The sequence below is a fragment of the Capnocytophaga canis genome (assembly GCF_043187445.1).
Taxonomy (GTDB): Bacteria; Bacteroidota; Bacteroidia; order Flavobacteriales; family Flavobacteriaceae; genus Capnocytophaga; species Capnocytophaga canis.
The window spans coordinates 1,932,227-1,989,897 of the sequence record NZ_CP171121.1; the positions used below are offsets into that span (position 1 = coordinate 1,932,227).

Genomic DNA, 57,671 nt, shown 5'->3' on the forward strand with positions numbered 1-57,671 from the left:
GGAGGGACGTTTCGGAATTCTTCTCCATTAATTGATAAACTCAGCTTTGGCAAATCGTCAAAGATTACTGTTACAGTATATTTTAGAACCGTTTTTCCGTCTTCGGATGTAACGGTATATTCCACAGGTTTGGTGTAGTCAAGCGTTTGTCCTGCCTTCGGATGAATCGTTGCTCCCTCTGAAATTTCAAATACAGAGGTCAATTTGGTTACGTCCGTAGTTAAGGGAACTACTATTCTGATATCAGCATTTTTATCATGTTGATTTAAACTAGGATGCGGGTTGTAGTGATCACGTGACTTACCAACTTCTTTAAAATGCAATCGGTAGATATTACTTTCTGAAAGAAGTCGTTTGGTAACGATGACTTTATATTCCGCCTTAGTTCCATCCTCTGCCGTTATGGTGTAGACCACTGGGGTAGTATAGTCTCTTTTTTGCGTAGGATCGGGACTGATGGTAGCCTTGTCAGGAATACGAACTGTGGCTACCAACGCCTTAATATCAAACGGAGTTTCGATAACTGCCGTCACCACATTATCTTTTATTTCTGTGTTACGCCATTTTCCAGTGGCTTCATCAAACAAAGTAAAGTCTCCAAGGATTTTTTGAGAACTCAATTTTTGTTCAGGTTCGTTAGGAATTTCTCCTGTTGGGTTGTCCTTCCCACAGCCAATGACAAGCAATGTCATCAGCACTAAGTACTGTAATTTTTTCATCTCTTTGTTAATGTTTTAAAATGGGAGCAAAAGTAAAAAATCCGTTCTTAAAAAACTGCCATCACTTTCATAAAAAACCTAAAATTACTAATGAACCCCTATTACAAAAACACTCTTCATCCTCCACTTTCGTAGCCCTGATTTGAGCAACAGTACAAATTAGATTTTTAAAAACAACAATTTTATTGAATATACAATTTGAAAAAATTGAAAATTGGAGTTTAATGGTTGTAGCTTTACTTCATAGAATATTTTTGTAGCAAAAAAGATTGCTTATCAGTTTTGAATACCACAAAAAGAGGCTAAAATTTGAACAAGTCGTGGTTTTATTTTGTAGATTTGTATCCTGTTTGATGTGAAATGAACGCTAAAATAGATAACCACCTAATAAAAATAATGGTATGAAAAAAATATGTTCTATAATGATATTTATCCCATGTTTATTGTTTGGACAAAAAATCAACATTTCCTATATTGATTCTCTTTTTCAGAAAGAATTTAAAAACGGAAAGTTTAGCGGACATGTACTTGTTTCACAAAATGATACCATCGTTTACGATGTTTTTTTTGGAAAAGCCGACTACGAAAAAAATATACCATTTACCCGAAATACGATTTTTCAGTTGGCGTCAGTTTCAAAACAATTCACGGCAACAGCAGTCTTAATTTTGGAACAACAAGGGAAATTGAAATTAGAAGATTACGTTAAGAAATACTTGCCGACTTATCCTTATAAAGATGTTAAAATCATACATTTATTGAATCACACTTCGGGTATGCCCGATTTTTCAAAAACGATGGTTCCCGATTTGAATATGAAAAAAATCAATGGTAACAAAGAGCTGATGAAAATGTTATCATCGGGGAAATATCCACAACAATTGTCGGCGGGCGATAAGTGGGATTACTGTGACATAGCATATTGTACTGCAGCCGTTTTAATCGAAAAAGTTAGCGGAATGCCATTTAAGGAGTTTATGCACAAGTACATTTTCAAACCTGCTCAAATGAATGACACTTCTGCCGAATATTACACCGACAAAAGATTAGTTACAAAGAAAGAAATTTGTCAGGGCTATGAACTTGATGAGCTAACGAAAACCAGAAAAATAGCCTATGAACAGCCTCATAATTCGTATGTTCGTGGTTTGGGTGGTTTTTATGGTGACGGATCGGTTTATTCCACAGCCTATGATTTGCTGAAATGGGATAAAGCTCTGCATTCCGATGTTATTTTAAATCAATCAAGTAAACAGAAATTGTTTTCGCCTACGCTTTTAAACGATGGTTCCTACGCAAAAGATTTGGATTACAACTACGGATTGGGTTGGTATATTGGTGAAAATCCTCAATGGGGAACTTTTTATTTTCATCCAGGTGGTCAGGCGGGATATTGCACCAAATTTATTCGTTTTCCTAAGCAAAAAGTTGCCATTGTGATACTTTCAAATCTCACGCATATTGATTTTTACAGTTTTACGAATATTTATCATTATATTTTTGGCATTAGTAAAATTTTTGTACAAAAATAAACAAAAATATCTCGGAATAATCATTTCGTATATATCACTACCTGAAGTCCAAAAATCCGTTTGAAAGAAAAACTCAAAATTATAGAATGAAATTCTTATTTTTGCACCGCAAAAGTCATTAGTAAATAGTTTAGAGGTGTCTAATTATTTAAAGTGTTTTTGCTTAAAGCCAAATAGAAATATGTTTCAAGAAAAATATGACGTTATCGTAGTGGGTGGCGGACACGCAGGAGCCGAAGCCGCTGCCGCCGCTGCCAATATGGGAGTGAAAACCTTGCTCATCACAATGCAATTGCAAAATATAGCACAGATGTCGTGCAATCCTGCCATTGGTGGAATTGCTAAAGGGCAAATCGTTCGTGAGATTGACGCTTTGGGTGGATATACAGGTATCATCACTGACAAAACCGCCATTCAGTTCAAAATGCTCAACCAATCGAAAGGTCCTGCGATGTGGAGTCCTCGAGCTCAGTCTGACCGAATGCGATTTGCCGAAGAATGGCGTCTGCAACTCGAAAGATTGTCTAATCTCGACTTCTATCAAGATATGGTTTCCGACCTCATTATCGAAAATCATCAGGTAAAAGGCGTAAAAACCTCTTTGGGAATTCCTATTTATTCCAAATCGGTGATTCTTACTAATGGAACTTTCCTAAATGGAGTTATTCATATCGGAATGAAACAGTTAGGAGGCGGAAGAGCCGGTGAAAAAGCTTCCAAAGGGATTACCGAATGCCTTGTTTCTCACGGATTTGAATCAGGAAGAATGAAAACAGGAACACCACCGCGTGTGGACAGCCGTTCGCTTGATTATTCCAAAATGATTCCGCAACCCGGTGATGAAAATCCGGAGAAATTTTCTTTTTCGGAAGAAACACAACCGCTTCAAATTCAGAAAGATTGTCATATGACCTACACCAGCGAGGAAGTACACGACTTGCTTCGCACAGGATTTGACCGCTCACCGATGTTCAATGGGGCAATTCAGGGCGTGGGGCCACGTTATTGTCCATCAATTGAGGATAAAATCAACCGATTTGCCGATAAAGACCGCCATCAAATCTTCGTGGAACCCGAAGGTTGGAACACGGTGGAAGTGTACGTAAACGGATTTTCGACATCGCTTCCAGAAGAAGTTCAGTTTGAAGCAATGCGAAAAATAGAAGGCTTTGAGAATGTGAAGTTTTTCCGTCCAGGGTACGCCATTGAATACGATTATTTTCCGCCGACACAACTCAAACACACGTTAGAGACAAAACTTGTTGAAAATCTGTATTTTGCAGGTCAAATCAACGGGACAACAGGTTACGAAGAGGCTGCCGCACAAGGAATTATGGCAGGGATAAACGCTGTACAGAAAATTCGTGAACAAGAACCTTTCATTCTGAAACGAAACGAGGCTTACATCGGTGTTTTGATTGATGATTTAATCACCAAAGGAACGGAAGAACCTTACCGAATGTTCACTTCCCGAGCGGAATATCGTACTCTTTTGCGACAAGACAACGCCGATGCACGACTTACGCCACTTGGTTTTTCATTGGGATTAGCATCGCAAAAACGAATGGACGTTTTGGAAAGAAAACAAGCAAAGACCAATGCATTTGTTGATTTCTTTAAGGAAACAAGTATCAAACCCGAAGAAGCGAACCCGATTTTAGAAAAATACGATTCGTCTCCAATGAAACAAGGTGACAAAATGTTTAAAGTACTTTCACGTCCGAACATTACCATCGCCGATTTGCAACAATTGGAGAGCGTAAAATCATTCGTGGAAGCCAATGAAATTGATAAAGAAATCATTGAACAAACGGAAATTGAGGTAAAATACGCAGGGTACATTGAAAAAGAAAAAAACAATGCCGACAAACTCAACCGGTTGGAAGACATTCGCATACCTGAAAACTTCAATTACGATAAACTAACTTCCATTTCGTTTGAGAGCCGTGAAAAGCTGAAAAAAATCCGTCCGACCACGCTCTCACAAGCCTCGCGTATTAGTGGTGTTTCTCCTGCGGATATCAGTATTTTGTTGGTGTACATGGGGAGGTGATAAAAAATCAATATTATGCCTTTAAGAGCTTACATAGATGGCAAAGAAATTATTTCTATTGAACTCAACGAAGATCAATGGAAAGAAATTAAGCAAAATGTTAAATCTGAAAAATCTATATTAAGATTACCTTGCTGTAATCAAACAGGTTTTTTGAGAATTAGCCGTAGAGGGTTAAAACATTTTGTCCATTCAAAGTCAGATACTTCGTGTGATTGGAAACCTGAATCTCCTGAACATTTAAGAGCAAAAGTCGAAATTATGGAGGCTTGTCAAGAAAATGGATGGAAAGCAATTCCTGAATTTTCCGAATCAAATTGGAGAGCTGATGTTTTGGCTATTCAAAATAACAAAAGAATTGCCTTTGAGGTTCAGTGGAGCAAACAAACTTTTGAAGAAACTAAATTTCGTCAAGATAGATACAAGGCTTCTAATGTTAGGGGGTGTTGGTTTTTTCAAAAAGCCCCAGAACAGTTGGAAGCATATTTAGAAGATGAAAATGATAAACATCACCTTAGAGCCAATAAGGAAATACCTGCTTTTAGAATTTTCAAAGGTGAGGATTCGAACCTTATGGTTCAACTTAAACAAAGTCAAATCAATTTAAAATCATTTGTAGGGCATTTATTGAAAGGACACTTTAAATTTTGTGAACACATAACTTTAAAATCGCAAGAAATTACGCTTATATTTTTTAGAACTCGTTGTTGGAAATGCAAAAAATATCAAGATTGTTGGACTATTAATAGAAATTTAACCACAACTTGTGGACAAAGAATCAATTTAGGTTTTTCAAATTGGGATGATACAGATATAGATAAAAGCCCCGAAATATATCAAGCAGTAAAACAATTTTTACAGACAGAGCGAGGGAAAAAATTAAAAATTGGGGAACTGAAAAGAAGGTATAGTAAGACAGTTAGGAAGAATTATTTATCGCACGGATGCGTTTATTGTGATTCGATTTTTGGAGATAATTTTTTAGAGATTGAAAAAGAAGAAGCTAAACACAATCCAAAGAATATCAAACACAAAGTGAAAGTTGTATTTAAAAATGTAAAACAAAAACAAGAACATTGGTGTTTTTCTGAAAATAAAGAATTTTGTGAATAACATAAGGTTTGAAAAATCAAAGAATATTATTTTTCACTATAATTAAACTCCTATCTTATCGGTGGTGCTTTCCCTGCAAAGGTTAGGGTCAATTTTGGTAACGATGTCATTTTTTATGATGACCATTTTTTATTTGAACAATGGAAAAAAGCAGCAAAAGTAGAACTTGATAGAACGAATTATTCAGGATATAGAAGAGCTCATAATCCTCTATATTACAGATTAGTTATGGATTTAGAGTACAGAAAGAAAATATTGGATTTGTGTGATTGATAACTATTTAGTTTTTTGATTATATGAAAACAACAAGCCTTACGTATCAGTAGAGTTTCCTCTTGTATGTATTAATCTTCTACTAGCTGAAGGCATTGGTTTTGATAGGTAGAGCTAACCTATATTGCATAATCATAGGCAAAAAATATAGAAAAACTTATAGAAATATATAATATATGACAAAAAAAATACTACTTTTGTTTGTTGGAATATTTTTCATGAATATTTCAGTAGCTCAGGAACTTCGTTTAGGTATAAAAAGTGTTGTCCCTCCGTTGAACGGAAGTTTAGCAAAGGCAATGGAGGATGAAACAGGCAATACCACTTACAACGGATTCATGAGTCGTATCAATATGGGCGTGTTTATCAATAATGCGTTCAGTAAACATTGGTCTTTACAGATAGAGATGCTCTACCGTCGGCAAGGATTCGAATACAAGAGTAGTGATGCTATCATAGACATTGCTCGGTGGAACGGTTCTTATAGGTTTGATTATGTTGAAGTTCCAATGTTGGTACGTTACAAAAATGGTCGAGATTTCGAGTGGTTTGTACAAGGAGGATTTTCGTCAAAAATTATATTACAAATCTATAATTTCGGCTATGAATGGGATTCTGAAATACATAGATACACGGAGAAATACGTAGGAACATACGCTACCGAGCGAGTTGATGAACATTTTCATCCGTCTTCAATTACAGCATACGGTGGGGTAGGGGTTATCTATAATTTTTCGGATAGTTTTTTTGCTATTGCAGAAACCAATGTCAGTTATGACCTGACACCTTTATCAAATAGGACTAAAATTCTTAATAAAAAATGGTCTTTTGATAAGGCAAAATTGTTTAATATAGCTTATTTTTCAATAGGTTTTGGATTTAAATTATAACCATAAAAAAATAAAAAATGATTGTTGCGCATTTAAACCATAGTGAGCGTTACGAAAAATTGCATCCAGCTTTCACAAAAGTATTTGCTCATATCAAACAAACAAACTTTTTAAATTTGGAACTCGGAAAAATAGAGTTCGATGGTGAAGATGTTTTTTTTATAAACGCGGAGCCTGAATGTCTTAGTAAAGAGAATCAGGTGTTGGAATATCATCAAAAGTATTTGGATATTCACGTGCTTCTAACAGGAGAAGAAACAATTGGATGGAAGAGTTTGACAGACTGTAAACATGAGAAAAAAGCCTTTAACACTGAAGAGGATTATGGTTTATATGAAGATCAACCTACGACCTACGTAACACTACAACCGAAACATTTTGCTATAGTTTATCCAGAAGATGCACACGCTCCCATCATTGGTCAAGGGAAAATACGCAAAATTGTGGTCAAAATTAAGGTTCTGTAAGCCTATACCGCATTCATATTATAGAAAATTCATTCCAGACGAATTTTAAAATTCTAAATAGTGAAAGTAACCACACGAATAAAACAACCCATACGAGAGGAAATGGAACTTTTTGAACAAAAGTTTCAGGAATCAATGTCGTCAAAAGTGGCTCTTTTGAATCGGATTACGTATTATATTGTAAATCGGAAGGGTAAACAAATGCGTCCTATGTTTGTATTCTTAGTGGCAAAAATGGTGTCGGGGACTGTCAATGAACGTACTTACCGTGGAGCCTCCGTCATAGAATTGATTCATACAGCTACTTTAGTACATGATGATGTAGTAGATGATAGTAACAAACGACGAGGCTTCTTTTCACTCAATGCTCTTTGGAAAAATAAAATTGCGGTGTTGGTTGGCGACTATCTTCTTTCAAAAGGATTGTTGCTTTCTATTGATAATGATGATTTTGACCAATTGAAAATCATTTCCGTGGCTGTGCGTGAGATGAGTGAAGGAGAGTTGCTACAGATTGAAAAAGCACGGCGGTTGGACATTGTTGAATCAGTTTACTACGAAATTATCAGACAAAAAACGGCTACTCTTATTGCGGCCTGTTGTGCAATGGGGGCTTGTTCTGTTAAACCTGATGATCGCGAAACCATCGAAAAAATGCGACAGTTTGGTGAATATATTGGTATGGCTTTCCAAATCAAAGATGATTTATTTGATTACACAGACGATGCCATAGGTAAGCCCACAGGAATCGATATCAAAGAACAAAAAATGACACTTCCCCTTATCTATACACTGAATAATTGCTCCGAAAAAGATAAAAAATGGATAATTAATTCTGTTAAAAATCATAATAAAGATAAAAAGCGAGTGCGAGAAATTATTGATTTTGTAAAAAACAACAATGGGTTGTCATACGCAGAGACAAAAATGAAGGAGTTTCAACAAAAAGCATTGCAGATTTTGAATGATTTTCCTCATTCAGACTATAAAGACGCCTTGATAATGATGGTCAATTATGTTATTGATCGGAAAATATAGAATTAGACTGAATTCATATTGCAATAAAAATTTCTAATAAAATACAAGGAAAACGTTTTCTTCTATAAAAAGACTTTTTTTGAGTCATTTGTAACATATTTTTTGTACCTTTGCGAACGGGTTTACCTTTTTTTGAGAGTTTGGTGTGTGATCGTAGAGGTTAAAAACATTAATTCTTTGGAAGTTAGTGTGGTAAGCGTTTTCACACTCAAGTCAGATGAGATGAAGTAATGAAAATAACAATTATAGGCACAGGATACGTTGGATTGGTTTCAGGGACTTGTTTCGCTGAAGTTGGTAATGCGGTTACCTGTGTTGATGTGAATGCGGAAAAGATTGAAAAGTTAAAAAAAGGAATAATTCCTATTTATGAGCCTGGGCTTGAAGCAATGGTATTGACCAATGTGGCTAATAAAAATCTAACCTTTACTACTGATTTAGCTAAGGCTATCGAAAAGGCTGAAATAGTTTTTATAGCTGTAGGAACTCCGATGGGAGATGATGGCTCTGCCGATTTGCAATATGTACTTTCCGTAGCGAAAGCAATAGGGCAGGCTATGCGAGGTAGGCTCATTGTGGTAGATAAATCTACCGTACCCGTTGGAACGGCAGATAAAGTAAAAACTACCATTCAAGATGAATTGGACAAACGAAATGAAAATATTGAATTTCACGTAGTTTCTAATCCTGAGTTTTTAAAGGAAGGCAAGGCTATACAGGATTTTATGAAACCTGACCGTGTGGTAATAGGGGCTGATAGTCAGTACGCTTTGGATAAAATGAAAGCTTTATATACGCCGTTTTTTATGCAACACGAACGTTTCATTACCATGGATGTTCGTTCGGCGGAAATGACCAAATACGCTGCTAATGCGATGCTTGCTACCAAAATTTCGTTCATGAATGAAATTGCTAATATTTGCGAACGTGTGGGGGCAGATGTGAATAAAGTGCGACTGGGAGTAGGTTCCGATACTCGAATCGGGTATAGTTTTATTTATCCAGGTTGTGGTTATGGAGGGTCTTGCTTCCCAAAAGATGTATTAGCTCTCAAAAAGTTAGCTGAAGAAGTAGGCTACAATGCGGAGCTTATTCATTCGGTGGATAATGTAAATAATCGTCAAAAATTTATTATTGCCGAAAAAGTGGTGAAAAGGTACGGCGAAGACCTCTTTGGCAAAACCTTTGCCGTTTGGGGACTTTCGTTCAAACCTGAAACAGACGATATGCGTGAGGCTCCCGCTATTTATGTTGTTAAGGAGTTGGTGAGACGTGGAGCTAAAATACAGGCGTATGACCCCAAAGCCGTTCATGAAGCGAAAACATACTATTTAAAGGGCGTTGATATTAAATATGTTGAAAGCAAATATGATGCTCTGAAAGGAGCCGATGCAATGATTTTGCTAACGGAATGGAAAGAGTTTCGTGTGCCTGATTTTGAGGAAATAGCCAAACTCTTGAAAGAAAAAGTTATCTTTGATGGACGAAATCAATACAATTCGTTTGATTTGCCAAGTAGAGGATTTGAATATATACAGATAGGAAAATAAATTTAAGTGAACTATAAAGTACGATTAAAAAATAATAAGGAATTCAGTTGTGAATCTTCTAAAACAATTCTTGAGGCAGCCCTGGAACAAGGCATTGGACTTGAGTATAGTTGTCTGTCTGCTCGTTGTCGTAGCTGTGTGGTAAGGGTTGTTGAGGGGAGGTACGGAAACATTAAAGACGATATGGTCTTATCAGAAGAAGAAAGAAAGCAAGGTTTTGTGTTGTCTTGCAATGCTGTGCCTTGTTCTGATTTACAATTGGACGTAGAAGATTTAGGGATGCAGTTGTTTAAAAAGCAAATAATACCTGTAAAAATTAATTTGATATCAGTCCTATCTTCTGATATTATTAGAGTAGAGTTGCGATTGCCTCCGACGGCGAATTTCAGATTCATACCTGGACAGTATGTAAATATTATTCGTGGCGGAGAAAAACGAAGTTACTCCTTGGCTAATGTTCCGAATGCTGAAAATCACCTAGAATTTTTTATACGTAATTATCACGGAGGACTATTTAGTAAATATTGGTTTAGAGAAGCTAGACAGAATGATTTATTGCGAATAGAAGGGCCTTTAGGAACGTTTTTTTATAGAGAAAATGATAGTTGTGAAAATGTTGTGTTACTAGCAACAGGAACTGGAATAGCACCTATAAGGTCTATTTTACAACAATTTGCGGAAAAACCTCATTTAATTAAAAATAAGAAAGTATGGCTTTTTTGGGGGGGACGTAAACAAGAGGACTTGTTTATGGATTTTTCCTTTGATGAGTTTGATTTCACTTTTATTCCTGTGCTTTCACAAGAGTCAAACAAAAATACAGAAAAAGGGTATGTACAAAATGTAGCTTTAAAACAAGAGATAAATTGGCTTAATTCGCAAGTTTATGCTTGTGGTTCGCCTAACATGATTGAAACATCACGAACAATATTAGTACAAAATGGATTGCCTAGCGAAATGTTCTTTGCAGATCCTTTTGTTAGTACAAATTAAATTAAAATTGTATGAAAGCAGTTATTTTAGCTGGAGGTTTGGGAACTCGGCTGAGTGAAGAAACCGTTAGTAAGCCCAAGCCTATGGTAGAGATAGGTGGGAAGCCTATCCTGTGGCATATTATGAAAACCTACTCACATTATGGAATCAATGATTTCATTATATGTTGTGGATATAAAGGTTATGTAATCAAGGAGTATTTTGCTAACTATTTCTTGCATCAATCAGATGTTACATTTGATATGGTAAACAATCAAATGGAGGTTCACCAAAAACGTGCCGAGCCTTGGAAAGTTACTTTAATAGACACAGGGGATAACTCTATGACGGGAGGACGTTTAAAACGTGTAGCTCCGTACCTTAAGAATGAAGATTGCTTTTGCTTTACATACGGAGACGGGGTTGCCGATATTAATATAGCGGATTTGATAAATTTTCATAAATCACACGGAAAGGAAGCTACTCTCTCTGCTACTTACCCACCGGGGAGATTTGGAGCTTTAGACATAGTAGACAATCAAATCAGACAGTTTCAAGAAAAACCAAAAGGAGACGGAGCCTTAATAAATGGTGGGTTCTTTGTGCTTTCCCCAAAAGTTATAGGTCGCATCACAGATGATAATACCATATGGGAACAAGAGCCACTGAAAGGTTTGGCAAATGATGGTGAGTTAATGGCTTTCAAACATGAAGGGTTTTGGCAACCAATGGATACATTACGAGATAAAAAATTATTGGAAGAATTATGGGACTCTGGAAAAGCTCCTTGGAAAGTATGGTAAAGATGCAACATGAAGGACAAGTAAATCCTACTTTTTGGAAAGGGAAAAAGGTATTTCTTACTGGTCATACAGGATTTAAGGGAAGTTGGCTTTCGCTATGGCTACAGTCGATGGGAGCAGAAGTAAAGGGGTATTCGTTAGAAGCTCCGACTACTCCGTCCCTGTTTGCAGAAGCAGGTGTGCATAAAAATATGATTTCTGAAATTGGCGATATCCGTAATTTGGAGCAGTTAAGCAGAAGTATGCAAACCTTCAATCCTGATATTTTGATACACATGGCCGCACAGCCTTTGGTACGGCTTTCGTACAAAGAGCCTGTAGAAACATATAGTACTAACGTAATGGGAACCGTAAATGTGTTAGAATCATCACGTTATTGTAATAATTTAAAGGCCATAGTCTCTGTTACCACCGACAAATGTTACGAAAATAAAGAGTGGGAATGGGGCTATAGAGAGAATGAACCTATGGGGGGACATGATCCGTATAGCAACAGTAAAGGTTGTGCAGAATTAGTTACATCGGCATATCGAAATTCTTTTTTCAATACGGAAAATACCGTGGCGGTGGCATCGGCAAGAGCCGGAAATGTAATTGGTGGAGGTGATTGGGCAGATGACAGATTAATTCCTGATATTTTACGAGCTTTTGAGAAAAAGGAAGCAGTTATTATACGAAATCCGTTATCGACAAGGCCTTGGCAACACGTATTAGAACCCTTATCTGGATATTTGGTGTTGGCACAACATTTATATGAAGATGGAAAAAGTTTTGCTGAAGGTTGGAATTTTGGACCAAAGGACGAAGATTGTCGTCCTGTGAGTTGGATATTAGACAAGATGGTGACTTTTTGGGGGGAAGGGGCTTCTTGGCAACTCGATAAAAATAAAAATCCACACGAAGCAAATTTTTTGAAATTAGATTGCTCTAAAGCAGCTATACGTCTAAAATGGAAGCCTTCTTGGCGATTGGAACGTACTTTGGAAAAAATTATCTATTGGCACAGAGCTTGGTTGCAGAAAGAAGATATGCAGATGCACTGTTTGAATGAAATTAAGGAGTATTTAAATTACTAAAAGAACAACAAAACAGGAAATGAGTTTAGACACTATCAGAACAGAAATAGCACAATTAGTAGCAAAATATGCGGAGGAAGCCTACAAAGAAAAACCTTTTGTAGGAGGTACGGCTGTTATTCCACCGTCGGGAAAAGTAATTGGTAAACAAGAATTACAAAATATGGTAGAAGCCTCGTTAGACGGTTGGCTTACTACAGGGCGTTTTAATCAGCTTTTTGAACAAAAATTAGCGGATTTTATTGGTGTAAAATATTGTTTATCGGTAAATTCGGGCTCATCTGCTAATTTGGTTGCTTTTAGTGCTTTGACTTCGCCAAAATTAGGAGAAAAAGCCATCAGGAAAGGAGATGAGGTAATAGGTGTAGCAGCAGGATTTCCCACTACGGTTAATCCTATTGTACAATTTGGGGCAGTTCCCGTGTTCGTGGATGTTGATCTACGAACACATAATATTGATGTTGACCTTATTGAAGAGGCAATTTCTCCAAAAACCAAAGCGATTATGATTGCTCATACGCTAGGGAATCCGTTTAATTTGAAAAAAGTAAAAGAAATTTGTGAAAAATATAAATTGTGGCTTGTTGAGGATTGTTGTGATGCTTTGGGAGCTACATTTGAAGGACAAAAAGTAGGGACCTTTGGCGATATTGGGACGTTGAGTTTTTATCCAGCACACCACATTACTATGGGTGAAGGAGGGGCAGTGTTTACCAACAATCCTGAATTAAAAGCAATAGCAGAATCGTTCCGTGATTGGGGACGTGATTGCTATTGTGCACCAGGTAAAGACAACACTTGTGCGTGTCGCTTTACTCAACAGCATGGTGATTTGCCTTTTGGCTATGACCACAAATATGTATATTCGCATATTGGCTATAATTTAAAGATCACTGATATGCAAGCAGCTTGTGGTTTGGCTCAGTTGGATCGAGTTGAAGAGTTTATAGAAAAAAGACGACATAACTTCAACTATTTACACCAACGATTAAGTTCATTGACAGACTTTTTGTTATTACCAGAAGCTACAGAGGGGAGCAATCCTTCTTGGTTTGGATTTCCTATAACACTAAAAACAGATTGTGGTGTGGCTCGTGTAGATTTACTGCGTTTTTTGGATGATAATAAAATTGGTTCTCGATTGCTTTTTGCCGGAAATTTGACCAAACAACCTTATTTTAAAAATGTTGAACATCGTGTGGTAGGTGAACTAACCAACACAGATATAACCATGAATCAAACATTTTGGGTAGGCATTTATCCCGCCTTGAATGAACAACACTTGGATTTCATAGCTGAAAAATTAGAAGAGTTTTTTGGATTAAACTTTTAAAAGAATGAAAACAATTCTCTTAACAGGAGCAACAGGTTTTTTAGGAAGTCATTTGCTAAAAGCTCTTGTGAAACGAAATTATAAAGTAATTGCTCTCAAACGCTCAACATCTAATATGTGGCGATTGGCGGGATATGAAAGTATGTTTATTAGTTATAATGTTGATAAACAGCCTTTAAGACAAGTTTTTGAAGAAAATAAGATTGATATCATAATTCATACTGCCTGTGTTTACGGAAGAAAAGGAGAATCGCTGACAGAAATATTGCAGACCAATATGATGTTGGGAATTGAATTGTTAGAGTTGGGCTCTTTTTTCAACACGGGCTCTTTTTTCAACACGGGTTCTTTGTCATATAAATACTTAAATGCATACTCATTATCAAAGAAGCAATTTGAAGAATGGTTATCGATACAATCGAAAAAAATCCAAGTCGTAAATTTGGTTTTAGAGCATATGTTTGGAGAGTTGGATGGAAATGAAAAATTTACGACTTGGATTTTTTCCCAAATAAAAAATAATGTATCGGAGGTTAACTTAACTACGGGAGAGCAAAAACGTGATTTTATTTATATTGAAGATGTTGTTTCTGCATATTTGGTTTGTTTGGACAATTTGGAAAAATTGGAAAGGTTTACAACAACAGATGTAGGAACAGGGGTGTTGACTCCGGTAAGAAGTTTTGTGGAGTCCGTTAAGGAAATTTATGAAAATCTTACAGGTAAAGAGGTTTCTACAAAATTGAATTTCGGAGCAATTCCATACAGAGAAGGGGAGATTATGGAACCAAAAGTGGATAACAGAAAACTTTTAGCTTTGGGTTGGAAGCCAGAAGTTGACCTGAGAAAAAATATAACAGAATTTATAAAAAAAGAAATAAAATGAAATATTTAATCACAGGAGGCTGTGGATTTATTGGAAGTAATTTAGCTTCCGAAGTTTTGAAAAGAGAAGAAGAGCTAGTGGTTTTTGATAATTTGTTTCGTTACGGAAGCGGACAAAATTTGGAATGGCTAAAAAAACAAGGTAAATTCACATATTATCCTTATGACATACGCAATACGAACGATGTAGAAACCGTTATCAAAAAAGAGGAACCTGATGTTGTGTTTCATCTAGCAGGACAAGTAGCAATGACTACATCTATTCAAAATCCGCGGTTAGATTTTGAAATTAATGCGTTGGGAACGTTCAATTTATTAGATGCTATTCGAAAATATTGTCCCGAAGCAATGGTAATGTACTCTTCAACCAATAAGGTATATGGAGATTTTGCTAACTTAACATTTCAGGAGAGAGATAAACGATATGTTTGTAAGGAATATCCAAATGGATTTCCAGAAGATTTTCCGTTAGATTTTCAGTCGCCTTATGGGTGTTCGAAAGGAGCTGCCGATCAATATTTATTAGATTTTTATCGGATATACGGGATTAAGACGGTGGTTTTTAGGCATTCATCTATGTACGGAGGCAATCAACACGCCACAGAAGACCAAGGTTGGATAGGCTGGTTCGTAAAAAAAGCGGTTGAAATTAAACAAGGTCTTTTAAGAGAACCATTTACAATTTCAGGAAATGGAAAACAGGTTAGAGATGTATTGTATTCCTCTGATGTGGTGAATTTATATTTTAAAGCCGTAGAAAATATTGAAAAAGCAAAAGGACAGGTTTTCAATATTGGGGGAGGAATCGAAAATAGCCTTTCACTTTTGGAGTTATTTGATCTGTTAGAGGACATTTTAGGTATAAAAATGAAATACAAAGAATTGCCTTTTAGACAGAGTGACCAGTTAGTTTTCGTTGCTGATAATACAAAAGCTGAAAAGTCATTAGGCTGGAAACCTTTGATGTCTTCCAAAAAAGGAATAGAAAAAATGGTTAAATGGGTGAAAGAAAATAAGTAAAATCATTGAAAGAAAGGGATTACTTAAGAAGAATATAAATGATAAGAATAGAAAAAAAAGATGTTATATGGAACTATATAGGTCATTTTTTTAGTGTTGCTGGAGGTTTCATGGTGTTGCCTTTTGTTCTTAAAAAAATGGGGACAGAAGAGATTGCTTTGTATTATATCTTTTTGGCAGTAGCATCTTTTGTTCAGCTTGTTGATTTCGGTTTTTCTGCCCAATTTCATAGGAACATCAGCTATGTATTTAGTGGAGCTGAGAAGTTAAAAAAGGAAGGAATAGGGGAATATAACACAAATGGAAAAATTAATTACAGGTTACTCTCTGTTATTGTTAAATTAACCAAAAAAACCTATCTATATTTAGCATTATTTGCCTTTTTATTAATGATTTCGGTAGGTACTTTCTATATCTATAAAGTTACACAAGGCTTTGATTTGATTGATAATATACTTTATGTGTGGGTTCTTTTTTCTGTCTCTACGGTGTTGAACATCTATTATGAACATTACAATATAATCTTAATAGGCAAAGGGTGTATACAAGAAGCTAAAAAAGCTACTGTGGTTTCAAAAATATTATCAATAATACTGTCCATTATTTTTTTGTTTTTGGGATTAGGTTTGTTTGGGATAGTTCTGTCTAATTTTATTGCTCCTTTTGCGAATAGATGGCTTGCTTACAATTATCTTTTCACAAAAGAATTTAAACAAAAGATAAACATTCCAATAGAAAGGAAAAATATTTTGGAAATGTTCGGTATTATCTGGTATAATACCAAGAAAGTGGGGTTATCCATAGCAGCAATATTTGTAACTACTAAATTTAGTATATTTTTAGTTGGATTATATCTCCCTAAGTCAGAAGTAGCTTCTTATGGATTGGCTATACAAGTGGTAGGAATTATAAGTATGGTTGCTACTACATTTTTCAGTACGTATCAGCCTATTTATGCTAAATATAGATTAGAAAATAACAAAGAGTCTTTACTCAAAGTATTTGCTCTTGGTATCTATGTTTTTGTAATGATTTTTAGTGTAGGTTCTTTGTCTTTTTTACTTTTAGGAGATTTTTTCCTTGGGTACATAAAATCGAATGCTTCATTACCTTCTATGGGGATATTAGTATTGCTGTTGGTTGTGACATTTTTTAATAATTTACAAATTCTTTTTTGTAGTTTCATTTTTTCAGAAAATAAATTACCTTATATAAACTCTATGATTATTACAAGTGTTTTTATTCTTATTGGTAGTTTTTTTGTTTTGAAATATACAAATTTAGGTGTTTTGGGGTTGATTCTTGTTCAAGGTGTTTGTGAGTCAGTTTATAGTAACTGGAGGTGGATACATTTTGTTTTGAAAGATTTGGGAGTTAGTTTACGAGGGTTTATTGTTACAGGAAACAACGAAGTTTTAAGAAAAGTTAAAAACAAGTATTTATGACATATAAAGAGATTCAAAATATACATTCTATTCTGATAAAGGAGAGTGATTTTGATAGGGATGCAAAAATTACAATAGCTCTGCCAACTTATAACAGAACAGCTTTGTTGAAAGAATCCATTGAAAGTTGTTTGAATCAAAAAACAATGGTTCCTTTTGAAATATTAGTAGTTGATAATAATCCTGAAAGAAACTGTCAAACGGAACTTTTGATAGAAAGTTTTAAAAAAGTAAAAAATCTTTCATATTATAAAAATTCCGTCAACATAGGAATGGTGGGGAATTGGAATAAAGTTATTGAACTTTCCAGAACTAATTTTGTCGTTATGCATACGGATGATGATTTATTAGATGAAAATTACATTGACTGTATGTTTAAAATTTTGTCTTTTTTCGAAGAAGATATTGATGTAATATATCCTAGTCCAAAGATATTTTCTAATCCAAGTGAAATACATACAGAAAAAATAAAGAAAAAAATTAAAGGATTTGAATTACGACCGTTTGATTTACAATTTGGTAATTGTTGTAGTTTCACAGGTGCATTTCTTAACCGTAATACAGTGATAGAATTGAATGGTTTTGATATAAATTATTTTCCTTCACAAGATTATGAAATGAATTATAGGCTTTCGCAACGAGGAAAAGCCATAAATACATCAGGATATCCATTGGTTTTTTATAGAGTAGCTGAGAACGAAAGTATAAACCCCGAGTCTGTGCTTAAAATGATTTCTTGTGATGGGAAGATAATGGGTAGAATAATTGCTAATTATCCTTGGATTTACAAAAAGTTTTTTAATCGTTTTTATAAGGTATATATTGAAAAGTATATATTATGGAACAAAAAAACTTATGGAACAAAGAGTCCTCTTATAGATGAATATTTAAAGCATCAATTAGAGAAAAATATTTTTTTGGATAAAATTGTATATTTGTTTTTTGTTTACATTTTAAGGAAATTATCAAAAATAAGAAGAAAAAAAATAATAATAACAGATTTCTAATGTAAAATATGAAAGGACATTACGTATGTTTACAAGGGGGATTGGGTAACCAGTTGTATATTCTTGGTTATGCTTTTTATTTGCAAGAGCAAGGCTGTAAAAACGTTTGTTTATTTTACGAACAAAAACAAAAAGGGGATACAACAGATACACAAAAACGAAATATTATTCATAATTTACCCAAAGTATTAGGGTTGGAATCTTTATATATCTCATCTCTTTTGCTTAAAGTGTTACGCAATCTTTGTAAATTGCCGATAATATCAAAGTTAGTAGATTATTATGAAGAGCCAGGTGATGAATGGGCTGTTTTTATTCCCTTTTCTCCTCCCAAAAAGAAAAAAATAAAAGTTCACGTTGGATATTATCAGTCATTTCACTATCAAACGCCTCTTTTTATAGAAAAATTAAAACAGTTTTTCTTCAAAAATGTGTTGTTAGAACATTTTTTTCCTGTTGAAAACGATGTAGCTATACACATACGTCGAGGAGATTTTTTGACAGGAACTAATGCAATGATTTACTCAGAAATTGGAGTGAAATATTATTTAGAAGGATTGGAAAAGTTAAATAGAGAGCAAGGTATTGGAAAAGTCTATGTATTTTCAGATGATTTCCAAGCAATAATAAATGATATTAAAGAGATTTCAAAAATCTATACGGTGGAACTTATGCAAGGGAATAGCGTACTTCAAGATATACGAATGCTTATGTGTTTCAAACGCTACGTGTTGGGGAATAGTACCTTTGCTTGGTGGGGGGCTAAATTGTCTGAGGCTCAAAATCCAAGAGTAGTGGTTCCTGCTACCCCATGGAAGATTAATTTTAAAAAAGAAATCACACCATATCCTAAAAATTGGATCTTATTAGAAAATTAAAAATATATGGAGGGAAGACCTTTAGTTTCTGTTTTGATACCTTGCTACAATGTAGAGAAATATGTAGTTGAAGCCGTTATGTCTATTATAAATCAAACATATGACAAATTAGAAATCATTTTGATTGATGATGGTTCTACAGACGATACAACGAAACTTCTCAAAAAAATGGCAAAGCAGGATAAGAGAGTCATCTTTGTTCAGAACGATAAAAATATAGGGTTAATAGATACATTAAACAAGGGGTTACAAATCTGTTCAGGGAAATATGTTGCACGAATGGATTCTGATGATATATCGTTACCTCAAAGGATAGAAAGGCAAGTACAATTTTTAGAAAAAAATAAGGATATAGGAATTGTTGGAAGCTATATTCAATTTTTTGGAGAGAAAAAAGGGGTCTGGAGAATGGAAACAGAAGATAGACTGATAAAGAGCTCTCTTTTTTATACGACTTGTTTTGCACACCCAAGTGTGATGTTTCGCAATGATGTTGTAAAAAAAAATCAATTAAAATACGATAGAAAATACATTCATGCGGAAGACTATAAATTGTGGTACGATTTTTCAAAATGCACAAAAATGGCTAATCTGCCAGTTGTGTTATTAAAGTATCGTATAAATAAAAATCAAGTGTCACAAAAGTTTAATGATATTCAGCATAAAAATACGGTTAAAATAAGAAAAACTATCATAAATAGTTTTCTTGCGCAAAATTCCATAATTTTAAATATAAATGAGAAGATAAGAATCGAACAAATTAAAAAAGGTGAAATTAGAAAAGGAGGAGAATATTTACTTTTAGTTTTTTATGCTTCATCTTGTGGAACGCAATTGTTTAAGTTATTTCATCTGTTTATTTCTTTTGATTTTCTTAGGTTAAAGTTTAAAAATATAGTTAGATTAATCTATTGGATTCTGAAGGATAAAAACAAATATCTTCTTGGGTAAGAAAAAAATCGTTATGTTTCCTGGTGGGTGGTATATATTTTTGTATGTTTCTCTGATCCTTTCTATATTTGTTTCTAAAATATACAGGAGCAGGGTTGTATTGTATATTTTTGTGATGTTATTGATATGTTTTTCTGGATTTCGATACAACGCAGGGATTGATTATTTTGAATATGAGAGATTAGTGTATAGTGATGATCTCCTATTGAGAATAGAGCCTTTTAGTTCGTATTTTTTGTTGCTATCTAGAAAATATAATGCAGCTTGGATTTTTTTCTTTTTTACAAGTTTAATATATGTTTTATCAATATTTTTAGGGCTAATAAGGTTTAAAGTTTTTGGTGCTATTTCTACTTTTTTATTTACAACTTTTACCATATCTTTCTTAACATCATTTGGATTTGTGAGACAATTTGTTGCCTCAGGGTTGGTGTTTCTAGCTTTAAGTTTTTTGTATTATCGTAAAAGTATTCGCTATATTATCTTAGTTATAATCGCTTCGCTTTTTCATGTATCAGCTATAGTTTATCTTCCCATTGTTTTTATAAATAAGTTTGTTAGAAAGAAAGTGAACTTTTTCACTTTTTTATTACTTATACCCATTTCATTTTCATTTACGAGTGTATTCGTTTTTATAATAGATAAGATAGGATTGTTCTATGAATATTTTGATAAAGTTGGAGGAGGTGAAGTGTCTGGAAAGAAAATATATTATAGTCTACTTGTGATTTTTATATTTGTTTCCTTTTTACAACAAAAAATCGTGACAAAAGAATCAAATTTAATGTACTACTCTCAGAACATGTCTTTTGTAGGCTTGTTTATTTATGGAGCTTTTTTTAATTTTGGAGAGCATATAGCTAGAATATCCTACTACTTTATGCCATTTCATTTTGTATGGTTTTTTTATTTGTATAAAAATATTTTAAGTAAGCATGTTAAAATATTATTCTTATATTTTTTATTTATAGTAGGGACGTTCTATTTTTATGCTACATTGTACTATGCTCAATTTACAGATAGAGGTGATGTTATGAATGAAATGGAAATAATTTTTTTTAGAAATAAATGATGGGTAATGATAAAATAAGTGTAATAATACCATCCTATGAACCTAAGGATTATATTTATGAATGTTTAGACTCTTTGTATGACCAAGATATTTCTTCAGAAAAATTTGAGATATTGGTTGTGTTGAATGGACAATATACCCCCTATTATCAAAACCTGAGTAAATATGTAGCGGGGAAAACCGAAAAAATTCATATAAAGATATTATATACAGAAATACCTGGGGTCTCAAATGCTCGAAATATCGGCATTCAAAATTCTTTTGGTAAAGCTATTTGTTTTATTGACGACGACGATTTGGTAAGTAAATCGTACATAAGAGAGTTGTATGAACTCCATCAAGAAGGAACAATTGTTGTTTCTAACGTAAAAACATTTTATTCTACAAAAGAATATACAGGAGAAGATTACATAGGAAGAGCTTTTAGAAATTTAAAAAGTAGACCTTTTAAAATTTTTTTACACAGAAAATTTTTGTCAAGTGCTTGTTGTAAATTAATACCCACAAAAATGATAGGCAATACGACTTTTTCTATCAGAAGGAAAATAGGAGAAGACTCTCTTTTTATGGCCGAAATATCAAAAGAAATAAAAAACATTACATTTACCAGTGAAGATGCTATATATTACATAAGACAACGTCAAGGGTCTGCTTCAAGAAGAAATAGATTTTTTTTACAAAAGGTTAAGGAGAGGGGGCTACTAATATTTGACTTTTTATTTTTATACATAGATGGTTTCCCTAAATATAATACTAAGTTCATTATTTCTCGTATTGTAGCTAGTTTCATTCAAATTTTTAAATGATATTGTTATGAAAAAAATGTTATTTCTGTGTTCACGAGTACCTTATCCATTGGTGGGAGGAGATAAAATACGAATGTTTAATTCCATAAAGATGCTTTCCTCTCAATACGAAATAGATTTAGTATACATTGATGAAAAAAAAATGAATGAGAAAACCGAAGAAGTTTTATCTCAATATTGCAATACTATTTATCCTTTTGTTATATCAAAGCGTTCACATTATTTAAAAACTCTAAAAGGGTTGATTATAAACAGAAAACCTCTTCAAGTAAATTATTATTATGATAAGCATATACAAAGATGGATTGATAAAAATATAGATCATTACGATATGGTTTACTGTAACCATATACGTACTACGGAATATGTACGTAGGTATTCCATTTGTAAAATAGTAGATTTTGTTGACTCTATTGCTATGAATTATATCAAAGCATATGAAAAATCAATAGGATTTTGGAAACTAATATATGCAATAGAGAAACGGAGAGTATATTCATATGAGCAACAAATTATTCGAGAGTTTGAAAAAAAAATAGTTATATCGGAAATAGATAGGGCTTTTATGGATAAGGAAAATAAATTTTCAATAAGAACCATAGGTAATTTTGTTCCCGATATAAATATTAAGAGAGAGATACAAGTTAAGGAAAATTTGTTGTCTTTCTTAGGAAAAATGGATTATGAGCCAAATATTTCAGCAGTGTGTTATTTTGCTAAAGAAATATTTCCTGAACTAAAGCAGGAATTTCCCGATCTTACATTCAAAATAGTGGGTGCTTTTCCTACAAAGGAAGTCTTAAATTTAAAAAAGATTCGAGGAATAGAAGTTACAGGATTTGTTGATTATCCTTACGATTGTGTACAGGAAAGTCTATTGTTTATTGCTCCTATGGTTTCTGGAGCTGGAGTCCAAAATAAAATATTGGAAGCTATGAAAATGGAGAAATGTGTTGTAACTACTATTATCGGAGCAGAAGGATTAGAAAATATATCAGAAGATCAACTGGTTGTTTGTAAAAACAAGAGAGATATGATTAGTAATATAACTCACTTAATTAATAACAAAACAAAAATAAAAGCCATTGGAATTCGAGCAAAAGACTATGTCGATAGAAATTATTCAGAATTTGTCATAAAGAACTTATTATTGACATATATAAATAAAGAAAATTTTGTAAAAAACAATGCTTAAAACCTTGTAAATTACCATTTTTCAGTTCCTTATATATTTTCATATATTTGTAACTCATAGAATCAAGTAATTATGGAATTTTTAATGGTCAAAATCTTTTACAGTTCGTTGAACGCTTCAAAACTGACTTGGATTGTGAAGAATATTTAGTTCATTGGAAGAGGGAAAAAGGCTTCGAATGTCGCAGATGTAGGCTTACAAAAAGTCAAATTCGTAAGGATTTTTCAAGAACTTGCAACATCTGCTCGGACACAGAAAGCCCTACGATAGGAACACTTTTTCACAAAGTAAAATTCGGACTTCGTAAGGCTTTTTTATATGTTTTGAAATCGAAGATTCGACGAAGTCAAATGTGTGCAACCACTGCTTTACAAATGTCTGTTCGTTACGCAATTACCGAAGATATGGCTCGATTGTTTATGCACAAAGTTCGTGAGACGATCAAATCCAAAGAATTACATAAAATGAAAGATAAAGTTCAAGCGAGGAAATCGAAGATTTGGTGTAGCCAATTTACTTTGGGAGTAAAAGAAGATGGAAAATAAGATAGGGGCTACGACTCAAAGGAAAAGAAAATAGTTTGTGCGATCGGACTGACAGATGACGGAAAGGTTAAACCATTTCATGCAAATAAAATAGAAGATTATTCAGTCAAATCATTGCGAACTATTTTTGATAAACATATTGATAAATCCGCCCAATAACCACTGATGATTGGAAAGGTTACAGACCATTAAAGATTTCAATATTAAATAAATACCGAGTAATAAAAGGATGAATTTCTCGATTTTATACAATGTAATACATCAAGTAAAAAGTTGGTTAAGAACGATTTATTGCAGAGATTCAGATTTCAATATGGATAGATATTTGGCTGAATTTTCATCCCGAATTAATCGTTCTCAATCCAAAAATAAAATATTCAACAACTTCATCAAACGAATGATTGACACCGAGCCAGTCTATCATAGAGATTTGATATGTAGTTAAGTGTAGAACTCAATAAATTTATACTTTCGTATCTTTGCAAAATATGTTTTGAATAAATAAATCAACCAAATGAAAAAAGCGCTTATCACAGGAATTACGGGGCAAGACGGTGCATATCTCGCAGAATATTTGCTCAAAAAAGGGTATGAGGTACATGGAATGAAAAGAAGAAGTTCGCTTTTCAACACCGATAGAATTGATCATATATATCAAGACCCTCACGTAGAAAACAGAAATCTGATATTGCACTATGGTGACCTCACCGATAGCATGAATATCACCAAAATTATTCAGGAAGTACAACCTGACGAGATTTACAATTTGGCGGCGATGAGCCACGTCCACGTGAGTTTTCAAACCCCTGAATATGTAGGTAATGCAGATGGCTTGGGAACACTTCGTATATTGGAAGCAGTTCGTCTTTTAGGGCTAACTGGAAAAACACGAATTTATCAGGCTTCAACTTCCGAATTGTACGGATTGGTACAGGAGGTTCCCCAGTCAGAAAAAACACCTTTTTACCCACGCTCACCTTATGCAGTTGCCAAAATGTATGCTTATTGGATTACTGTAAACTACCGCGAGGCATATAACATGCACGCATCCAATGGGATACTATTCAATCATGAATCTCCCATACGAGGAGAAACTTTTGTAACTCGAAAAATCACTCGTGCGTTAAGTCGTATCGCTTTAGGGATGCAAGATAAGGTCTATATGGGAAATCTTAGCTCTCAACGCGATTGGGGACACGCCAAAGACTATATTAGAGCAATGCATTTGATCTTACAACAGGAAAAACCGAGCGATTATGTAATTGCAACTGGAATTACCACTTCCATACGTGATTTTATTATTTTATCAGCCAAAGAAATAGGATTAACGATTGAGTATCAAGGAGAGGGAGTTGATGAGGTAGGATATTTTACGGCTATTGATAAAACTGTTTTTTCAGAAAAAGTAGGTGAGAAGTACATTTCAAATATTGAGAATAAAATAAAAAGTAAAGCAGAAATTGTGTTAGTCGATCCGAAATATTTCCGACCTACAGAAGTTGATTTACTTATAGGGGACCCTACCAAATCTAAAACAGTTTTAGGTTGGGAACCAAAATACGACCTTAAAGGGTTGGTAGCGGATATGATGCAAAGCGATATAAAGTTGTTTAAACGAGATGCTTACCTCAAAGAAGGAGGCTTCACAATAATGAATTATTTTGAGTAATAAGAAAATTTTTGTTTCGGGTTGTTACGATATGTTGCACTCGGGACACGTTGCTTTTTTTGAAGAAGCATCGCAGTTAGGAGATCTATATGTTGGAATTGGTTCAGATAGAACTATTCAGGAACTCAAAGCTCGAAAAACGATAAATCCAGAGCAGGAGCGTCTTTATATGGTTAAATCGTTGCGTTTCGTAAAAGATGCTTGGATAAATTCAGGTTCAGGAATCTTAGATTTTAAGGAAGATATGCTTCGTCTAAAACCTGATGTTTTGTTTGTTAATGAGGACGGACACTCTCCAGCCAAGGAGGCTTTGTGCAAAGAATTAGGGGTTGAATATCACGTAAGTAAGCGTATTCCTCATGGGAATCTACCTGCTCGAAGTACAACAGCTTTGCGAAAAGAATGTTTGATTCCCTATCGGATAGATTTGGCAGGAGGATGGCTTGATCAACCTTCCGTATCGAAATTCTGTCCAGGGCCTGTGATAACCATATGCATAGAACCTGATTATGAATTTAATGATCGAAGTGGGATGTCCACTAGTACTCGCAAAAAAGCGATAGAGCTTTGGCACACAGATATTCCTGAGGGAGATAAAGAACATCTCGCAAAAATATTGTTTTCCTATGAAAATTTTCCAGGGGAAGACTATATTAGTGGTTCACAAGATGCTTTGGGGATTGTACTCCCGGGACTGAATTATTATTGGTATGATGGTGGATTTTGGCCAGAAAAAATAGAGAAAAATCTGTCCGAAGATCTACTTGTATGGATAGAAAACCATTTATACTTATTACCCTTACAACCACGGCATAGTGAATTGCATGTCACTGAAGGGGCGGACATCTCTCCTGAAAAGGTTAAAAAGCTTTCAGATGCGGCACAGCAATTTTGGGATGCTCTATTAGCAAAAGATATTAATGCTACAGGGGAAGCAATGATAGCTTCATTTGAAGCTCAAACCTCCTTGTATCCCAATATGTTAAATGAGGAAATTAAACAAGAAATAGCTACTTTGCCTAAATCTGCAGTAGGGTACAAACTAAGTGGAGCGGGTGGAGGAGGCTATTTAGTAGTTTTATCGGAAATACCCATTGAAAAAGCCTTAAAGGTAAGGATAAGAAGGTAGAATGAAATGCTTCGGGAGAGGTTAAACAACACAAATAGAGCCATATATAGGAACATACACTTAGACAAATAAAGTTAAAATCATGAAAAAAGACGCAAAGATATACGTTGCAGGACATCAAGGTTTAGTGGGGTCTGCTATTTGGAAAAATCTTGAAAATAAAGGTTTTGTCAATTTGATAGGCAGAACTAGTTCCCAATTAGACTTGACTAATTCCCAAGATGTGGCTAATTTTTTTCACGAAGAAAAACCTGAATATGTTTTTTTGGCAGCAGCAAAGGTAGGAGGCATTTTAGCTAATAATACTTATCGAGCTGATTTCATCTACCAAAATTTGATGATACAAAATAATGTGATTCATCACGCATACAAAAACGGAGTGAAAAAGTTACTTTTCTTAGGAAGTACATGCATTTATCCTAAGGAAGCTCCACAACCAATGCCCGAGGATTGCCTTTTGACTTCACCTTTGGAGTACACCAATGAGCCTTATGCCATAGCTAAAATTGCGGGTATAAAAATGTGTGAAAGTTACAATTTGCAATACGGCACAAACTTTATTTCAGTAATGCCAACCAACCTTTATGGACCAAACGATAACTTTCATTTAGAAAAATCACACGTTTTACCGGCGATGATCCGAAAAATTCACTTAGCGAAAGCATTACTTAAAAATGATTGGGAAGCTCTTGCTATGGATTTAAACAAACGTCCAGTGGAAGGTATTTCAGGGAAAAACTCTCAGCAGGAAATCAAAGCAATCCTTGAAAAACATGGTATTTTCGGTGATAGAGTTATTCTTTGGGGAACAGGAATGCCCATGAGAGAGTTTTTATGGAGCGAGGATATGGCAGATGCATGTGTTTTTGTCATGCAACATATAAATTTTAATGATACGTATGACAAAAATACAACTGAAATTCGTAATACTCACATCAATATTGGCACAGGAAAAGATGTTACTATCAATGAATTAGCACAATTGATAAAAAAAACAATCGGGTTTTCAGGAGAAATACATTTCGACACTTCAAAACCCGACGGAACAATGAAAAAGTTAACCAATCCTTCAAAGTTACACCAACTAGGTTGGAAACATTCCATAGAGTTAGAGCAAGGAATCGAACTGATGTATGCGTACTATTTGAGATAAAAATCTTAAATTCCTTAGTTTGGAATTTTTAGAAATTATTTATACTTTAGCTACCTTAAAACAGAGTTATACATAATGGACAGAGAATTGAGAATTTCGGTTATCGGCAGTGGAAGTTGGGGAACCGCTCTCACAAAGATATTAACATATAACGTCTCAAAAGTATGCTGGTATGTTCACAACGAAGTTGCTATTGAGCATATTAAAGACACTTCGCGTAATTTGAACTACTTGAGCGATGTGGAATTTGATACCGACAGATTGATTTTAACCAACGACATCAACGAGGCGGTTGCCTACGGAAATTGTTTAGTACTTGTTACACCATCTGCTTTTTTAAGTTCTGAATTAAGTAAACTTACTGTATCCTTGGAAGATAAAACCATCTTCTCGGCTATCAAAGGGATTGAACCCAACAGCGGACTTATTGTAGGGGAATATTTACATAAGTTTTATAATGTCCCGTACAGCAATATAGGCGTAATCGCAGGGCCTTGCCACGCAGAGGAAGTGGCTTTAGAACGCTTATCTTACCTAACAATAGCTTGTATTGACAAACAAAAGGCTAAAATCTTTGCCGAAGCAATGACAACATATTTCGTAAAGACAAAAGTTTCTGATGATGTTATCGGTATAGAATACGCTGCAGTGCTGAAAAATATTTACGCTATCGCTGCTGGAATTGCACATGGACTGGGATATGGTGACAATTTTCAAAGTGTACTGATGAGTAATTCCATACGTGAGATGAGACGATACATTAAACGTATCCATAAAATCAAACGAAATATTAACAATTCAGCTTATTTGGGAGATTTGCTTGTAACGGGATATTCGCTTTTCAGTAGAAACCGAACTTTCGGAAGCATGATAGGCAAGGGATACACGGTGAAAAGTACTATGATGGAAATGAATATGGTTGCCGAAGGGTATTATGCCGTGAAAAGTGCATATAAGATTAATAATAGCCACAAAAAGAAAAGTCACACTCCAATTTTAGATGCTGTCTATCAGATTTTATATGAAAATAGGCGAGCTAAAAAAGTTTTTGCTGAATTAGTGAATCATTTAGATTAATCTTTTAAACATATATACATATGAAAAAATATTTTTACACGCTCCCTTTGGCACTTGCTTTACTGTTTGGATGCAATCAGTCCCATGAGCCAAAGTCCACTTCAACGGAGGAAACTTCTGTATCAAAAAATAAGGAGTTTACCTTTTCTACATGGATAACCTATAAACCTGAACGTACTGATGAGAGTTACCACGAGGAGTTTAAAAAATACAAGACACATGGTATTTCCGAAGTACTGGTAAATACCGAAGCCGATGTAGAAGGATTAAAACGTTTGGTTCCGATAGCCAAAGAAGAAGGAATCAAATTACACGCTTGGATAATGACTGTGAACCGCCCTGGAGACAAAGAAGCCTTGCAACACCCTGAGTGGTATATGGTCAGCCGTGAAGGAAAATCCTGTTTTGACCATCGCCCATACGTGGATTACTATCAATGGCTTTGCCCCACTCGGAAAGAATCACGTGAGCATATTCTGAAACTGGTGAGTAATTTGGCGGATGTTGAAGACATTGCAAGTGTACATTTGGACTATATCCGTTTTCCTGATATTTATCTACCTATCGGATTGTTACCTAATTATAACTTAGTTCAAGAAGAAGAATTACCACAGTTCGATTTTTGCTATTGTGATGTTTGTGTGGCAGAGTTTGAGAAAACGCATCACAAAGATCCACGAAAACTTAAAAACCCTGCTCTTGATTTGGAATGGCGACAGTTTCGCTTGAACAAAATCCGCAATTTGGTAAACGATGCCGCTGAAATTGTACACAATAAAGGGAAAAAAATAACCGCAGCTGTGTTCCCTTACCCTGAAATGGCAGGTCAAATGGTACGTCAACGTTGGGACAAATGGAACGTTGATCGTGTTTATCCTATGATTTATCACAATTTCTATAACGAAGAAGTCGACTGGGTTGGTTTTGCTACACAACAAGGAGTTGAAGATATGAAAGGCAAAGAAACAGAACTTCACACAGGGATTTACGTACCTCCTATATCTGCTCAAGAACTAAAACAAGCTATCGAACATGCCAAGGCAAGCGGAGCTACAGGAGTTTCATTCTACGATGGTCCAGATATTTCGGAAGATCAATTAAAAGTAATTCAGGAACTTAGTAGATAAGCTATTCTGAATACAAAAATTATATTCAAAGTTTTACATCATAAACCTCTGAAAAAACAACACTTTCAGAGGTTTTAAATTTATTCTTAATAATTCGATACGAATTTAAGCCCCACGATGGAACCTATCAACGTAGTAATAAAAAACAATCTCCAAAAAGAAGCTGGTTCTTTAAAAATTAAAATACCTAATAAAGCTGTCCCTACAGCTCCAATTCCTGTCCAAACAGCATAGGCCGTACCTAACGGAAGAGTTTGTGTAGCTTTCGTAAGTAAGTACATACTAACAAAAGTACAAGTAGCAAACCCCGCATACCAAGCGTAAGAAACATTCCCTACAGTCATCTTGGCTTTTCCCAAACAAAAAGTGAAAGCCACTTCAAACAACCCCGCAATGACAAGTATTATCCAATTCATTATAAGTATTTTAGGTATTTATCTTTTTAAATTTGGCAAAAAGTACGCTATTAATCCAATCAACGGTAAAAAAGAACATAAGCCATACACGAAGTAAATATCGGTAAGATCTATTACTTTTCCTAACACAGCCGACGCCAGTCCACCCATTCCGAAAGCAAAACCATAGAAAAACCCTGAAATCATACCGATTTTCTTGGGCAACAATTCTTGTACGTACACTAAAATAGCAGGAAAAGCAGATGAGATAATAATCCCGATAAGTACTATCAAAATAGCTGTCCAAGTTTCATTTGCATACGGAAGCAGAATAGCAAAAGGAGCAGCTCCTAAAATAGAAAACCAAATCACAAATTTACGCCCAACTTTATCACCAAAAATTCCTCCGAGTAAGGTACCCAAAGCGGCAGCACCCAAAAAGTAAAACAAATACATTTGAGCCTGTACTTCGGAGACTCCAAACTTCTGAATGACATAAAATTGGAAATAATTCGTAATCCCAGCGGTATAAAAATATTTTGAAAATATAAGTACCATCAAAATTACTACTGACATATTTATCTGAAAAGGAGTTAAATTAGGTAGAACTACTTCCTTTTTCTTAGTCTTCCGATGTATCTTTAATACATTACTTCGCCATTTCCCAACAAAAGCTAAAATGATGATGGCAATAAAAGCGAAAACCAAAAACCAAAGGCTATAAATTCTTCCATTGGGAATAATAATCAAAGCTATGAGCAAAGGTGCAATAGCGGTTCCTGAATTCCCTCCTAATTGAAAGATGGACTGTGCTAAACTACGTTTTCCTCCCGAAGCTAAGAAGGCCACTCTCGATGATTCAGGGTGAAATATAGAAGATCCTGTTCCTACCAACAAAACTGCGACCAACACCCAAGCATAGCTAGATGAGTAAGCTAAAGTAATAATTCCCAAGGCAGTGATAAACATTCCGAAAACCTGTGCATAGGGCATAGGGCGTTTGTCAATGTAATTGCCTACTAAGGGTTGAAAAATGGAAGCCGAGATTTGATAACAAAATGTAATGATCCCTATTTGGGTCATTGTCAAACCGAATTCTTGTTTCAATTGCGGATAACTTGCGGTGATAACCGCCTGAAGTAAATCATTGAGCATATGAGCTATTGCAATTGCAAAAAGAATGGAGTAGACAGTTTTAGGTCTTGTTTGTTCCATAAATACATTAAAATAAAAAACCTTAACTTGTTGGTAAGTTAAGGTTTTAGGTTGTGCGGGTGAAGGGACTCGAACCCCCACGCCGTGAAGCACCAGATCCTAAGTCTGGCGTGTCTACCAATTTCACCACACCCGCAAGTGGTGTTTTGCGGTTGCAAATATACGTATTTTTTTTATAACACCAAATTTTATTTAAAAAAGATTTTTAATTTCTAAAAAAATACGCGTTTTACCATCCTCCAACCCCATTCTTAACCAGAATTTTGTTTAATATTTTCCCTTCAATTAGCTTCTCTATTTTTTATTTTTTTTATAAATTTGCGAGTTGATAATATAAAATATGGCTCCAATATACAACCAATTATTAATTCCTTACATAATTGCGATGGCGTTGGCTATTACGATGGGAGGAAGTGGAACAGCTCCTGCATTTTCTGCAAGTTACGGAGCCGATGTGATTCGTAAAAGCTTGATTCCAGGTATATTTGGTATAGCAGTATTTTTGGGAGCTTTCATCGCGGGAAAGAATACGGCAAGTACTATGGGAGGCGGTATTCTTGATGCAAACTATATGACCTTCGTAGTAGTTTCAATCGCTTTGTTTTCAGTTGCTATCACATTGTTAGTCTCCAACATTTTAGGAATTCCTCAATCAACAAGTCAAGCTGCCGTTCTTTCAATCGCTGCACCTGCATTCTACTTCGGAAAGTTAGACACCGTTAAATTGTTTGCTGAAATTATTCCATCATGGTTTGTACTTCCCATCATAGCTTATTTCTTGTCGTACTTAGCAGGAAAATACATCTACAAACCTATGCGAAGACGTGGTTTGACCATGCTCAGAGCTCAAAATGAGAATTTAAGACCCGTTTGGAGTACTATTTTAATTTTAATGTCGGTATATGTGTCCTTCGCCATCGGATCAAACAACGTGGCTAATGCTGCAGGGCCTATTTCAACAATGACTATCAACGAATTAGGCCTAAAAACAGAAAGCGACTTTACTGTAATACTGATGTTGTCGGCGTTGATTATTGCACCTTGCTTTGGTATCGGAAGCTCCCTATTCGGTCATAAAATCGTTAAAAACACAGGCAAAGAAATCATCTTATTCGGAAAGTTTGAAGCTGTAATCATTGCATTTATTTCAGGAAGTCTACTCTTATTAGCCTCTTTAGTTAAAGGAATTCCAACTTCCTTAGTTCAAATGAATGTAGCAGCAATTTTAGGTATTGGCGTGGCAAAAATGGGAGCTAAAAATATATTCCGTAAGTCACAAGTGAAACGCTTTTTCACTATGTGGATGATTGCCCCCACAATCTGTTTCTTCCTTTCTTTACTTTTAATCTATTTAGCAGATATATATGGATTCATTCTGCTACATTGATATATACAAAAAGTAATGTATTACTAAAAATATAATACGATAAATGTACTGATGATAAATTACATGCAAAATAGAGAACACGGATAAAAGATTACTCTCAGACTAATGAATAAAACATTCGCCTAATATCCTTAATCGATTTTTAATCAAAGTAATAGTCTATATACTTACAAATAAACAATCCTATGTTATGGCAACCAATAAAAATGCACATCTAAGATATAAAATATTAGACGAATGTTTTTCTAATATATATAGAAAGTTCTTTATAGAAGATTTAATACATATTTGTTCAGAAAGAATATCTGAACATTTAGGTAAAGAAGTCAGTGTATCAAGAAGACAATTGCTTGATGATATCAAATTTATGGAAAGTTCCGATGGATATGAAGCTCCTATTGAACACATTAGAGAAGGTAGAAAAGTTTTTTATAGGTACGAAAATCCTAATTTTTCGATACGAAACAGACCTTTTAATCAAGAAGAATCGGAAAGTTTAAGCGGTGCAATGGAAATTCTTTCTCGTATAGGATTAAATTGGTTGGAACCTTTACAGCTGAAATTACAGTCTATCATAAGTTTTAAGCAAGAGAAAATAATTGATTTTGAAGAAAATAAATTTCTAAAAGGGCTTGATTTTTTAAATCCGCTATACCATTACATTATTAATAAACAGAGTTTATTAATTCACTACAAACCTTTTGTTGAAGATGAAAAAGAATTTTTGATTTCTCCTTATTACCTCAAACAATATAATAACCGATGGTTTTTATTAGGACAAAATCATACGGAAAATTATCTACAAGTGATAGCTTTGGACAGAATTATAAATTTGGAACAAACAAAAGAACACTATATTGAACATTCTATTGATTTCGATGAGTATTTTGATGAAATTGTGGGAGTTACTCATATAAAAGGGAATGAAATAGAACAAGTAAAAATAGAATTATCAAAAAACATAATTCCTTATGTGATGTCCAAACCTCTGCACGGTTCACAAAAAATTAAGGGGAATATACTTACCTTTGAGGTACGATTAAATTATGAATTAGAAGCCCTAATTTTATCGTATGGAGAAAGCATGAAGGTCTTAGCTCCTGAAACTCTGAAAAATAGAATTTTACATCGATTAGAATCATCTTTAAACCAATATTCTGAATAAAAATTACGATCAATGCAGTTAAATCGCACAAGTGCATTATATCTTTGCAGTGTAAAAAATAAAAAAGTTCTTTGAAATACCTATGAAAATATTGATTCGTTAGTTTTTAGGTTTCCTTTAAATTAACGTGATTGCTGGATTAAGCAATTAATCAGATCGGCAATTGGCTCGGCTCGCAACCGAGTAAAACAAGGTCTTTTTGTACTAAATTTTTATGTTGATTTATGAATTATTATTTAATGAATTCTCGAAATATCGTCATTTCGTCAACATTTAACCTCACAATTACTTCCAACTAATACAAGGAAAGAAGAATAAAGTAATAGGTATTTCAAGGATTTTTAAAACATTGGAGTTATGAAAACGCTAACAACAGAGGAAAAACAAGAGCTTAAAAACCGGTTTGAGAACATCTTATCGATAGATGATTTGGTTGAGGTTATCAACTATGTGTATCAGGAGTTGTTAGCAGGTAACGAAATCAGCAAAGACGATGTTTTGTCCAATGCCGATTTGTCTAACAAAAGATACCATACTTTTTCTATCAGAAAGAAAACAGGAGGTGAAAGGATAATTAACGCCCCTGAATCCTCTTTGGAAAAAATACAAAAGGCACTAAATACCATTCTGAACGAATGTGTAACGGTGCATCCGAAGGCGATGGGCTTTGCCAAAGGAAAATCGGTGGTTACCAATGCTCGTCTGCATCTGGGGAAAAACTATGTGTATAATATTGATTTGAAGGATTTTTTCCATTCGTTCAAAAAATGGCAGGTGAAAAGAGTTTTTGCCCAAAGTCCGTTTCAGTTTCCCGAAGAAGTGGCTAACTGCCTGACGAATTTGTGTGTATATGACTTGGAGATTGACGACAAGAAAGCATTTGTTTTGCCACAAGGAGCCCCCACTTCGCCCATATTGACCAATATTCTTTGCCGAAAAATGGACATTGCATTGGACAAACTGGCAAAAAAATACAAGGCTACGTATTCGAGATATGCCGATGACATTTCGTTTTCGTCAAACGTTTCGGTGTTTAACAATTCTGTTTTTTTGGAGGAATTGGAGGCGATTATTTCCAGAAACAAATTGGAAATCAATCCGAAAAAGACCCGATTGCAAAAGAAAAACACCCGACAAGAGGTTACGGGAATCACCGTGAACGAAAAGCTCAACACCACACGCAAGTACGTGAAGCAAATTCGTATGTGGTTGTATTTGATAGAAAAATACGGAGCAAAAAAGGCGGAAACCATTTTCCGAAAGGATTATGCGAAAGAAAAAGGACATACCAAGCCAGAGAAAAATCCGATGCTTTCAGTAATTGGCGGAAAACTCCTATACCTAAAAATGGTAAAAGGAGCAGAAGACAGCACCTACTTGAAATTAGCCCAACGGTTTGATAAAGTTTGCGGATTTGACGCAGATAAAATTTTAGACACTTGGCAACAAAAAGGCGAGAAAGAGGCTCAAAAACTTTTTGAAGAAACCAAAAACAATAAATGGAAAAATTTAGCCGCTGGAAGACCCAAGCCAAAACGCCAAAAACTTGGTAAACACCTAATGGAAAAATCTCGCAGTATGGAGGAACAGGCTGAGTATGTGGCACAAATTAGGAAGAATATAGCTGAAAGACAGGCAAAACGTAAAGCGGCTATGAAAAAGATTCGTGGGGAATAACAGCATTTTTTAGATGTATTATGAACGATTTTGTAACAGAATTTTTAAAGATAGGCAATTTTAGCTCTCGTCAAAAAGACAAGATGATTGAGTTGATAGCAAAAGATTTAACTAAACAAAAGGTTGGCGAAACAACAGAAAATGCACCTGTGTCTGTTATTGAGCCTGATGAAAAATCTGACAAGTCAAAAGATAAAGATTATTTAGGTGAAACCTTCAAAGATTATAATAATCCATTTGGAGAGAAATCGTTATCCAAGTTTTTACTTGCTTATAACCAAGACCCTTTGTTAAAATACACTTGGCATTCCATTGATTCAGAAACAATAGACCATGAAGATGAAATACTCGCAGTTAAGGAATATATAAAGAAATTAAGTGGCTCATCTGAATATTCCGTACGAGAACATCAAAGACTATTATTGGAAAAATTTGAAATTTTAAACAACAAATATTACGCTGATTCTCAAGCAAAAACACTATTAAAAGTTTATCTATCGGGTACGAACTTCAAAGAAGAAAAAAAGGAATGGAGCTCCAATAGAATTGACATCAATTGGGCGAGTGAGCAATTATTAAAATGGTCAGATGAAAATCCTGATTGTGTTCCTAATGCAAGCGGAGAATTAAAACAGCAGCAAAATGGAAAAGTTTTCAAACTACCTAAGCCATTCAATTCTTATATGAATGGAAAAAGAGTTCGGGATTTTTCCGAACTCATCATTCACTGTAAAAATCTATTTCATATAAGGACTGATAACTCTTTAAAAAGTATTTTAGAATATAATATTGCTAATAACGAAAATTGGAAAACAAACTTTGATTTTGAATTTAAAAATTTTGCAGAAAATATTGTTTTATTTACTGATGTTGATAAGTTGGTTCAATTTTTTAGAGAATATATCAATTCAATAGAGACCTATTTTTCTGAAGAATATAAAACCGAACAAAAACAAAAAATAATTTTATCCTTCATAGAAGAAACGGGAGGCTTTGTTTATTTTACGATTCATCACATTCATCCCGAAAAGCCTTTCTATGGAAAAAGCTCTGAAAGTACGATTGATAGAAGAGGAAATACATTGACCAGTATGATAAAAAAAATCAACGGGATATGTGAATTGTACCTCGAAAGTGATTTTGAAAAGGAAACAAGTTATAGAATTAATCTTTGGAATGGAGAATGGAATGATGGAGCAAAAAAATATACTCCAAAGCTGATGAAAAAAGAAAAAATAGAAAAAGTAAACGGTGTTAAACATATTTTAAAATTCAAACGATGATTTATTTAATTGACGAACAGGTTTTCCGTCAAGAAACCTACGGCTGGAATATCGAAAAACTTAATGAATATCAAGGGATTATAAGTACACATAAGGATAGTAAAAAGCTCTCCATTGAAAATATCAAGAAAGAAAAGATTGTGTTTTTGCACGAGTCTTTCCCTAATGAGGGATTAAAAAACCAACTCTATGAACATAACGCTCAAAATAGAGATTTTGGATTAGTTGTTTTTAGTGGAAGCAAAAACGAACGCCAAAAAAATGCAACGGGAAATCGAGTTGATTTACCTGTAAGTGTCTTTTATCAAAATTTAGAAATTTTCCTACAGGAAATAAAAAAAGGGAATAAACCCAATGTCAATTATCTATTATATGGCAGAAATCTTGAAGAAGAGAAAATAATTATTGATGAGATTGTTAAACGAAATAATGAAGAAGGTGCAGATACCATAGTTGCTAAAAAAGAAAATATTATTTTTTTAACAGCCGAAAATGATATTGAAAATCCTTTTAGTAATATGGAATCAGAAACATTGTATTCAAATACAGAAGGTTTTTCTGATAGTTCTTTACATCGTGATGTTGTTTTGAGTTTTTTAAATGACAAAGTATTTGATAATTTGTACATTCCGCTATGTTTTGGTAATACGCTTTCCGACTTCAACGGGCTTCGATTAGCTACCCATATTCGCTGTACGCCAACTCCAAACCGACTAAAAAACATTTTTATTTATGGTGTTGTGCATTATCAAAAGTTGATGAAACATCCATATTTCGATATTCTGAAAACGAAAAATGTATTTTACATTGACTATAGTAAAAAAGCCTTACAAGAAGCTGAAAGAAAAGAAACAGAGCTCTTTTCAGAAAGCGAATTGGCTACCGAAATAGCAAAAATAAAACTCAACGCCCCAAAAGATAATCATAGTATTGCCAATGAATGGGCGATTTATCGTTGGGCGAAAACTATTGAAAGTTCAGATAATGATATCGAAAAAATCAATGCGAAAATAGAATCTGATTTGTATTATAAGTATTTGAAAACCATTTATCCGATTTCGGCAACAGATACTAATTTACACAATCTAAAAATAAAAACACCAGAAAACGATAAACCTAAAATTCTTTATATCGATGATGAATGGGAAAAGGGATGGCACGAAATTTTTGCAACGATTTTATACGATAATAGTAATATTAAACATTTTGACTATTTAGATATTGATTTTTCGCAAAACAGAGAAGAAATTGTGAATCAAGCTGTTCAAAAAATAAAGGCAGATGATATTGATATAGTCATTTTGGATTTTAGATTACATCATTCTGATTTTGAAAATAATGACCTACAAGAAAACACAAGTATAAGAATATTACAGAAAATAAAAAAATACAATCAAGGAATACAGGTAATATATTTTTCGGCAACCAATAAAATTTGGAATTTGCAAAAATTACAAGCATTAGGAGTGGATGGATTTATCATTAAAGAAGCACCCGAAAATAGTATTGATCCCCAATTTACTGCTGATACCATTGGCAACTTTAAAGAAGTAATGGAAACTGCTGTAAAAAGAAAGTTTTTGAAAATAATATTCTTAATTTGTAAACAAATCAAGAAAAATATTGAAAATCAGATTGCTTTAAACTCGTTCGAAGAATACAATAAGTTTCTAAAAATTTTAATAACACAAATAAAAATTATAGAGCAAGCTATTTCTAAAATAGACTTAAAAGTGAAAATGTCAATGGATATCGTATTTCTGAGTGCATATAATTTTTTAGAACATTTCAAAAACTATTATTTTAAATATGATAACAAAGATTATAGATATTACATAGGAGAAAAAAAAGAAGATGTAAATAATTATTATTTTGATAGACAAAATAAATTTATTAAAAACAAAGATGTTATCAAAGATTTAACTTGGTTTTGTGCAATGGCAAATCTATTTATTGATTATTTTGAAATCTGTAGTCAAGAAGATAAAAAAGTGGAATACCTCAACAAGGTAAAAGATAAAAGAAATAAGTACATACACGAAAACAAAGAATTTTTTGATGAGAAAGAAGTTATTATGGTTCTGTCTCTTTGTGAAAATATAACCAGCAAGTTAAAACCTTGATAAAGTTTTGATTTAACCTCAGAAAACAATATATTTGCTTTTCTGTAACCAACCTTTACTACTATGAACCCTCTCACACAAGAACAACAAGAAATAATAAACACCCTATTCTCTTTTCTAGAAAAAGAAAATGAGCATATCTTTATTGTAAAAGGAGCTGCGGGGTCGGGAAAAACAACTTTAATAAAGTACCTTATTGATAAATTAAAAGAAAATCAAAAATTGTTTAAAGTAATGGCTCCCACAGGAAGAGCTTCCAAGGTACTTCGTGATAAAGGTATTAATGCCTCTACCATTCATCGGGGAATTTATAATTTTGAAGATATTATCATTAAAGAAGTTAAAAATCCTGATGACTCGAAAAAATCATATCACTATGTTTATCCACTTCATTTCCCGAATGAAGACGGAGAAATAGTAATCATTGATGAGGCATCAATGGTTTCGGATATAGAAACAAAACACGAATTATTTACTTTCGGTTCAGGAAAATTATTAAGTGATGTCATTCAATATGCTAATTTTTCTAATCGCTATTCCAAATTAATATTCGTAGGAGATAATGCCCAGCTTCCGCCAGTAACTGACAATGAGTCGAAAGCGTTGTCTGTTGAGTACTTTCAATCGGAACACAAACTGAATGTTCAAGAAGCCGAACTAACCACCATTCATCGGCAATTAGTAGATAGCACAATTTTGCAGAACGCTAATGAAATACGAAATTTATTAAAAAAGCCTAAGGAACAACGAAATACCTTTGAACTACTTATCAAAAATGAAGTAGAAGAAATTTCAAATATTGACCTTACTTCGCATTTCACCGATAAATTTCCAGAACCTAAAATCGGCAATGGGGTTATCGTATGTTATTCTAATCAAGGAGCTTATCAATACAATCAATCTATTCGTGAAAAAATATTTCCCAATAGCCCTAATGTGAGTATTGGAGATATTTTGATGGTTATTAATAACAATTATAATCAGGGAGTTTTCAATGGAGATATGGCAACGGTTACTGAAGTATCTGCGGATGTAGAAGAAATAAAAAACATTCCTGTATATGAAAAAGGGAAAAAGAGATATGTAAATTTTTCTTTCCGAAATGTAAAGTTGAAATTCCCACATCTATCAGAAGAAGTTTCCTGTAAAATCATTGATTCACTATTAAATTCTCCTTATAGAGACTTGAATGTTACGGAAATGAAGGCTTTGTATATCAATTTCGTAATGCGTTTTCGTGAAAAATACCCTCAATACAAAGAAGGTTCGCAGGAATTTAAAGAAGCTCTAAAAACAGATCTATATTTCAATGCTTTACGCGTGAAATATGGCTATGCCATCACCTGCCATAAATCGCAAGGTGGCGAGTGGGACAGTGTTTATGTGGATTATTCGGGAAGAATTGGACTATACGATGATGCCCTAAGATGGTGCTATACGGCAACTACTCGGGCAAAAAAAGAACTATTTGTTATCAATCCACCTAAAATAAATGGATTCCATCGCTTAGAAATAAGACCGATTACCAAAATTGGAAAAATTGGAAAAGAATTTTATCAAAACACACACACTTTTTCAACACCTTTTCACACTGAAAACGCACATATTGCACTGCGTTTGAAATATCAAGAGGTGGAAAGTAAACTCCGTAACACGCTTTTTTCCATTGATAGGATAGTCTCAAGCAACTATTTAGAGAAATATTTTTTCAAGATAGAAAATGAAATCATTCAGATAGATTGGTATTATGACGGAGCAGGAATATTTAAAACCTTACAAAATCGCCCTTATGAAATTGAAAATCAACTTATTGAAATACTTAACGCTCCTTTTTATCACGAATTTATACTGAATTACTCAACGGAAAATTCACTTTTCAAAGAATTATACAACCGAATATTAACCGCTTGTAGTGAATGCGAGGTTCAAATTACCAATATTGTGGAACACGAAGCAAATTTTCACATCAATTATTACCTAAAAACAGACGCAAAATTTGCCTATCTACAATGTTATTTTACAAAAGATAAAGGTTTTACCTCGGTGCTTCCTTTTTCTGAACAAGGGAGCGAAGATGTTGAATTACAAAAGCTAGTGAATTTCATCAACCAAAATTAAAAACTTATGACAACCGTTACCGAACTCAGAAAAGCAGGAAAATTAAAAGAGGCTTGGGAGTTAGCAAATAGTCAATTAGAAAAAAATCCTAATGATATTTGGGTTAAGAGAGATTTGGCTTGGGTGTATTATGAGTATTTGAAACAATACTCTTCTGTGCAAACTTTCACTCAATTCAATAAAATTATAAACAAACTACTTGTTCTACAATTGCCTGAGGAGGAAAATATATTGTATGAGACGGTAGGTTGGCAATTTGTAAAAATAGTAAATAATATTTCTAGACAGGGAAATATTGATTATTCAAAGATAAATACACTTTTTGAACATTGTAAATCCTTGTATTTTCAACAACCATCAGATTTGTACTCTGCTATACTAAAAAATTTTCATAAGGCGTATAAAAACAATCATCAAAAATACATTGAATTTGTTGATTGGTGGGATTTAGATAATTTACAAGAGAAAGATTTTCAGAAAGAACATTATGATGGGCAAGACATAGCTGCATTAGCTGACCAAGTATATTGTGCTTATGCAAAACATCTGTTGCCTTTCAAAAATATTTATCAAGAGACTATATTTGACAAAGAAAAAGCGGAAAAATTTCTGCTTAAATTAGAGGAAATAGCAACCAAACATCCAAATTATCAGTACATTTCGTATTATCAAGCGAAAATACTTTTAGCTTTGGGAAATAATGAAAATATGCTTTCTGCCTTATTGCCCTTTGCTCGAAAAAAGAAAAACGATTTTTGGGTTTGGGATATTCTTGCAGATGCTTTTTATGAGGATAAGGAAAAAGTTTTTGCTTGTTATTGCAAAGGATTGCTTTGCCCTGCTGATGAAAAAATGACGACCAAACTTCGTGAAAAAGTAATTCCTTTCTTTTTAGAAAGACAACTTTTCAATGAAGCCAAAGCAGAAGTCGATACAATTATTAGAATCAAGAAAGCTAACGAACATAAAATTCCTGTCCAAATAAGCTCCTATCAAAATACACAATGGTATCAAGGAGCTAATGCTAATCAGCATAACCGTTCAATATACCGACAATTTGCTACTTCTGCCGAAGATATTTTATTTGGAAATCTTGCAGAAGAAGTAGTCATTATTGAGAATATAAATTCTGATAAAAAAATAGTGAATATAATCACACAAAATAGCGAGCGTCTATTTTTTAAATACGACAAATTTTTGAAAAATCCTCAAATAGGCAAAACTTATAAAATTCGTTTTACACAGAAAGAAATAAATGCCCCAAGCAAAGTAGCAACACTGTCAGAATATCAGGATACTAAATTAACCGATAGTTACATTAAAGAATTTTCAGGGAAAATAAATATTCCAAAAAATAAAAATTTTGGTTTTGTAGATAACATTTTTATAAATCCACAACTTTTCCAAAAATACGACTTAACAACAGGCGATTATGTAACAGGAAAAGCAATACAAACCATTGATAAAAAGACAGGAAAACCCACTTGGAAGGTGTTTTCACTATCTAAGAACCACTAAATTGACTTCCATACTTAAATCTCTATATAAACAAGTTATCTGTCAATCATTCCTTTAATAAGATTATTGAGCCGTGTTTTAAAAAGTATCATGACATAAAATACCATTCCACATTACCTAGATCAGCGATTTTAGTAGTTGGTAATTAATTCTAATCACTATACTAGTTACTATCTGTTTAAATAAGATTCTTTTGCTTTTTTGATTTGTACCAAACGATAGTTTTCCGTGGATATTGGAAAGGTTGCCAATTGGTTTTCACCGATTATTTTTTGTAATTCAATGATAACACTGTCGGCTGAATCTCGGTTTTGAAGCCCGTGAATTACGAACCACGTTTCCTTGACGTTATATACATCTTGTGAAATGCTGATTTTATCTGAAATTACTTTCAATTTTTCGACAAGTTGCGTCTTTATTACTTCTCTTCTACCTTGTGGAATATCCATCAAAACGACTTTCCACGAACTAGCCTTAGCATCATCAACAAACGATTCTTTCTCAACGTCAATTAGATTTTCTAAAAGCTCTTTAGCTTGATTACTTTCGTCCGTCTCAGGGTAGTTCATCTGTATTTTTAAAAGCTCCTCTCGATACGGTAAGATACCTTCCAAACGAGCAACAACATTTGCCCGAAGCATATCCAGTTTTGAAGCCATAGCTGTTTCCCTAAATGTGGTACCTTCCTCGTTCAATCGCTGTAAAACCTCGACTATTTTACCGTTATTAAACTCTACGGTAAGCTCTTGTAAAAACTGTTGAGCTTCTAAATCACGTTGTTTTCGTGAGGTGTCATTCCCTTGCAGAAGCTGTGCATAATCTGATTGTGGATAACGTCCCAACAAGTGATTTTTTACAGTTTCCGCCTTTGGACTATTCAAATATCGGTAATTCTTATAAAGTTCATAGAGCACTGCAGACTCAACAATTGGTTCTGGGTTAAATCCAAGTACTCGCTCCAATCGATCAATAGCCAACTCGCTATCATTAAATTTAGCTTTGTACAAAATCCCTAATTGAAGTAACGCCTGATTTCTATCTCTTTCCAAACGTTTTATTTCTTCCTCATTTTTAGGTAATTGTGATAAATAAAAATCGGAGGTTATATCTTTTTTAGGTACATTTTCCTCTCGCCCTGTGGTGGCTGGATTTGTTTCTATTTCTGTTTGTTGTTTTGCAGACCAACGCCAATTATCTTCCAATTTTCGATTTCCCCAATACTGCTGAAATTGTTGCTTTCCGTAGGCAACCGCCATAGGATTGTAAAAATAAAATTTTCCTCCTTTTGTCTCAGTCGCGTTTTGCAAAGAAAAGCCCATGCCTTGATTAATTGTTGAGGAACTCTTCATTTTTTGTTCTGTTTTTTTCTTTAGAGAATCAATATGTCTTTGAAAAAATGCAACTCTATCGCTATCCGACATTTTAATGATTTTCAGAATACTATCATTTTGTTTTACAGTATATTCTAATTCGGTGATTTTTGCTAAGTTTTCTTTCTTCCGCTCCACATAAAGATGTTCAAACGTATGCTCAGGAATATAAGCTAAGGTACTATCCAAATGGTGATATGCTCCTGTATAATCCTTCTGCTCAAAAAAAATATCTGCTAAACGTTCATGAGTTTTAGCTTTCAACGGATTGTTTTCCTTATTATTTTTTAAAGACCTGCGGTAGTACTCAATAGCCATTCTCCTACTATTCTCTTCAATGAGAAAAGCGTGAGTGAAATAAAGTACGTCCAAATAATCTTTATGTTCGTACCGATTTTCTAATTTAGTCAAATACGTTAGAAATTCCGTTTTCTCCTCGGGAGTAAAATCTCTGTTACGAGCTTTTCCTGCCTGAGCCTCAACCCATAGTTTACGAGGAATTTTCCAATTTAGTTTCACAACCTTTTCAAAAGCTATCGTTGCAGAATCACGTTGCTTTTGGTGCTCATAGAGTTGAGCGGCAATAAAATAATATCTCCCACGGAGTGTTTTGCTGGATGTATATTTACCTGCTAAATAAAGTGATTCGGCTGCCTCAGGATACATTTTTTGATTGATATACGCCTGACCCAAAGTAGCATAGGCTTCAGCTCGATCTCTTTTGCGTAACTTTTCTTTAGAAAGTAGTTCATTCAACTTTTCAATAGCAATTTTATCTTTGCCTAAACGCATATTGGTCTTTTGTGCCCATATCGCAGACTCGTTAATGCGTTCACTCTTCCCATAATTAGTAAGTAGGTGATTAAACGCCTCCAAAGCTGGTAAAAACCGTTCGTTGTAGTAACGAGCCTTACCAAGCAAGATATAGGCATCGTCAATCTTGTAGTTACGTTGTTCGCCTTTAAATACCATCGAGTGAAGTTGAATAGTTTTGATGGCTTTTTCTTCAGCACGTTCAAAATTTGGGTTCTCAACCCCTTCCAACTGAACTTTACCCGTCATACGTATGGGTTCTACTGGCAACAACTGACTGAAATCATCCTGATATTGCTCATGCAACTGTTTCAACCCCGATTCAAAAGCCTCTTCTCCATTGAAAAGCACATTGTATTTGGTTACAATCGGCTGCATCTGTCGATTGTAATAGGTATTTGCTTTGGTTGTACAAGCGTTGATTATCAATAAAATAGATATAAAAAAGACAGTATATATAAGACGATACTTCATTTTGACATTTTTACCAAGTCACGAAGTTACTATTTTTTCGGAAATAAAAAAGCAAAATCAGTCATAATATGTTGTTAAATCGAATTTACATATTGGCTTACAAGCTTTTAAAAAAACAATCCAGATACGTACTTATAATAATTTATCTTTCGATTTTATGCAAAAAAAAATAGTTAATCCTCTAATTCACAATATTCTAAAATATTTTTTACTTTAAACTCAAAAAATTTCTGTACGCTTCTTACTCCGCAGGATTATGTCATGTTTGTACAAAAAAAAGGAGTACCTGAGGCACTCCTTCCGTATCAAAAAATTTCTTATTATGAAACAAAATCTTATTTGCTTTCTTCTGTACTGTCAACCAACACCTGACCACGATAGTACAATTTTCCTTCGTGCCAATGAGCTCTATGATACAAGTGATTTTCTCCTGTTATAGGATCTTTTGCGATTTGAGGAACAACTGCTTTGTCATGAGTTCTTCTCTTATCTCTTCTCGTTCTCGACTGTCTTCTCTTAGGATGTGCCATTTCTTATTTTTCTTTATCAGTTATTATTATTTTTTTTAAACCTTCCCACCTCGGATCAACGATTTCCCTTTCGTCTACATCCCCTTTGGGACTTAATTCTTCCAATTTATCTAATATATCAAGATGTAACGTACCATTTTGAACATCCGGATGAACGCGTTTGGCAGGAATTGATAATACTACTAATTCATAAATGTATTGAGCTACATTTACTTGATGTTCCCCGTGTGGTAGAATCAACAACTCATCGTCTTCGTTATTAAATTCCTCTCCAAATTTCACAACTAAGAACAACTCACTTGCTACCTCCAAATCAAAAGGTTCATTGGATAAATCGCAATTTACATTGACTGTTCCCTCATTTCTAAAATGGAGTTCCAACAGATTTGACTTTTTGTCTAAATCAACCGTCACCTTTTGATGTACATCATTCACATCGTCGTACGCAAACAAATCCAAAAAACTTTTGTCTAATTCATAAACGAACTGATGTTTTCCCAATTTCAAGCCAGCAAAAGATATGTTGTATTTCTTTAACTTATTCATTTTCTGCAAGTTTGGTGAGACAAATAGTTTTTTAGCGTGTGCAAATATACAACTTTATTCTGAATGGCAAATATTTTTAATAAAAAAAGTACACACAAATTTACCTTTTAAGGGTTGATTCTTAAAACACAAGAAATCTACAGACTCAGTGGAATCAGAAAAAACTATCTCCCTTTATACATCTGGTCGTAATATTTTTGGTAGTCGCCACTGGTAATAGTATCTAACCATTCCTGATTTTGCAGATACCAAGCTACGGTACGCTGAATTCCCTCTTCGAACTGCAAGGAAGGCTCCCAACCAAGCTCTTCCTTAATTTTTGTAGCGTCAATAGCATAACGAAGGTCGTGCCCTGCTCGGTCAGTAACAAACGTAATGAGTTTTTCCGAGCTTCCTTCAGGGCGACCCAACTGCTTATCTACTTCTTTGATGATGACGCGTATCAAGTCGATGTTTTTCCATTCGTTAAAGCCTCCGATGTTGTACGTGTCACCAATTTTACCCTTGTGGAATATTACGTCAATTGCTCTGGCGTGGTCTTCAACGTAGAGCCAATCTCGCACATTTTCACCTCGTCCGTAAACGGGTAGTGGCTTATTACTGCGAATGTTATTGATGAATAGGGGGATTAATTTTTCAGGAAACTGATAGCTTCCGTAGTTGTTGGAGCAGTTGGAGATAAGTGTCGGAAGTCCGTAGGTGTCCTGATAAGCTCGAACGAAGTGGTCGGACGAGGCTTTCGATGCCGAATAGGGCGAATGTGGGTCGTACTTTGTGTTTTCGGTGAAAAGCGTGTTATCCATCTGCAAAGCACCGTACACCTCATCGGTGGAGACGTGGTAGAACAGTTTCCCGTCCCAATTGCCGTTCCAAACCTCACGTGCTGCCTGCAAGAGAGACAGCGTACCCATAACGTTGGTCTTTGCGAAGGTGAAGGGGTCTTTAATGCTTCTGTCCACGTGGCTTTCTGCTGCCAAATGAATAATCCCCGTGATGTTTTTGCTCTCGATGAGTTGCTTCATAGCCTGAAAGTCGCAGATATCAGCCTTTACGAACTCGTAGTTAGGTGATTTCTCTATATCTTTGAGGTTTTCCAAGTTTCCGGCATAGGTTAGTAAATCCAAATTGATGATTCTGTAGTCAGGATATTTGTTTACAAACAACCGAACCACGTGTGAGCCTATAAATCCAGCTCCGCCTGTTATTAAAATATTTTTTTTCATTTAAAGTGCTTTTTAAGTAACCAAAAACCAATTAACAAGTACCAAGTTAGTTTGATGTGTATTGATTTCTATTTTTTTAATTTCATTTTATTATAGATTGAAGCTAAAATATTCTTCAATTCGTTACTCTCCTGTTTTAAAGTTTCCCAATCTGTCTTTTCATTATGGTAAATTGCAATGATAATTCGTATCCAATAGTTTGTCTCTCTGATTTCTTTTAGGCATAGTCCTATTTTATTAGTAAAATCAGCCTGTGACACTGCTCCTTGTGCTTCCTGATAATTTGCTCCTACTGAGGTTGCTGATTTTATCAGTTGGTACGCAATTACCTTGTATTCTTTTTCATTGGGCAGTTTGCGAACTCCGTTAATTACACGGATAGAAAAATTAAATAATCTGTCTTCTAATTCGTTTGCCATTTGTCGGTTGATTTCCTTTCGGAAAACTTGTTTCTTGTTTCTTGTAACTTACTTTTTCCCTTTCAAAGCCTCTTTCCAATGTGAAATTGTATAATTAAAATCGTTTTTTAGCTTTGATTTGTCCAAAACCGAATAACTTGGACGTTTTACCTTACTTGGGAATTCGCTCGACAAGCAGGGTTTTACAATGCAGCTGCTTCCCGATATAGTAACGATTTCGGTTGCGAAGTCGAACCACGAACACACGCCTTCATTCGAGAAATGATACACCTCGCGTTTGCCTTTGAACAAATCTTTCTCAATGATATGGACGATAAATGCAGCTAAATCACGAGCATTTGTGGGTGTCCCAACTTGGTCGAAAACTACTTTGAGTTCATTGCGTTCAGAACTCAATCGTTGAATGGTTTTGACGAAGTTATGCCCAAAGGAAAGCGAGTACAACCACGAGGTTCTGATGATAAGATAATCAATATCCGCATTCTGAATGGCTTTTTCGCCCTCTAATTTCGTTCGTCCGTAAATTCCGAGCGGTTCCGTAGGGTCTGCTTCGGAGTAAGGCGTGTTTTTAGTACCTCCAAAAACGTAATCCGTTGATATATGAATAAGAGAAGCGTTGTTTTCCTTACAGACTTCCGCCAAGTAGCCTACTGCGATGTTATTTATCAGGTTGGCGGTTTGTATGTCGTCTTCGGCTTTATCCACATTGGTATATGCGGCACAATTAACCATAATCTGAATGTTGTTTTTCTTTACGAAATCCGAAATTGCCTGTCGGTCGGTAATGTCTAAGTCCGAAGCATCTGTAAAGAAGTAATTTTTGGTTTTTCCTTGAATATTCTGAATTTCAGAGCCTAATTGTCCGTTAGCTCCTGTGACTAATATGTTTTTCATTGCCTAAAATCGCATTATTCGTATAGGTTTACATCAAAATCGAAGTGAAAAGCATCTTTCAGCAAGGGGCTTTCTTTGTCTTTTTGCGAAAGAATAATATCTTGATGAGGGATTTTCCAATCGATTTGCAGTGCAGGATCGTTCCACAGAACGCTTCCTTCCTCTTTGGGATTGTAGTAATTGTCGCACTTATATTGAAAAATGACTTCCTCGCTCAGCACGGCAAATCCGTGAGCAAAACCTCTAGGAACGAACAATTGTCGCTTGTTTTCGGCAGAAAGCTCAACGGCTACGTGTTTGCCAAAAGTAGGCGAACCCTTACGGATATCGACTGCAACGTCCAAAACTTTTCCTACCACTACGCGTACTAATTTTGATTGTGAAAACGGAGGTTTCTGGAAATGCAATCCCCTTACCACACCGTAACGCGATTTCGATTCGTTATCCTGTACGAAAGTTGTTTTACAAACTTGTTCTACAAACTTTTCTTGTGAAAACGACTCAAAAAAGTATCCGCGCTCATCACCGAAAATTTTAGGTTCAATGATGATAACGTCTTTTATTTCTGTTTGGATTATGGTCATATGTTGATTATAATCAGTAATTTAACTTAAAATAATATTTTTTTAGCCATTCTCGATATAGCGGGTCTTGAAAGGTTAGAATCCCCGCCATATCATCTAGAATATCCTTATCTACTAAAGCTCTTTTTAGCTTAACCACATTGGCTGAGGAACCTAATTTATAAGTATCCATAACTTCTTTGGAACTCAAATTCTGCTCTCCGTTAAGTAATGCTTTTAAAAATCCTAACTGAGTATTAGTCAAGGTTTCTGTCAGTGTTATAAAAAGTAAGCTAAGTTGTTGTATCAGGCTTTGATGGGTACTCTCAATAATCTTTTTATTGCTTTTTTGTACTGTTCTAAGCCATACTTGTTGAGCTAATTGCTGCACGTAATATGAGTGATTATCAACAAGTTCTACGATTTTTTTAGCTTGACTATCTGTGATTTGCTTGTTGGTTTCTTCAAAACGTAGCTTAATGAAGTTTACCCATTCTTTAGTGTTAATTTTTTCAAGAAAAATAATATTACCAAACTTATAAAAAGGCATTGATGTATCTGTAAAAACTTCTATCAGCATATGTCGTTTACTACCATAAAAGCAGTATGAAACGTTCTGATGTCGCTGAAAATGAGCTCTTAATTTCTTTTGAAATGACAGACTATCTGAAAAAGAGGCTATATTCTGAAATTCATCAAAACAAACCACAATTTTGATACCTTTCTTTTGTGCAATATTCTCTGCTAAGTTCAAAATATCATCCGGATTTTTCTGTAATTCTTTCCACGAGATGCCAAATTGCAATGTAGTTTCATCATTTGAAGCTAATGAAACTTGTGGTAATAATTGTGAAAGAAATTGCTTTGCATTTGTTACAAAATCATCCCACCATGAAGAAGTAGCTTTTAAAACTGCGTTGGTGAAAGAAATATAAAACTCCTCTTCGGTACGCACATTAAAAAGATCTAACTTACACATTTTTAATGTTTTATCGTTTTCAAATGATTCGCTAACCTTCTCTACCAAAGAAGATTTCCCCCATCTACGAGGAGAAATCAGAATTACATTCGTCCCTGACAAAAAACATTGTCTTAATAATTTTGGCTATACTAAAATTTTTGTGAAGATTATTAAATCTGTATTTTTTGATTTTTAAAAATTTGTGTTTATTCTGTACATTTGTGGTCAAATTCAAACCACAAATACACACAAATTTTCACAAATATGCTTTCAATAAACTAAAATCACTAAAATTATAAGGACTATTTTTTTGAAAGGTCACCACAAAAATTTTACTAATGCCATAATTTTATTTCTTTTTGTCGATTGACAAAATCTGTTTTCAGAATAATTGTTCCAAACGTAAATGGCACATTTGTAAATTCCTCGTGCATAACCGATATTTTTGCAAAGGTAATAAGAATTTTACGTATTACCAAAAGGTAAGTTACCAAAAGGTAAGTTGCTAAAAGATGAAGAAAAATTATTTCAATAAATTAATGAGATATTGCCCGTATTGATTTTTGAGCATTGGTTGGGCTAACTCTCGGATTTTTTCGGCAGAAATCCAACCTCTTCGGTAGGCAATTTCTTCCAAACAAGATATTTTAAGCCCTTGTCTTTTCTCAATAGTTTCCACGAAGTTGGAAGCCTCTGAAAGTGAATCGTGTGTGCCTGTGTCAAGCCACGCAAAACCTCGTCCTAATAGCTGTACTTTCAGCTCGTTATCTTTCAAAAACTGTTGGTTTACTGTGGTGATTTCCAATTCTCCTCTTGCCGAAGGTTTTATGTTTTTGGCTACATTTACAACTTTATTCGGATAGAAATACAGTCCCACTACGGCATAATGCGATTTTGGTTTTTCGGGTTTCTCTTCGATGGAAAGCACGTTTCCTTCTGCATCAAATTCGGCAACGCCGTAACGTTCAGGGTCTTTGACGTAGTAACCGAAAACGGTTGCTTTACGCTCTTTTTCAGCGGTTTCAACGGATTGCAGAAGCATTTTGGTGAAACTTTGTCCGTAGAAAATATTATCGCCCAATACGAGGCAAACATCATCATTTCCAATGAATTGCTCTCCGATGATGAAGGCTTGTGCCAGTCCGTCGGGTGAGGGTTGCTCAGCGTAACTAATTGAAATTCCGTAGTCGTTGCCATCGCCTAAAAGTCGCTGAAAACCAGGCAAGTCTTGCGGGGTGGAAATCACCAAAACTTCACGAATACCCGCCAACATTAGCACCGAAAGTGGATAGTAAATCATCGGTTTGTCATATATAGGTAGTAACTGCTTTGAAATACCTTTTGTGATCGGGTAAAGCCTTGTTCCTGAGCCTCCTGCAAGAATAATTCCTTTCATAATACTATTCTATTCCGTGTGAAAAACCTGTTCCATTGTGTGCCACCATTCGCCTTCCTTAAGTTCTAAGGGTTGTTGACAAGGATCGGTTTCCGCCCACCAACGTTGTGTTTCGGGATCGGCAGCCATTTTTTGCATATCTTCTCGAAAATTATCTCCAATATATTCAAAATATGCAAAAAGAAGCTCATCATTCAATAAAAAAATGGAGTAATTTCGGATATTACATTCGTGAATTTTATCCAAAACAGATTGCCACGGATTGGCATGTAATTCTCGATAATAAGCTAATTTTTCAGGTTTTACCTTGATTACTTGTCCGAAGCGTTTCATAATTTTAATTTTTACTATTTTATATTTTTAGCAATTCCTTTGGTAAAAAAATAGAAATGTGATTTCAATCTTTTGTAAAGATATTCATCTTAATTTACATGAAATAAGGGTAGTATGTATTTTCTTAAAATTACAATTACATTTTTTATAAATAGAACATACTACTAAACTCTTGATTATTTGTAAGATGGTATTTTTAAACTTACTCCGTCATTCGAGTTTTTCGTTTTTGTTCGTTGCGTTCAATTTTGTGGGTCGGACGAGTCCATTTTGGATTCTCACCCAAGTCAACATACTGAGAATCTTTAGCTTCAACCGTAACGGGTTGTTTATGTTTTTCAAAAGGTTCTTGGGGTCTAATTCCTAATATTTCAAACATTTGCATATCTTCATTGATATTAGGGTTTGGAGTAGTGAGCAATTTATCCCCCGCAAAGATAGAGTTTGCTCCTGCAAAGAAACACATCGCTTGACCTTCACGACTCATTTGGGTTCTTCCTGCAGAAAGACGCACCTGAGTTGTAGGCATTACGATACGCGTTGTGGCTATCATTCGCACCATATCCCAAATTTCAACCAATTCTTGATCCTCCAAAGGAGTTCCTTCCACAGGAACTAAGGCGTTGATTGGCACCGATTCTGGTTGAGGGTTTAAGGTTGATAAGGCTACCAACATCCCCGCACGATCTTCCAAAGACTCTCCCATTCCGATAATACCTCCACTACAAACAGTGATATTTGTTTTACGCACGTTCTCAATGGTTTGTAACCGGTCGTCATAACTTCGTGTAGAGATAATTTCTTCGTAATATTCCTTAGAAGTATCCAAATTGTGGTTGTAGGCATATAGCCCTGCTTCTGCCAAACGTTTTGCTTGGTTTTCAGTAATCATTCCCAAAGTACAGCATACCTCCATGTTCATCTTATTAATCGTACGCACCATTTCCAACACTTGGTCAAACTCTGGACCATCCTTTACATTTCTCCATGCTGCCCCCATACAAACACGAGAGGCTCCTGATGATTTTGCTCGTAGCGCCTGTGCCTTTACGTGTGAAACGCTCATCAATTGTTCTTCCGTTTCCACATGAGTATGATAACGAGCAGCTTGCGGACAGTAACCACAATCCTCGGAACATCCACCCGTTTTTATTGATAATAAAGTAGATACCTGCACAGTATTAGGGTCGTGGTATTTACGATGAACGGTAGCTGCTTCATAAAGCAAATCCATTAAAGGTTTGTTGTAAATCGCTATGATTTCTTCTTTTGTCCAATTATGTCGAGTTTCGCTCATATACCTAATTATTTATGTTCCGAAAGGCAAAGATAATAATTTATTTTAGATAACTGAATGAATATAGTTCAAAACACACGAAAATTTCTAGCCCTACACTATTGGATTTATTAAGTTATTTTTAAGAGTTTCAAAACGATAAACAACCTACAAATAGTAAAAATATTTATTCTTTTTAACTCTTAAACTCTATAACCTTAAAAAACATACGCTCAAAAGTCTCACAAAAAATATTTTATACGAAGAATACGCACCTCCAAAATTCAATCATCTCGGAAATTCTATAACCTGAACATTCTTTATTTCTTCTTTCTCAATCTCAAACCGAATCATAGTACGAACGGTTTGCCAACCGTGTTTACCTACTGCTCCTGGATTTAAATGTAATAGCTGGAATTTCTTGTCATACATCACTTTTAAAATATGCGAATGCCCTGATATAAAAATTTTAGGAGGATTCTTCATAATCTCTTTTCTAGCTAAAGAGGTGTATTTGTCAGGATAACCTCCAATATGAATCATTAAAACTTCTATCCCTTCACAGAAAAAACGGTTCACTTCCGGAAATTGGCTACGAATATCGGCACCATCAATATTACCGTAAACCCCTCGCAGAGGTTTCTGTTGAGCAAGTGCTTTAGCAACTTCCATCGAACCGAAATCACCACAATGCCAAACCTCATCCACTTGTGAGGCGTGCGATAAGATTTTATCATCCATGTAAGAGTGCGTATCGGAAAGTAATAAAATTTTCATAACATCATTTATATCTAAAAACAAATAGAACTCAACAATACAAATTGAGATTGTCAATTATGGTGGCTATGCTACCAAAAGTAAAATTTTAAACAATAGATATGAGCTAAATACGTCGAAAAGTTTTCTTATGTATAAGTTTAAATCAGAATAAAGGTAACAGCATTATCTTAAAACCAAAACCAATACGCCATCGAAGATATAAATATGACACTCAATATGTTAAGTACGAATCCTATTTTGATCATATCATTTTGATTTACCATCCCAGTTCCATAAGCAATGGCATTTGGGGGAGTTGCCACAGGTAACATAAAGGCACACGAAGCTCCCAATCCAATGATGAGAGAAAGCCCTAAAGGATTCATTTCCAATTCTTGAGCTATGGAAATAAAAATTGGAACAAGCAAAGCGGCACTTGCTGTGTTTGATGTGAATTCTGTAAGAAAAATAATAAACACCGCTACCAATAAGCCTATCAGATAGAAATGTTTTCCTTCTACCAAAAAAACAACTCCATCGACCAAAGCTTTACTCGCTCCTGAACTGGTCAATACGGCACTTAAAGTTAATCCTCCTCCAAAAAGCAATAGTACACCCCAATCCGTATTATCTTGAACCTCTTTCCAGCTTGCAACACCTGAAAAACAAACCAATACGGCTGCAATCATAGCAACAAGAGCGTCAAACTCTGCAATTTTTGCAATTCCTAAAATGGAAGATATTGTACTATTTAAAAAATCTCCAAAAATCCAACTAAGTGCTGTGACTATAAAAATAATGATTGTAATATATTGTTTTCGGGTTAATTTGTCGACCAAGTTTTCTGTAGTCACTTTAATTTTAAAATTTGGTTTAAGTACGATATACATAGCCAGTAACATCAGTGGCATCAACCCCATCATTACAGGTATTCCGTATTTAAGCCAATCGGAGAAAGTCAAATGCAACTGCGAAGCTACGATGGCATTCGGAGGAGACCCCACAAGCGATCCCATTCCTCCAACACTCGCACTGTAAGCTACTCCCAAAATGACAAAAACATATGTGTTTCTGTTCGTTTGATAGTCCACATTTTTTAGCATCCCAATGGCTAATGGAATAATCATAGCGGCAGTAGCTGTATTACTTATACCCATTGACAATAAGGATGTTACGGAAAAAAGTAATAGAATAGCGACAACAAAATTACCCCGAGCCAATGAAATTACGCGATTGGCAATATATCGATCCAACTTTTGAACACTCAAAGCGGTAGCGATAACAAATCCTCCAAAAAAAAGGAAAATCGTAGGATTGGCAAAAGCCTGTAAGGCTGGTTTAGTCTGTTCAAGACCCAAAAGTATCGCCAAAATAGGAATCAACAACGCCGTAACAGTAATGTGAACAATTTCGGTAAGCCATAAAATAGCTACGAATACCAACAGAGCTAATCCTTTATTGACTTTATCTTCATAGGGAAGTAAATAATTCAAAAGTAAAGCTATGAGAATTGACAAACCTATGATAAATGCCTTTCGAAGAGTTTTTTGCATGGTCGATTTTTTTACGAATACACCACAAAGTTAAGATAAAATTTAGAAAATAAAAAAAGAGACTATCTAAAATTTAGATAATCTCTTTTTATTCCTTTACTAATATCCTTCGACTATGCTTCAAATGGAACTATTGAAACATACGATTTATTGTCTCTTTTTTTCTCGAACTTAACGATTCCATCCACTTGAGCGTGTAACGTATGGTCTTTACCGATGTATACGTTTTGCCCTGGATTGTGTTGAGTTCCTCTTTGTCTAACAATAATATTCCCTGCGATGGCAACTTGACCACCATAAATCTTCACTCCTAAACGTTTCGAGTGAGATTCTCTACCGTTTTTCGAACTACCGACACCTTTCTTGTGAGCCATTTTCTTCTTTTTTTAAGTGTTAAAAATTATTTTTGAACGCCACCATTCAGTTCGTCCTGCCATTTTTTCAACTCATCCCATTTTCCGTCAGCTGCCAATTGTGCTTGTGCTGCCCATGTTTGAGGATCTAAGTGTGATAAAGTTGAACTTGCTTCTGTTAATATGGCTTTGATTTCGTCTACTGATTTTTTAGCCAATTTTGCGAAAGTATCCACACCAGCTGCTACGAGAGCCTCAGATGCTTTTGGTCCAATACCTTCAATTTTTTTCAAATCATCAGCCTTTGCAGATTTTGCTTCTTTCTTTTCAGTTTTTTCAGCTTTTACCGTTCCAGACGCTACGATATTTTCGATAACAATCTCTGTCAAATATTGTCTGTGACCGTTTTTAACTTTGAAACCTTTACGTCTTTTCTTTTTGAAAACAACGACTTTGTCTCCTTTTAAATGTTTTAATACTTTTGCTTCTACAGAAGCTCCGCTTATAGCTGGGGCGCCTACAGTGATTGCACCTGCATTGTCCAAGAGAAGAACGTTATTGAACGTAACTTTCTGACCCTCTTCATTTTGCAAACGGTGTACAAACACTTTTTGGTCTTTGCTTACTTTAAATTGTTGCCCTGCTATCTCTACAATTGCATACATAGCTTAATACGTTTTAATTAAAATTGGGTGCAAAATTACTACTTTTATTCCAATCAACCAAATGTTTTGGAATTTATTTTTAGGTCTGCTTCTTTCTTTCGTATACCACTTTTTTACTAGTAAGAAAGTTTTTGGATGCGTAAGTCAAAAAAAGTATTTGCGGAATATTACAGATTATTTTTAAAAAAGTACCTTAAAAATTTGTTTGTGTAAAAAATATTACTACATTTGCACCTGAAAAGCATTAAAAATTAAATATCAAAAAGATTAAAATAGGAAATATTTTCTTTTTATCGCAAATGAATTAGAAAAGCATTCTAAAACAAACAAAAAATAATAACGAAACAGAAAATAATACTAAATCAATAACTATGAGTAATTTAAAACAAGCAACAAAGGCACTTCACGCAGGACACAACGTAAAAGAACATAACGGAACTCGTGCCATTCCGATTTATCAGACAACTTCGTATGTTTTTGAAAATTCAGACAATGCTGCTGGACGATTCAACCTTACGCAACCGGGCTATATCTATACCCGATTGAATAACCCTACCAACGATATTCTTGAGCAACGATTGGCGGCCTTAGAAGGTGGTATCGGAGCGGTAGTTACTTCTTCAGGAACAGCTGCTATTTCAACTGCTCTTTTGACATTGTTAAGAGCAGGGGAGCATATTGTAGCGTCGAATAGCCTCTATGGAGGAACGTATAATATGCTGAATGTTACGCTTCCACGTTTGGGAATTACTACAACGTTTGTAGATCCAAAAGACCCTAAAAATTTCGATGTAGCAGTAAAAGAAAATACTCGTGCAATTTTTATCGAATCGTTAGGAAATCCTAAACTAGATGTGTTAGACATTGAAGCAATAGCTAAGATA

General features: G+C 34.6%; 51 protein-coding genes, 1 tRNA gene and 1 pseudogene (2 of these 53 running past the window's edge). 34 read left to right on the plus strand and 19 right to left on the minus strand.

Annotated elements, in window-relative coordinates; genetic code table 11:
• Positions 1 to 719, minus strand: partial view of a DUF5018 domain-containing protein gene (locus ACF3OB_RS08260; RefSeq protein WP_392447406.1) — the 5' portion only. Its footprint begins 1,231 nt before the window's first position; 719 of the gene's 1,950 nt are visible here — the first part of the coding sequence; its start codon is at positions 717 to 719; the stop codon falls past the left edge of the window.
• A gap of 422 nt (positions 720 to 1,141) precedes the next feature.
• Here ACF3OB_RS08260 and ACF3OB_RS08265 point away from each other — a divergent pair, with 422 nt between their 5' ends.
• From ACF3OB_RS08265 to ACF3OB_RS08390, 26 genes and pseudogenes are all read left to right on the plus strand, one after another.
• Entirely contained in the window at positions 1,142 to 2,251 is a 1,110-nt protein-coding gene (locus ACF3OB_RS08265; RefSeq protein WP_392447407.1) for a serine hydrolase domain-containing protein, read from the plus strand.
• 181 nt (positions 2,252 to 2,432) lie between these two features.
• Positions 2,433 to 4,304, plus strand: coding sequence for a tRNA uridine-5-carboxymethylaminomethyl(34) synthesis enzyme MnmG (gene mnmG, locus ACF3OB_RS08270; protein WP_392447409.1), 1,872 nt, complete (start codon positions 2,433 to 2,435; stop codon positions 4,302 to 4,304).
• Positions 4,305 to 4,319: 15 nt separating this feature from the next.
• Positions 4,320 to 5,417 carry a competence protein CoiA gene (locus ACF3OB_RS08275; RefSeq protein WP_172917688.1) on the plus strand — a complete coding sequence of 366 codons (1,098 nt, stop codon included), beginning with the start codon at positions 4,320 to 4,322 and terminating at the stop codon, positions 5,415 to 5,417.
• A 449-nt stretch (positions 5,418 to 5,866) separates the two neighbouring features.
• Positions 5,867 to 6,580 carry an outer membrane beta-barrel protein gene (locus ACF3OB_RS08280; RefSeq protein WP_095893480.1) on the plus strand — a complete coding sequence of 238 codons (714 nt, stop codon included), beginning with the start codon at positions 5,867 to 5,869 and terminating at the stop codon, positions 6,578 to 6,580.
• A gap of 17 nt (positions 6,581 to 6,597) precedes the next feature.
• The gene (locus tag ACF3OB_RS08285; RefSeq protein ID WP_042343586.1) at positions 6,598 to 7,047 is read left to right on the plus strand and encodes a YhcH/YjgK/YiaL family protein; all 450 of its coding nucleotides are present in this window, start codon (positions 6,598 to 6,600) and stop codon (positions 7,045 to 7,047) included.
• Between the two features lie 60 nt (positions 7,048 to 7,107).
• Positions 7,108 to 8,085 (plus strand): polyprenyl synthetase family protein, encoded by a 978-nt coding sequence (locus tag ACF3OB_RS08290; protein WP_392447410.1) that lies wholly within the window; start codon positions 7,108 to 7,110, stop codon positions 8,083 to 8,085.
• A gap of 230 nt (positions 8,086 to 8,315) precedes the next feature.
• Complete coding sequence (locus tag ACF3OB_RS08295) at positions 8,316 to 9,635, plus strand: UDP-glucose dehydrogenase family protein (RefSeq protein WP_392447412.1); 1,320 nt, start codon at positions 8,316 to 8,318, stop codon at positions 9,633 to 9,635.
• Positions 9,636 to 9,641: 6 nt separating this feature from the next.
• On the plus strand, positions 9,642 to 10,628 hold the full coding sequence (locus ACF3OB_RS08300; RefSeq protein ID WP_392447414.1) for a 2Fe-2S iron-sulfur cluster-binding protein: 987 nt from the start codon (positions 9,642 to 9,644) through the stop codon (positions 10,626 to 10,628).
• 11 nt (positions 10,629 to 10,639) lie between these two features.
• The gene (gene rfbF / locus ACF3OB_RS08305; protein ID WP_392420017.1) at positions 10,640 to 11,410 is read left to right on the plus strand and encodes a glucose-1-phosphate cytidylyltransferase; all 771 of its coding nucleotides are present in this window, start codon (positions 10,640 to 10,642) and stop codon (positions 11,408 to 11,410) included.
• Entirely contained in the window at positions 11,374 to 12,486 is a 1,113-nt protein-coding gene (gene rfbG, locus ACF3OB_RS08310; protein WP_392447416.1) for a CDP-glucose 4,6-dehydratase, read from the plus strand. Before rfbF ends, rfbG begins: the two co-directional genes overlap by 37 nt.
• A gap of 19 nt (positions 12,487 to 12,505) precedes the next feature.
• A complete protein-coding gene (rfbH, locus tag ACF3OB_RS08315) occupies positions 12,506 to 13,819 on the plus strand; it encodes a lipopolysaccharide biosynthesis protein RfbH (protein WP_392447418.1) in 1,314 nt (437 codons plus the stop codon).
• 4 nt (positions 13,820 to 13,823) lie between these two features.
• A complete protein-coding gene (locus tag ACF3OB_RS08320) occupies positions 13,824 to 14,705 on the plus strand; it encodes an NAD-dependent epimerase/dehydratase family protein (RefSeq protein ID WP_392447419.1) in 882 nt (293 codons plus the stop codon).
• Positions 14,702 to 15,724, plus strand: a complete 1,023-nt coding sequence (locus ACF3OB_RS08325) for an NAD-dependent epimerase/dehydratase family protein (protein WP_392447421.1) — start codon at positions 14,702 to 14,704, stop codon at positions 15,722 to 15,724. Before ACF3OB_RS08320 ends, ACF3OB_RS08325 begins: the two co-directional genes overlap by 4 nt.
• A 38-nt stretch (positions 15,725 to 15,762) precedes the next feature.
• Positions 15,763 to 17,169 (plus strand): O-unit flippase-like protein, encoded by a 1,407-nt coding sequence (gene wzx / locus ACF3OB_RS08330; RefSeq protein ID WP_392447423.1) that lies wholly within the window; start codon positions 15,763 to 15,765, stop codon positions 17,167 to 17,169.
• A complete protein-coding gene (locus ACF3OB_RS08335; RefSeq protein WP_392447425.1) occupies positions 17,166 to 18,176 on the plus strand; it encodes a glycosyltransferase family 2 protein in 1,011 nt (336 codons plus the stop codon). The genes wzx and ACF3OB_RS08335 overlap by 4 nt, the downstream gene beginning before the upstream one ends.
• Positions 18,177 to 18,184: 8 nt before the next feature.
• Positions 18,185 to 19,054: an alpha-1,2-fucosyltransferase gene (locus ACF3OB_RS08340; protein WP_392447427.1), complete on the plus strand. Its 870-nt coding sequence runs from the start codon at positions 18,185 to 18,187 to the stop codon at positions 19,052 to 19,054.
• A 6-nt stretch (positions 19,055 to 19,060) separates the two neighbouring features.
• Positions 19,061 to 20,005 (plus strand): glycosyltransferase family 2 protein, encoded by a 945-nt coding sequence (locus ACF3OB_RS08345; protein WP_392447429.1) that lies wholly within the window; start codon positions 19,061 to 19,063, stop codon positions 20,003 to 20,005.
• A complete protein-coding gene (locus tag ACF3OB_RS08350) occupies positions 19,998 to 21,077 on the plus strand; it encodes an EpsG family protein (protein ID WP_392447431.1) in 1,080 nt (359 codons plus the stop codon). Before ACF3OB_RS08345 ends, ACF3OB_RS08350 begins: the two co-directional genes overlap by 8 nt.
• Entirely contained in the window at positions 21,074 to 21,883 is an 810-nt protein-coding gene (locus ACF3OB_RS08355) for a glycosyltransferase family 2 protein (RefSeq protein WP_392447433.1), read from the plus strand. Before ACF3OB_RS08350 ends, ACF3OB_RS08355 begins: the two co-directional genes overlap by 4 nt.
• 7 nt (positions 21,884 to 21,890) lie before the next feature.
• On the plus strand, positions 21,891 to 23,078 hold the full coding sequence (locus ACF3OB_RS08360) for a glycosyltransferase (RefSeq protein ID WP_392447435.1): 1,188 nt from the start codon (positions 21,891 to 21,893) through the stop codon (positions 23,076 to 23,078).
• Positions 23,079 to 23,155: 77 nt separating this feature from the next.
• A pseudogene (locus ACF3OB_RS08365) lies at positions 23,156 to 24,068 on the plus strand (transposase).
• 69 nt (positions 24,069 to 24,137) lie between these two features.
• Positions 24,138 to 25,292 carry a GDP-mannose 4,6-dehydratase gene (gene gmd / locus ACF3OB_RS08370; RefSeq protein WP_392420031.1) on the plus strand — a complete coding sequence of 385 codons (1,155 nt, stop codon included), beginning with the start codon at positions 24,138 to 24,140 and terminating at the stop codon, positions 25,290 to 25,292.
• Positions 25,285 to 26,421: an adenylyltransferase/cytidyltransferase family protein gene (locus ACF3OB_RS08375; RefSeq protein ID WP_082021451.1), complete on the plus strand. Its 1,137-nt coding sequence runs from the start codon at positions 25,285 to 25,287 to the stop codon at positions 26,419 to 26,421. The genes gmd and ACF3OB_RS08375 overlap by 8 nt, the downstream gene beginning before the upstream one ends.
• 82 nt (positions 26,422 to 26,503) lie before the next feature.
• Positions 26,504 to 27,574: a GDP-L-fucose synthase family protein gene (locus ACF3OB_RS08380; protein ID WP_042343621.1), complete on the plus strand. Its 1,071-nt coding sequence runs from the start codon at positions 26,504 to 26,506 to the stop codon at positions 27,572 to 27,574.
• A 75-nt stretch (positions 27,575 to 27,649) separates the two neighbouring features.
• Positions 27,650 to 28,651, plus strand: coding sequence for an NAD(P)H-dependent glycerol-3-phosphate dehydrogenase (locus tag ACF3OB_RS08385; RefSeq protein ID WP_042007602.1), 1,002 nt, complete (start codon positions 27,650 to 27,652; stop codon positions 28,649 to 28,651).
• Between the two features lie 20 nt (positions 28,652 to 28,671).
• A complete protein-coding gene (locus ACF3OB_RS08390) occupies positions 28,672 to 29,778 on the plus strand; it encodes a putative glycoside hydrolase (RefSeq protein ID WP_042347046.1) in 1,107 nt (368 codons plus the stop codon).
• An 86-nt stretch (positions 29,779 to 29,864) separates the two neighbouring features.
• Here the strand turns inward: ACF3OB_RS08390 and ACF3OB_RS08395 are convergent, their stop codons facing one another.
• From ACF3OB_RS08395 to ACF3OB_RS08405, 3 genes are all read right to left on the minus strand, one after another.
• Complete coding sequence (locus ACF3OB_RS08395; protein WP_119652865.1) at positions 29,865 to 30,194, minus strand: DMT family transporter; 330 nt, start codon at positions 30,192 to 30,194, stop codon at positions 29,865 to 29,867.
• A gap of 18 nt (positions 30,195 to 30,212) precedes the next feature.
• A complete protein-coding gene (locus tag ACF3OB_RS08400) occupies positions 30,213 to 31,388 on the minus strand; it encodes an MFS transporter (protein WP_042343711.1) in 1,176 nt (391 codons plus the stop codon).
• A 54-nt stretch (positions 31,389 to 31,442) separates the two neighbouring features.
• A tRNA-Leu gene (locus tag ACF3OB_RS08405) sits at positions 31,443 to 31,524 on the minus strand.
• A 204-nt stretch (positions 31,525 to 31,728) separates the two neighbouring features.
• Between ACF3OB_RS08405 and ACF3OB_RS08410 the strand changes: the two genes are divergently transcribed.
• The 7 genes from ACF3OB_RS08410 to ACF3OB_RS08440 all read left to right on the plus strand — a co-directional run bounded on the left by ACF3OB_RS08410 (position 31,729) and on the right by ACF3OB_RS08440 (position 42,659).
• Positions 31,729 to 32,775 (plus strand): inorganic phosphate transporter, encoded by a 1,047-nt coding sequence (locus ACF3OB_RS08410; RefSeq protein WP_042007593.1) that lies wholly within the window; start codon positions 31,729 to 31,731, stop codon positions 32,773 to 32,775.
• A gap of 190 nt (positions 32,776 to 32,965) precedes the next feature.
• Positions 32,966 to 33,940: a YafY family protein gene (locus tag ACF3OB_RS08415; RefSeq protein WP_212896030.1), complete on the plus strand. Its 975-nt coding sequence runs from the start codon at positions 32,966 to 32,968 to the stop codon at positions 33,938 to 33,940.
• 357 nt (positions 33,941 to 34,297) lie between these two features.
• Positions 34,298 to 35,617 carry a reverse transcriptase domain-containing protein gene (locus ACF3OB_RS08420; RefSeq protein WP_212896029.1) on the plus strand — a complete coding sequence of 440 codons (1,320 nt, stop codon included), beginning with the start codon at positions 34,298 to 34,300 and terminating at the stop codon, positions 35,615 to 35,617.
• A gap of 20 nt (positions 35,618 to 35,637) precedes the next feature.
• Positions 35,638 to 36,900, plus strand: coding sequence for a hypothetical protein (locus ACF3OB_RS08425; protein ID WP_212896028.1), 1,263 nt, complete (start codon positions 35,638 to 35,640; stop codon positions 36,898 to 36,900).
• Complete coding sequence (locus ACF3OB_RS08430) at positions 36,897 to 39,023, plus strand: hypothetical protein (protein WP_392447439.1); 2,127 nt, start codon at positions 36,897 to 36,899, stop codon at positions 39,021 to 39,023. The genes ACF3OB_RS08425 and ACF3OB_RS08430 overlap by 4 nt, the downstream gene beginning before the upstream one ends.
• A gap of 63 nt (positions 39,024 to 39,086) precedes the next feature.
• The gene (locus tag ACF3OB_RS08435; protein WP_392447441.1) at positions 39,087 to 41,141 is read left to right on the plus strand and encodes an ATP-dependent RecD-like DNA helicase; all 2,055 of its coding nucleotides are present in this window, start codon (positions 39,087 to 39,089) and stop codon (positions 41,139 to 41,141) included.
• 6 nt (positions 41,142 to 41,147) lie between these two features.
• Positions 41,148 to 42,659: a DUF7017 domain-containing protein gene (locus ACF3OB_RS08440; RefSeq protein WP_212896025.1), complete on the plus strand. Its 1,512-nt coding sequence runs from the start codon at positions 41,148 to 41,150 to the stop codon at positions 42,657 to 42,659.
• Between the two features lie 170 nt (positions 42,660 to 42,829).
• Here ACF3OB_RS08440 and ACF3OB_RS08445 read toward each other — a convergent pair whose 3' ends face one another.
• From ACF3OB_RS08445 to rplU, 15 genes are all read right to left on the minus strand, one after another.
• On the minus strand, positions 42,830 to 45,316 hold the full coding sequence (locus ACF3OB_RS08445; protein ID WP_392447443.1) for a tetratricopeptide repeat protein: 2,487 nt from the start codon (positions 45,314 to 45,316) through the stop codon (positions 42,830 to 42,832).
• A 335-nt stretch (positions 45,317 to 45,651) separates the two neighbouring features.
• A complete protein-coding gene (gene rpmF, locus ACF3OB_RS08450) occupies positions 45,652 to 45,846 on the minus strand; it encodes a 50S ribosomal protein L32 (RefSeq protein WP_042007588.1) in 195 nt (64 codons plus the stop codon).
• Between the two features lie 3 nt (positions 45,847 to 45,849).
• Complete coding sequence (locus tag ACF3OB_RS08455; protein WP_392447445.1) at positions 45,850 to 46,392, minus strand: YceD family protein; 543 nt, start codon at positions 46,390 to 46,392, stop codon at positions 45,850 to 45,852.
• Positions 46,393 to 46,556: 164 nt separating this feature from the next.
• The gene (gene rfbB, locus ACF3OB_RS08460; RefSeq protein WP_392447447.1) at positions 46,557 to 47,615 is read right to left on the minus strand and encodes a dTDP-glucose 4,6-dehydratase; all 1,059 of its coding nucleotides are present in this window, start codon (positions 47,613 to 47,615) and stop codon (positions 46,557 to 46,559) included.
• 68 nt (positions 47,616 to 47,683) lie between these two features.
• The gene (locus tag ACF3OB_RS08465; protein WP_018279395.1) at positions 47,684 to 48,034 is read right to left on the minus strand and encodes a four helix bundle protein; all 351 of its coding nucleotides are present in this window, start codon (positions 48,032 to 48,034) and stop codon (positions 47,684 to 47,686) included.
• A 48-nt stretch (positions 48,035 to 48,082) separates the two neighbouring features.
• Complete coding sequence (gene rfbD, locus ACF3OB_RS08470; RefSeq protein WP_392447449.1) at positions 48,083 to 48,928, minus strand: dTDP-4-dehydrorhamnose reductase; 846 nt, start codon at positions 48,926 to 48,928, stop codon at positions 48,083 to 48,085.
• Positions 48,929 to 48,942: 14 nt separating this feature from the next.
• Positions 48,943 to 49,512, minus strand: a complete 570-nt coding sequence (gene rfbC, locus ACF3OB_RS08475) for a dTDP-4-dehydrorhamnose 3,5-epimerase (protein ID WP_392447451.1) — start codon at positions 49,510 to 49,512, stop codon at positions 48,943 to 48,945.
• Positions 49,513 to 49,525: 13 nt separating this feature from the next.
• The gene (locus ACF3OB_RS08480; RefSeq protein ID WP_392447453.1) at positions 49,526 to 50,470 is read right to left on the minus strand and encodes an AAA family ATPase; all 945 of its coding nucleotides are present in this window, start codon (positions 50,468 to 50,470) and stop codon (positions 49,526 to 49,528) included.
• Positions 50,471 to 50,975: 505 nt separating this feature from the next.
• Entirely contained in the window at positions 50,976 to 51,848 is an 873-nt protein-coding gene (gene rfbA, locus ACF3OB_RS08485; protein ID WP_172917720.1) for a glucose-1-phosphate thymidylyltransferase RfbA, read from the minus strand.
• Positions 51,849 to 51,857: 9 nt separating this feature from the next.
• The gene (locus tag ACF3OB_RS08490) at positions 51,858 to 52,181 is read right to left on the minus strand and encodes an L-rhamnose mutarotase (protein ID WP_095893461.1); all 324 of its coding nucleotides are present in this window, start codon (positions 52,179 to 52,181) and stop codon (positions 51,858 to 51,860) included.
• A 202-nt stretch (positions 52,182 to 52,383) separates the two neighbouring features.
• A complete protein-coding gene (gene bioB, locus ACF3OB_RS08495) occupies positions 52,384 to 53,478 on the minus strand; it encodes a biotin synthase BioB (RefSeq protein WP_042343673.1) in 1,095 nt (364 codons plus the stop codon).
• A gap of 267 nt (positions 53,479 to 53,745) precedes the next feature.
• Positions 53,746 to 54,234, minus strand: coding sequence for a metallophosphoesterase (locus ACF3OB_RS08500; RefSeq protein WP_042007619.1), 489 nt, complete (start codon positions 54,232 to 54,234; stop codon positions 53,746 to 53,748).
• Positions 54,235 to 54,404: 170 nt separating this feature from the next.
• Positions 54,405 to 55,769 (minus strand): SLC13 family permease, encoded by a 1,365-nt coding sequence (locus ACF3OB_RS08505; protein ID WP_392447454.1) that lies wholly within the window; start codon positions 55,767 to 55,769, stop codon positions 54,405 to 54,407.
• A 113-nt stretch (positions 55,770 to 55,882) separates the two neighbouring features.
• Entirely contained in the window at positions 55,883 to 56,143 is a 261-nt protein-coding gene (rpmA, locus tag ACF3OB_RS08510) for a 50S ribosomal protein L27 (protein ID WP_042007564.1), read from the minus strand.
• A gap of 26 nt (positions 56,144 to 56,169) precedes the next feature.
• Positions 56,170 to 56,787, minus strand: coding sequence for a 50S ribosomal protein L21 (rplU, locus tag ACF3OB_RS08515; RefSeq protein ID WP_042343678.1), 618 nt, complete (start codon positions 56,785 to 56,787; stop codon positions 56,170 to 56,172).
• Between the two features lie 371 nt (positions 56,788 to 57,158).
• Between rplU and ACF3OB_RS08520 the strand changes: the two genes are divergently transcribed.
• A protein-coding gene (locus tag ACF3OB_RS08520) for an O-acetylhomoserine aminocarboxypropyltransferase/cysteine synthase family protein (RefSeq protein WP_172919186.1) crosses the window boundary here: on the plus strand, positions 57,159 to 57,671 show its start. It continues 765 nt past the right edge of the window; only the first 513 of its 1,278 coding nucleotides appear in the window; the start codon lies at positions 57,159 to 57,161; the stop codon falls past the right edge of the window.

What these genes read in the sequence shown, in the direction of transcription:
- ACF3OB_RS08265 (WP_392447407.1), top strand. Translation starts at nt 1,142, where the DNA reads ATGATATTTATCCCATGTTTATTGTTTGGACAAAAAATCAACATTTCC.
- mnmG (WP_392447409.1), top strand. Translation starts at nt 2,433, where the DNA reads ATGTTTCAAGAAAAATATGACGTTATCGTAGTGGGTGGCGGACACGCA.
- ACF3OB_RS08275 (WP_172917688.1), top strand. Translation starts at nt 4,320, where the DNA reads ATGCCTTTAAGAGCTTACATAGATGGCAAAGAAATTATTTCTATTGAA.
- ACF3OB_RS08280 (WP_095893480.1), top strand. Translation starts at nt 5,867, where the DNA reads ATGACAAAAAAAATACTACTTTTGTTTGTTGGAATATTTTTCATGAAT.
- ACF3OB_RS08285 (WP_042343586.1), top strand. Translation starts at nt 6,598, where the DNA reads ATGATTGTTGCGCATTTAAACCATAGTGAGCGTTACGAAAAATTGCAT.
- ACF3OB_RS08295 (WP_392447412.1), top strand. Translation starts at nt 8,316, where the DNA reads ATGAAAATAACAATTATAGGCACAGGATACGTTGGATTGGTTTCAGGG.
- rfbF (WP_392420017.1), top strand. Translation starts at nt 10,640, where the DNA reads ATGAAAGCAGTTATTTTAGCTGGAGGTTTGGGAACTCGGCTGAGTGAA.
- rfbG (WP_392447416.1), top strand. Translation starts at nt 11,374, where the DNA reads ATGGGACTCTGGAAAAGCTCCTTGGAAAGTATGGTAAAGATGCAACAT.
- rfbH (WP_392447418.1), top strand. Translation starts at nt 12,506, where the DNA reads ATGAGTTTAGACACTATCAGAACAGAAATAGCACAATTAGTAGCAAAA.
- ACF3OB_RS08320 (WP_392447419.1), top strand. Translation starts at nt 13,824, where the DNA reads ATGAAAACAATTCTCTTAACAGGAGCAACAGGTTTTTTAGGAAGTCAT.
- ACF3OB_RS08325 (WP_392447421.1), top strand. Translation starts at nt 14,702, where the DNA reads ATGAAATATTTAATCACAGGAGGCTGTGGATTTATTGGAAGTAATTTA.
- wzx (WP_392447423.1), top strand. Translation starts at nt 15,763, where the DNA reads ATGATAAGAATAGAAAAAAAAGATGTTATATGGAACTATATAGGTCAT.
- ACF3OB_RS08335 (WP_392447425.1), top strand. Translation starts at nt 17,166, where the DNA reads ATGACATATAAAGAGATTCAAAATATACATTCTATTCTGATAAAGGAG.
- ACF3OB_RS08340 (WP_392447427.1), top strand. Translation starts at nt 18,185, where the DNA reads ATGAAAGGACATTACGTATGTTTACAAGGGGGATTGGGTAACCAGTTG.
- ACF3OB_RS08345 (WP_392447429.1), top strand. Translation starts at nt 19,061, where the DNA reads ATGGAGGGAAGACCTTTAGTTTCTGTTTTGATACCTTGCTACAATGTA.
- ACF3OB_RS08355 (WP_392447433.1), top strand. Translation starts at nt 21,074, where the DNA reads ATGATGGGTAATGATAAAATAAGTGTAATAATACCATCCTATGAACCT.
- ACF3OB_RS08360 (WP_392447435.1), top strand. Translation starts at nt 21,891, where the DNA reads ATGAAAAAAATGTTATTTCTGTGTTCACGAGTACCTTATCCATTGGTG.
- gmd (WP_392420031.1), top strand. Translation starts at nt 24,138, where the DNA reads ATGAAAAAAGCGCTTATCACAGGAATTACGGGGCAAGACGGTGCATAT.
- ACF3OB_RS08380 (WP_042343621.1), top strand. Translation starts at nt 26,504, where the DNA reads ATGAAAAAAGACGCAAAGATATACGTTGCAGGACATCAAGGTTTAGTG.
- ACF3OB_RS08385 (WP_042007602.1), top strand. Translation starts at nt 27,650, where the DNA reads ATGGACAGAGAATTGAGAATTTCGGTTATCGGCAGTGGAAGTTGGGGA.
- ACF3OB_RS08390 (WP_042347046.1), top strand. Translation starts at nt 28,672, where the DNA reads ATGAAAAAATATTTTTACACGCTCCCTTTGGCACTTGCTTTACTGTTT.
- ACF3OB_RS08395 (WP_119652865.1), bottom strand. Translation starts at nt 30,194, where the DNA reads ATGAATTGGATAATACTTGTCATTGCGGGGTTGTTTGAAGTGGCTTTC.
- ACF3OB_RS08400 (WP_042343711.1), bottom strand. Translation starts at nt 31,388, where the DNA reads ATGGAACAAACAAGACCTAAAACTGTCTACTCCATTCTTTTTGCAATT.
- ACF3OB_RS08410 (WP_042007593.1), top strand. Translation starts at nt 31,729, where the DNA reads ATGGCTCCAATATACAACCAATTATTAATTCCTTACATAATTGCGATG.
- ACF3OB_RS08415 (WP_212896030.1), top strand. Translation starts at nt 32,966, where the DNA reads ATGGCAACCAATAAAAATGCACATCTAAGATATAAAATATTAGACGAA.
- ACF3OB_RS08420 (WP_212896029.1), top strand. Translation starts at nt 34,298, where the DNA reads ATGAAAACGCTAACAACAGAGGAAAAACAAGAGCTTAAAAACCGGTTT.
- ACF3OB_RS08425 (WP_212896028.1), top strand. Translation starts at nt 35,638, where the DNA reads ATGAACGATTTTGTAACAGAATTTTTAAAGATAGGCAATTTTAGCTCT.
- ACF3OB_RS08430 (WP_392447439.1), top strand. Translation starts at nt 36,897, where the DNA reads ATGATTTATTTAATTGACGAACAGGTTTTCCGTCAAGAAACCTACGGC.
- ACF3OB_RS08435 (WP_392447441.1), top strand. Translation starts at nt 39,087, where the DNA reads ATGAACCCTCTCACACAAGAACAACAAGAAATAATAAACACCCTATTC.
- ACF3OB_RS08440 (WP_212896025.1), top strand. Translation starts at nt 41,148, where the DNA reads ATGACAACCGTTACCGAACTCAGAAAAGCAGGAAAATTAAAAGAGGCT.
- ACF3OB_RS08445 (WP_392447443.1), bottom strand. Translation starts at nt 45,316, where the DNA reads ATGAAGTATCGTCTTATATATACTGTCTTTTTTATATCTATTTTATTG.
- rpmF (WP_042007588.1), bottom strand. Translation starts at nt 45,846, where the DNA reads ATGGCACATCCTAAGAGAAGACAGTCGAGAACGAGAAGAGATAAGAGA.
- ACF3OB_RS08455 (WP_392447445.1), bottom strand. Translation starts at nt 46,392, where the DNA reads ATGAATAAGTTAAAGAAATACAACATATCTTTTGCTGGCTTGAAATTG.
- rfbB (WP_392447447.1), bottom strand. Translation starts at nt 47,615, where the DNA reads ATGAAAAAAAATATTTTAATAACAGGCGGAGCTGGATTTATAGGCTCA.
- ACF3OB_RS08465 (WP_018279395.1), bottom strand. Translation starts at nt 48,034, where the DNA reads ATGGCAAACGAATTAGAAGACAGATTATTTAATTTTTCTATCCGTGTA.
- rfbD (WP_392447449.1), bottom strand. Translation starts at nt 48,928, where the DNA reads ATGAAAAACATATTAGTCACAGGAGCTAACGGACAATTAGGCTCTGAA.
- rfbC (WP_392447451.1), bottom strand. Translation starts at nt 49,512, where the DNA reads ATGACCATAATCCAAACAGAAATAAAAGACGTTATCATCATTGAACCT.
- ACF3OB_RS08480 (WP_392447453.1), bottom strand. Translation starts at nt 50,470, where the DNA reads ATGTGTAAGTTAGATCTTTTTAATGTGCGTACCGAAGAGGAGTTTTAT.
- rfbA (WP_172917720.1), bottom strand. Translation starts at nt 51,848, where the DNA reads ATGAAAGGAATTATTCTTGCAGGAGGCTCAGGAACAAGGCTTTACCCG.
- ACF3OB_RS08490 (WP_095893461.1), bottom strand. Translation starts at nt 52,181, where the DNA reads ATGAAACGCTTCGGACAAGTAATCAAGGTAAAACCTGAAAAATTAGCT.
- bioB (WP_042343673.1), bottom strand. Translation starts at nt 53,478, where the DNA reads ATGAGCGAAACTCGACATAATTGGACAAAAGAAGAAATCATAGCGATT.
- ACF3OB_RS08500 (WP_042007619.1), bottom strand. Translation starts at nt 54,234, where the DNA reads ATGAAAATTTTATTACTTTCCGATACGCACTCTTACATGGATGATAAA.
- ACF3OB_RS08505 (WP_392447454.1), bottom strand. Translation starts at nt 55,769, where the DNA reads ATGCAAAAAACTCTTCGAAAGGCATTTATCATAGGTTTGTCAATTCTC.
- rpmA (WP_042007564.1), bottom strand. Translation starts at nt 56,143, where the DNA reads ATGGCTCACAAGAAAGGTGTCGGTAGTTCGAAAAACGGTAGAGAATCT.
- rplU (WP_042343678.1), bottom strand. Translation starts at nt 56,787, where the DNA reads ATGTATGCAATTGTAGAGATAGCAGGGCAACAATTTAAAGTAAGCAAA.